The sequence below is a fragment of the Bradyrhizobium vignae genome (genome assembly GCF_004114425.1).
Lineage (GTDB): Bacteria > Pseudomonadota > Alphaproteobacteria > Rhizobiales > Xanthobacteraceae > Bradyrhizobium > Bradyrhizobium vignae.
On the sequence record NZ_RDQF01000023.1, the window covers coordinates 55,138 to 99,027 of the forward strand.

The following is a 43,890-nucleotide window of genomic DNA, read 5'->3' on the forward strand; positions in this document are numbered from 1 at the left end:
CGGACGGCATGATGATTTTGCAGATCAGCCCGACGATGTAGGAATTGGTGCAACGCGCCAATCACCGGCGACGCGAGCCGCGCGTTTTTCAGCAGGCATTCTGCATGTCACGACCTGAGCACGTGACGCGGCGAAGCGATGCGGCCCGCAACAGTTGCCGATGCCATTTCAAAACTGTCGGCGATACGACGCGCCTTGTCGATGAACAGCGCAGCCGCCGCCGGCGGACAGACTTCGCGCGCGGTCTGTTCGAACAGGTCAAGCCAGCGGTCGAAATGGCCGCCAGCCAGGCTCAGCGGCAGGTGCGTCCGCATCGGCGAGCCGTGATAGCGACCGCTCATCAGCACGACCGACGACCAGAAATCCCGGAGCTTGGCGAGATGCTCGTCCCAGTTCTGGACGATCGCAAAAACCGGACCAAGCAGGGCGTCCTCGCGTACGCGCCCGTAGAAGCGCGTGACCAGTTCCCCGATCATCTCCTCGGTGATCCCGGTGCGCTCGATCGCGTCCTGAGTCAGCAGGTTCCGCCGCGCAGCCGCCGCCTCGCGTTCGGCCTTCAATCGATCCGACATGTCCTCTCTTGTCCGTCTGTTGTTCCCGCGAGCCGTCCATTCGTTGTCGGGCCGATTGCACGCGGCGTCTTTGTCGCAGCGCAAATTGCGGTCTGTGGCGGCGGACGCAGAGTGCCCGCCGCCAATGCCTTCATCAGGCGCTATAGATGTAGAAGCCCTGCCCGGTCTTGCGGCCGAGATGGCCGGCATCGACCATCTCTTTCAGCAGCGGCGCTGGCCGATATTTAGGATCGTTGAAGCCCTTGTAAAAGACCTCCATCACCGAGAGCATGGTGTCGAGCCCGACGAGATCGGCAAGCGCCAGCGGCCCGATCGGATGGTTGCAGCCGAGCTTCATGCCGGCATCGATCTCTTCCGCCGTCGCGATCCCCTCCTGGAGCGCGAAGATCGCTTCGTTGATCATCGGGCAGAGGATGCGGTTGACGGCAAAGCCCGGGCTGTTCTTCGCCGTGATCGCCACCTTGCCGACGCGCTTGGCGAAATCCAGCGCCTGGGCGTGGGTGTCGTCGGAGGTCTGCAAGCCGCGGATCAGTTCCAGCAACGCCATCACCGGCACCGGGTTGAAGAAGTGCATGCCGATGAAGCGGTCGGGACGATCGGTTGCCGCTGCAAGCTTGGTGATCGAAATCGACGAGGTATTGGTCGCGATCAGCGTACGCGGCGACAGCGTGGCACAGAGATCCTTCAGGATCTTGACCTTGAGCTCCTCGTTCTCGGTGGCAGCCTCGATGACGAGGTCACAATCCGACAGCTTCGCCCGATCGGTCGTGCCGGTGATGCGCTTCAGCGTCGCCTCGCGATCGGCCGCCGACATCTTCTCTTTCTTGACCAGGCGGTCGAGGCTGCCGCCGACGGTCGAAAGCCCACGGTTCACGGCCGCATCGGAAATGTCGACCATCACGACTGAGAGTCCGGCCGCGGCGCAAACCTGCGCGATGCCGTTTCCCATGGTCCCTGCCCCGATGATGCCAACGGTTTGGATCATTGCGTCACATCCTTCATCTTTGCGGGCGAGCCAGTAGCAGCCGGCCCCATTGTTCCTGCATCAGGGTCTAGCACCGTCACCGGGCGGGTGCGACCTGATCCTGTCGCTTCCTAAGTGCATCCACGGGCGGAATAAAGCCGTCCACGGCCGCACCGCGCCAGGATTTGGGCTCCTCCCTGCCCGAAATGGCCGGATCTTGTGCCCTGCGGCCCCTGCACAGCTCGATGAAGGCCCGGCGTCGGGCGCCCGATCCATATGGACCAAAGCTCACCTGAGCACCCCGAATTGTGACCCCTTGATTGTGGCGGCCGCAGCGGCCAGAACCGGTGCAGTTGCCATCCGAGGATGTGCAGGGGGGGGGACCCGGCTCGCCATCGACGCCGGCCGAAGCTGTCAGGGGGCTGCCAAGGATGAAGGAGTGCGCGACAGACGTGGTCACCGGCATCGAGCCGGCGCAACAGCGTCAGGCCGGATGAACGATTTCGCGCGATCCGTCGGTGCCGCCTTCACGCTAATCGGCGAAGCCGACGCCGAGCTGCTGGGCATCGTCGCATTGTCCGTACGGGTCAGCCTGAGCGCCAGCATCATCGCGCTCCTGATCGGCGCGCCGTTCGGGGCCCTGCTTGCGATCACTCGTTTCCGGGGGCGTCAGGTCATCGTCATTCTGACCAATGCGCTGCTCGGCCTTCCGCCCGTCGTGGTCGGGCTTGCTCTCTATCTGCTGCTGTCGCGGTCCGGCCTGCTCGGAGCTGCGGGCCTGTTGTTCACGCCGGCCGCCATGGTGATTGCGCAGACGCTGCTGGCCACGCCGATCGTGGTGGCGCTGGTGCACCGGCCGGCAAGCCTGCTGTGGGCGGAATACGGCGACCTGGCGCGGATCGACGGGCTGTCAGCGCTGCGCAGCATGGCCCTCCTGTTCGCGCTCGGCCGGACCTCGTTGCTGACGGCCTTTCTCGCGGCGTTCGGGCGCGCCATTGCGGAAGTCGGTGCCATCATCATCGTCGGAGGCAACATCCGCGGCTTCACCCGCACGATGACGACAGCGATCGCGCTGGAAACCAGCAAAGGCGATCTGCCGCTGGCGCTCGGGCTCGGACTGATCCTGCTCGCCCTGAGCGTCGCGGTGTCGACCGTCGCCTTCGTGTTAGTGGGACGCGTTGGGGAAAAATAGCTGCTCGCCGCCGACCTTGTATCCGGCTATCGCTTCCTGCCCCTTCGACGAGATCAGCCAATCGATGAAGGCCTGCCCGTCCTTCGCCTTCACATTCGGATGCTTTTCAGGATTCACCAGCATGACGCCGTACTGGTTGAAGAGCCGCTTGTCACCCTCGGTCAGGATGGCGAGTTCGCCACGGTTCTTGAACGACAGCCAGGTGCCGCGGTCCGACAGGAGATAGGCGTTCGACGATGAGGCCATGTTCAGCGCCGGGCCCATGCCCTGACCAATCTCCCGGTACCAATTGTCTTTGCCGGCACTGAGGTCGACACCCGCCTCTTTCCATAATCGCAGCTCGGCCGCGTGCGTGCCGGACTTGTCGCCGCGCGAGATGAACGGCGCCTTGGCCGCGGCGATCTTGCGCAGCGCATCCGTGACGTCCTTGCTGCCGGCGATCTTCGCGGGGTCGCTCTTCGGGCCGACGATGACGAAGTCGTTGTACATCACGTCGAACCGCTTCACGCCCTGCCCTTCGGACATGAACTTGTCTTCGGCCGCCCGGTCGTGGACGAACACGACGTCTGCGTCCCCGCGCCGCCCGATGTCCAGTGCCTGACCGGTGCCCACGGCGACGACCTTCACGCTGATGCCCTCAGCCTTCGCAAACAGCGGCAGCAAATGGCCGAACAGCCCAGACTGTTCCGTCGAGGTGGTCGAGGCCACGGTGATGGTGCGGTCCTGTGCGAATGCGATGGTGGACCAGAGCAGAACCGCTCCGATCGTGACAAGCTTCCTCATGCGCCGTCCTCGACCCGACAATGACGGTCCTGAATAGCCGCTGGCGATGACGGCGGGAAGCCCACCTTAGGTCGCAACGACAATTGATGCGCGCGCGTGTGGAGGAAGCGCGAACTCCAATTCGCTAAGCGGGATGAAATTCGCCACGCACAGTGGACGCGTGGATGTTCTGCAATTGGTCCTCCCTACATTGACACGGATGTGACGGCCGGGGCAGGTTTTCACATTGCTCGCGAATCAGCGATAGCCTCACGCCGAGTACCTCTTGGACAACTCCCAGTGCTTTCGAGACTGATATCGTTGCTGCGCCGCATCCCTGCGGTGAACTGGGCGTTTACCCGACTTTGGCCCTCGCCGCACAGCGGCAACATTGAGGCCACGCCGATCGCCACAGATGCTTCGCCCGCCGTCGTCGAAGACGTCGCGGCCACTGCTCAAGCGGCAATCGCCGAGATCGGCACCGACCTGGTACATGGCGACGCTGACCTCGCCACCCAGGCTCCGGTCGCGGAGAACAACGCGGCTGTGTCTGGCATCGCGGAGAATCCGTCCGACGATATCTGCATCAGCGAGGACTCATCGCCGGAAAGCGTAACGGAAATCGAGGCACCCGCGACGGCACCCGTCGCCGAGGCGGTGTTGGTTTCATCGGCCGATGCGGAGAACGAGCCAGTTGCGGGTTCTGACCTCGCCAGCATTGGCGAAGCATCGCCCGCTGAAGTCGATTCCGTCGTTGCAGAAGAGGTTGTGGTTTCATCATCAGACGTCGCGACCGCTTTGACTGATGCTTCGGATGCCGTCGTCGAGGCTGCTCCCTCGCCCGAGGTTTCCGCCGGGATCGAAATGGTCGCCGTCGAAGCAATCCCGGTCCTCCTCGGCGAGGCCGATAGCGTTCCGGCTAATGTCTCTGAAACCCCTGCCGACAGCGGCGGCCCAGCGCCCCCCGTCGAGATCGCGCCGGCCCCCGGAAACGATCTTCCGCTCGCCACAGCCATTGCGACGGCAGCGGACGAACCATCCAGCGACGTCACCGACATCGAACCGACTCCGGCTCTCGCGTGTCCTTCTCCAGAGATCCGCAGCGCACCGAAAGTTCGCGCGAGAGCCGCGGAGCCCGCCGATCGCACCGCGTTGATCCGGCAGCGCTGGGCCGAGAGCGGAATCAGGATGTGGAATCCGCGGCTTCACGGCACCGGCGAGGCCGCGCTGAACATCCAGGGGAGCGTCGGGCTGCTGCCGCCGGCGCCCGGCGAGACAATGCCGCGCTACGACAAGCTGGAATTCAAGATGCTCGGCGGACAGATCGTCTGTGAGGGCGTCATCGTCGAGGCGCCCGCACAGGCGAGCCATCGCAGTTTCACGCGGCTCGCCGAGCCGCGGACCGTCGAGCGGATCCGCGAACCGGCGCGGGAGCGCCGGGCCGTTCCCGCCTGATCCTTTCTTCTGCGACCACATTCACGATGTGCTAGGCTGATGTCCCGATATGGGAGGTCGCATATGCGCGCAAGGCCGTTGCTTCTAGTCGTGATCGCCTTTGCGATCTCACAGCCGGCACTCGCCGCGGGCAAACGGCCACGTCCTGCAGCCACGGCTGCTCCCGCCACCGATCCGGCAGCGCCCTACAAGGCCGATCGACTCTCTTCCTCACGCGGAGAGACGATCCTGAACACGCCCGGCCAGACCACCGTGCTGACGCGACAGGTCCTCGACGACATGAACGCGACGAGCCTGAGAGGCGCGATGCGCTCGACCGCCGGGGTGACGATCGGACGCTAGGCGTTGTGCACGCCTTTCGGCCGAAATGCCGCCATTCCGACCCGGAGTCTCCGACATGAAACAGTTGCCCCGGAAGCCGGCCGCAACGTAACCTCGGCGCCGGTGGAGCCCCGGCAACCGCCCGATCAAAAACTGTGGGAGGCAAATCATGAGAAGACTCGCGGCCGCGCTTTGCGCACTGGCTCTGTTCGCAACGGGCGCGCAAGCGCAGACCATCAAGGATTTCCTCGGAGCGGTGATGCAGAAATGGACGGCGCCGTTCGAGCCGTTCCAGCTCATCGGCAACATCTACTATGTCGGGACCGAAGGCATTGCCGTCTACGTCATCAGGACATCGCAGGGCCTGATCCTGATGGACACGGCGATGCCGCAGTCGACCGGCATGATCAAGGACAATATCGCAAAGCTCGGCTTCAAGGTCGCCGACATCAAGGTAATCCTCAACACGCATGCGCATCTCGACCACACCGGTGGCTTCGCCGAGATCAAGAAGGAGACCGGCGCGCAGCTCGTGGCCGGCGAGCGCGACAAGCCGCTGCTCGAAGGCGGCTACTATCCCGGCGACGAGAAGAACGAGGCTCTCGCCTTCCCGCCGGTGAAGGTCGATCGTGTCGTGAAGGAAGGCGACAAGATCACGCTCGGCGACACCACGCTGACGGCGCATGCGACGCCCGGCCACTCGCCGGGTTGCACGAGCTGGCAGATGACCGCCAAGGACGGCAAGGAAGACCGCGAGGTGCTGTTCTTCTGCAGCGGCACGGTTGCGCTGAACCGGCTGGTCGGCCGGCCGACCTATCCCGGCATCGTCGACGATTACCGCGCGAGCTTCGCCAAGGCCAAGGCGATGAAGATCGACGTGCTGCTCGGGCCGCATCCGGAGGTCTATGGCATGCAGGCCAAGCGCGCGCAGATGAAGGAGGGCGCGCCGAACCCGTTCGTCAGACCGGGAGAGCTTGCAACCTACGTCACCGGCCTGTCGGAAGACTTCGACAAGCAGCTCGCCAAGCAGACCGCAGCGCTCCAGCCTGCGAAATAGCCCTCATCTGGCCTCTGCATCGATGGTGCTCCTCACCTCTCGCCGACGGTGAGGGGGACCGAGCCCACCGGCTGCCACGATGGTTGGCAGGCCGTAGCTGCGGTGAAAACGGGCGACTACTTGTGTCTGAGACACAGGCCCCTTGCCGGCCGGACATCCTTAACGAGACCTCACCAATGCACGCGACCGGAACCTCCTGAGGTAGCGTGCAACCGGTGCTGGTCTTCCGCGCACGCCCCGGTCTAACGCGCCCTTTACCCGGACCGTGCAAGATCGCCCGCGTTTTCAGGGACTCCGGGGTTCGTATTTCAATGCCTATTGCCGATTTGAAGTCTCACCTTGCCGCCGCGATGCGGTTGTTTCGCGTTCCCGCCGACAATCCGGATCTGGCACGCGCGCAGTTCGACGCGTTCTCCAAGCTGATCCCGCTGCTCTATTTCATCCTCATCAGCAACACGATCGCAGTCGCCTACACCTATCTGAACGTGGCGCCGGACTGGTTGACGATGATCGTGCCGAGCGTGCTGACAGTGCTCGCAGGCTTGCGGACCTTCTGGTGGCTACGCCAGCGTCACCTCGTGCGCAGCGATGCCGACATCCTGCGCAATCTGCGCGCCACCAACTGGCTGACCCTGCCGATCGGCGCTGGCTTCACCGCCTGGTCCTTCGCGCTCTATGCCTACGGCGATCCCTTTGCCAAGAGCCAAGTCGCCTTCTACATGGCGGTCACCGTGATCGGCTGCAGCTTCTCGTTGATGCATTTGCGCTCGGCCGCGTTGATCGTGACGCTGATCGTCGACGTGCCCTATGTGCTGTTCTTCTTCGCCACAGGCGAGCCGACGCTGAAGGCGATCGCGGTCAACAATCTCCTGGTTTCCGGCGCGATGGTGACGGTGCTGTTCATCTACGGATGAGATGGACAAGCGATTTTTAATGATCGCCCCGATGACGATTGGGGAAATCGCGTCCATTCTTTTGTTCGGCCGCGGCGGGGCCATTCTTCCGTCCCGGCCACCGATCTCGCAGCCGCCGCGCGCAGGGTCGGTCAAGGCTGGCCGCGTTTGCGGCCACCGCACGGCTTGGCCTTGACCGGCCCGAGCACGGCGGCATGCTGGCGTGGAACGGGACTGCATTCCTGGCTGGCACTTGCCGTCAGCGGCGGTTATGGTTGTCGGGCGCGGGCGACCTCGTGGCGAAGCGTGACGCGTCGGCTGAAAGCGTCACCGAACTGCCTATTTTGTCCTGCCGAGCTGAGGCGCCCGCGCGCCGGGTTTTGGCCGCCGCGGTTTCCATTGCGACACCATTCGTTCGTAGTTTCGCTCCGCCTGGGCGGCAATCAACATCTCACGGTTGCGCAGCGCCGCGATGTTGTAGGCATAGGCTGGTCCGCGCCGGCTGCCCTTCTGTTGCGGATGTCCAGCTTGAAGTTGCATTGCGCGGGTCTTGTTGGCGACCAGCGCCGGACGCGCCCACAGGTAATCCTCGCCCTTCGTCAACAAATGCCAGCAGAGCACCGTGAGCTTGCGAGCCACGGCCACCGCGGCGACCTGATGGCCACGCCGGGCGCGAATCCGCACGAAAAAAGCATGCAGTGGACCGGGCGCCTTGGCCGCGGCCCAGGCGGCCTCGACCAGCATGGCGCGCGCGTGACTGCGGCCGGTCTTGCTGATGCGACCGTGATGGGCGGCTCCCAGTCCCGACTGCCGCACCCGCGGGTTCAGCCCGAAATAGCTCACCAGCTTCTGCGGGCTGTTGAACCGGCTGATGTCGCCGATCGCCGCCACGATGCCGGCGGCGACCGCCAGATTGACGCCGGTGATCGTCATCAATCTGTTGACCGCGAGATCGTCGATGGCGTCCTGCGCGATCTCACGGTCGAGCAGAGCCAGGTCTTCCGCCAGCCGGTCAAGCTCACGGACATGCCGATCGATGGCCGCGCGCTCATCGTGCGGCAGCTGTTGGGCCCCCAACCACGCCCGGCCGCGGGCGTTGAAAAGATCGGCATGCGGACACTTCGGGATTAGGTGCGCGTGCAGGATCGAATGCACCTCGTTCTTGAGCCGCGTGCGATGCCGCACGACCTGGTAGCGCCGCGCCACCAGCCGACGCTTGCGTTCGGTCTCCGCGTCAGGCGTCCAGATCTGCGGCAGGTACCCGGCCGCCTGCAGACTGGCGAGCGTGCCGGCATCGATCTTGTCGGTCTTAACGTGAGCCTGGGCGATCGCCTTCACCTGCAGCGGATTGGCGATAATCACCCGTGCCACGAACGGCGCCAGAACCCGCGACACCGCCATGCTGTTGGCAGTCGCTTCGACCACCACCTCATCACTGGCCAGCAGGGTCTTGCCAAATCCCTCCAGCGCAGTCCGCGTCATATCGATGCGGCCCGCATGTCGGAGCCTGCCGTCCTCCCAAAACACCACCTCGCCGAAAGTTCGGTGGACGTCGTGCCAATCACCCGTCGCATTCGCACCTCCTGCCAGACATATGACGGGAGCTGCGGGCGACACGAGAACTACGGATTCGCGCTCCCAGCGCAACCGGGCGAGTCGCAGAGGCGGCCAGCTACTAACTCGAGCTCTCGGCTCATCGAATAACATGCCGCTGATCTCCATCATCGAGAAGAGTGGGCTAGCGCCACACCGGATCGACTTCGAGATTACCGAGACCGCCGTCACCTTCGACTTCGTGCGCGCGCAGCAGTCGATCGCGACGCTGAAGGCGATGGGTTGCGGCATTTCGCTGGACGATTTCGGCACCGGCTATTCGTCGCTGAGCCACGTCCACCGCCTGCCGCTGGACAAGATCAAGATCGACCGCAGCTTCGTTTCCGACATCAACGAGAATCCCGTCAGCCACAAGATCATCAAATCGCTCACGGGCCTCTGCGACGACATGGAGATCGCCTGTGTCGTCGAGGGCGTCGAGACCCGCGCCCAGCTCGACAGCCTGCGCCGCCTGGGATGCGACTTCATCCAGGGTTACTATTTCGCCAAGCCCATGCCGGGCGATGCGATTGGAGACTATCTGGTGAAGGAACAGCTGCGCCTCGAAGGCACTAAGGCCAAGGTCATTGCGTAAAGTCAGACCGCGCAGTAGCTCACAGCCTTCATAGCGCAAGAAGCCGGCAGATCCGCAAGTTCATCTACGCGACGCCGATTCCGCCCGATCTCGGCGCCATCGTCCGCGACGCCGTCCAGACTTTCATGGACGGTGCCGAGACGACGATGCCAAGGCTGCTGCAAAGCGACTGACGGCGCTACTTCGACAGGCTCGGCAGATCGAGCCCCTTGTCGCGGGCGCAGTCGATCGCGATCGCATAGCCAGCATCGGCGTGGCGCATGACGCCGCTCGCAGGATCGTTCCACAGCACGCGCTCGATGCGCTTCGCCGCCTCCGGCGTGCCGTCGGCGACGATGACCATGCCGGCGTGCTGCGAATAGCCGATGCCGACGCCACCGCCATGATGCAGCGACACCCACGTCGCGCCGCTGGCGCAATTGAGCAGCGCATTGAGCAGCGGCCAATCGGACACCGCATCCGATCCATCCTTCATCGCCTCGGTCTCGCGGTTGGGGCTCGCCACCGAGCCGCTGTCGAGATGATCGCGGCCGATCACGATCGGCGCCTTCAATTCACCACGCGCCACCATCTCGTTGAAAGCAAGGCCGAGGCGATGACGATCGCCAAGGCCAACCCAGCAGATCCGCGCCGGCAGGCCCTGGAATTTGATGCGCGCCTTCGCCATGTCGAGCCAATTGTGCAGATGCTCGTCATCAGGCATCAGCTCTTTGACCTTGGCGTCAGTCTTGAAAATGTCCTCGGGATCGCCCGACAGCGCGGCCCAGCGGAACGGCCCGATGCCCCGGCAGAACAAGGGACGAATATAAGCGGGAACGAAGCCGGGGAAATCGAACGCGTTCTTCAGGCCCGTATCCTGCGCCATCTGGCGAATGTTGTTGCCGTAGTCGAGGGTCGGAATGCCCTGTGCATGGAAATCCAGCATGGCCTGGACGTGCTCGACCATCGACGTCTTCGAGGCGCGCTCGACCGCCTTCGGATCGGCGGCGCGCCTGGCCCCCCATTCCGCGAGCGTCCAGCCCTTCGGCAAGTAGCCGTTGATCGGATCATGCGCGCTGGTCTGGTCGGTGACGATGTCGGGCTTGACGCCGCGACGCACCAGCTCCGGGAAAATCTCTGCGGCATTGCCGAGCAGGCCCACCGAGACCGCCTTCTTCGTCTTCGCGGCCTCCGTCATGACCGCGAGCGCTTCGTCGAGCGTTGCAGCTTGGCGATCGAGATAGCCGGTACGCAGGCGCATCTCGATGCGGCTCGGCTGGCATTCGACCGCGAGCATCGACGCACCGGCCATGGTCGCCGCCAGCGGCTGCGCCCCGCCCATGCCGCCGAGGCCAGCGGTGAGAATCCATTTTCCGGCAAGGCTGCCGCCGTAGTGGCGACGGCCGACCTCGACGAAGGTTTCATACGTGCCCTGCACGATGCCCTGGCTGCCGATATAGATCCAGGAGCCCGCCGTCATCTGGCCGTACATCATCAGACCCTGACGATCGAGCTCGTTGAAATGATCGAGCGTCGCCCAGTGCGGCACGATGTTCGAGTTTGCGATCAGGACGCGCGGAGCATCGGCATGGGTGCGGAAGACGCCGACCGGCTTACCGGACTGCACCAGCAGCGTCTGGTCGCCTTCGAGCTTGCGCAAGGCCGCAACGATCCGGTCAAAGCTCTCCCAGTCACGCGCGGCGCGGCCGATGCCGCCGTAGACGACGAGCTCGCTCGGGCGCTCGGCCACTTCAGGGTCGAGGTTGTTCATGAGCATGCGCAGCGGCGCTTCCGTCAACCAGCTCTTGGCGCTGATGTCGCTGCCGCGGGGCGCGCGGATGGTGCGGTCGTTGTCCAGTCGGCGGTTCATGCGGAAGACCTCTTCAGTCAAGTCTCGTTTCATCAAGTCTTGGAAACGGATCGGTTGGAAGCGCCGTGAGCGCGATGGTCGGCAGCGCATCGGCTTCGATCAGCGCGGCGGCCTTGGCGAGATCGCCCGCCATGTAGCGGTCGGCGCCAAGCGCGGGCACCTGCTCGCGCAGCTCGGAAATGACGGCGGCCAGCGGCGCGCTGGTCGCATGCGGCGCGCGCAGCGTGATGCCTTGCGCGGCGACCAGAAGCTCGATGCCGAGAATTGCGGCGAGATTGTCGGCCATATCGGACAGGCGCCGCGCCGCATGTGCGGCCATCGACACATGATCCTCCTGGTTGGCACTGGTCGGCGTCGAATCGATCGAGCAGGCGAGCGCGCGCTGCTTGTTCTCGGCATAGAGCGCGGCCGCCGTCACCTCGGCGATCATGAAGCCGGAGTTGATGCCGGGATCGGGGGTGAGGAACGGCGGCAGGCCGAAATTCAGCGCGGGATCCACCAGCGTCGCGATGCGTCTCTCGCTGATCGTGCCGATCTCCGACAGCGCCAACGCGATGGTGTCGGCGGCGAAGGCGACCGGCTCAGCATGGAAATTGCCACCGGAGACGATCTCGCCGGTCTCGGCCAGCACCAGCGGATTGTCCGTGACGGCATTGGCCTCGACGATCAACGTATGCGCGGCCTGCGTGATCAGGTCGAGCGCTGCGCCCGCGACCTGTGGCTGGCAGCGCAGGCAATAAGGATCCTGCACGCGCTCGTCGCCTTCGAGGTGAGAGAGGCGGATGTCGCTGCCGTCGAGCAAGGCCATGAGTGTTTCAGCCGCCGCGATCTGCCCGGCATGGCCACGCAGCGCCTGAATTTCGGGACGGAACGGCGCCGTCGAGGCCATCGCCGCATCCACCGACAATGCGCCGGTCACGAGCGCGGCACGGGCGAGGCGAAATGCACGCAGCACGCCTGATATGGCATAGGCGGTCGAGAATTGCGTGCCGTTGATCAGAGCAAGACCTTCCTTGGGCCCGAGGGTCAGCGGCGCGAGACCGGCGGCCTTGAGGGCCTCGGCGCCCGACACCGTTTTTCCGTCAACGATCGCCTGTCCTTCCCCGATCATCACGGCCGTCATATGTGCAAGCGGGGCAAGGTCGCCGGAGGCGCCTACAGAGCCCTGCTGTGGCACCAGCGGATAGACATTCCGCGCCAGCATGTCCTGCAGCTGCTCGATCACCTCGCGGCGCACGCCGGAGGCGCCACGCCCGAGCGAGATGATCTTCAGCGCCATCATCAAGCGGATGATCGGCTCGGGCGTCGCCGGGCCGACGCCGCAGCAATGCGAGACGATGAGATTGCGCTGGAGCAGCACGGTCTGGTCCGGCGGGATGCGCTTCGATGCGAGCTTCCCGAAGCCGGTGTTGATGCCGTAGACGGGGACATCCGCGCGCGCCGCTCTTGCGACGATCTCCGCCGCTGCTTCGATGCGCGGCCAGAATGAGGGATCGAGCACGACGGGCGCACCGTCGAGCACGCGCGCGAGATCATCGAGACTCACCGCCCCCGGCTCGACGACGATCGAGGTGTCCTGCTCCATCATTGCCCCCTCCAAACCCGGCGGTGCAGCGGATTGAAGCCGATGCGGTAGACCAGCTCGGCCGGGCGCTCGATGTCCCAGATCGCAAGGTCGCACCACTTGCCGGCCCCTAACGTGCCGGCCTCGTCGAGCACACCGAGCGCCCGCGCACCTTCGCGGGTGACGCCGGCGAGGCACTCGGCCACATTCATCCGGAACAGTGTCGCGCCCATGTTCATGGCGAGCAGCAGCGAGGTCAGCGGCGAGCTGCCGGGATTGCAGTCGGTCGCCAGCGCCATGGGAACACCATACTTGCGGAACGCCTCGACCGGCGGCTTCTGCGTCTCGCGGATGAAGTAGAACGCACCGGGCAGCAGCACCGCCACCGTGCCGGACTTCGCCATTGCGGCAGCGCCGGCTTCGTCGGTGTGCTCCAAATGATCGGCCGACAGTGCGGCGTATTTTGCGGCAAGCGCGGCGCCGCCGAGGTTCGACAGCTGGTCGGCATGCAGCTTCACGGGCAGCCCAAGCCCTCTCGCGGACTCGAACACAAGTGCGGTCTGCTCGGCCGAGAACGCGATCCCTTCCATGAAGGCATCGACGGCATCGGCAAGGCCGGCCTTGGCGACCGCGGGCAGCATCTCCTTGCAGACGAGATCGATGTAGCGATCCTTGTCGCCATCGGCCTCCACCGGCAGCGCATGCGCGCCGAGAAAGGATGTTCGGATCGCAACGGGCCGCTGGCGACCGAGAATTCGCGCGGCGGAGAGTTGCCGCATCTCGGTTTCAACATTGAGGCCATAGCCGGACTTGATCTCGACGGTGGTCGCGCCCTCGCCGATCAGCGCATCGAGCCGCGGCAGCGCACTTGCGACGAGCCCGGCTTCGCTCGCCTTGCGCGTCGCCGCCACCGTCGAGACGATGCCGCCGCCGGCGCGCGCGATCTCTTCGTAGCTTGCGCCCTTCAGACGCAGCTCGAATTCATGCGCACGGTTGCCGCCGTAGACCAGATGGGTGTGGCAGTCGACGAGCCCGGGCGTGATCCAGCGCCCCTCGCAATCGATCCGCTCGATCGCATCCGCATCAACAGGAAAATCCGCCTGAGCACCCGCGTAGACGATATGGCCGCCGCGCGCGGCGATCACACCATGCTCGATCTCCCCGAGATCGGGACGGTCGGCCCGCATCGTCGCGAGGCGGGCATTGTGCCAGATCCGGTCGAAGCGCTCTGCCATGAGGATATCCATTCGCCGTCGGATGCTTGACTTATATGTCTAGACATATAATCGTAAGCCGGTTCTGTCCAGCCGGCGTGTAATCATGACCCGACTGCATTTCGCTTCCGCGCTCCTGCCTTCGGGCTGGGCCAATGACGTGCAGGTGGTCGTCGCCGCCGGCGCGATCGCGGCGGTGACGCCGGGCGTGGCGCCGGCCGCCGGCGACGAGCGCCACGCGATCGCGCTTCCTGGACTGGCGAGCCTGCACAGCCACGCGTTCCAACGCGGCATGGCGGGGCTTGCCGAATTGCGCGGCGATTCCACCGACACGTTCTGGACCTGGCGCGAGACGATGTATCGCTTTGCGCTGGCAATGACCCCCGACGACGTCGCGGCGGTCGCGACGCTGCTCTATGTGGAGATGCTCGAGCAAGGTTTTACCCGAGTCGGCGAATTCCATTATCTGCACCACGACCCGGATGGCTCGCCCTATACTGATCTCGCCGAGATGGCCGCGCGGATCGCGCAAGCTGCCGAGGCCTCCGGCATTGCGCTCACGCTGCTGCCGAGTTTCTATGCGCATAGCTCTTTTGGGGGCGCGGCGCCGCATGCCGGGCAGCGCCGCTTCATCTGCTCGGTCGATCAGTTCGCTGAATTGATGACGGCCTCGCGCAAGACCATAGCAAATCTGCCGGACGCCAACATCGGCATCGCCCCGCACAGTTTGCGCGCAGTGACGCCGGACGAACTTCGCGCGATCATGCCGCTTGCTGACGGCGGGCCGGTGCACATTCACGCCGCCGAGCAGGTGAAGGAAGTCGAGGACTGCCTGGCCTGGTCGGGAAGACGCCCGGTGCAATGGCTGCTGGAGCACGCGCCCGTCGATCGGCGCTGGTGCCTCATTCACGCGACGCACACGACAGACGCGGAGATCGCTGCATTCGCAGGGACCGGCGCTGTCGCGGGTCTCTGCCCCATCACCGAGGCGAGCCTCGGGGATGGTATCTTTCCAGCGCGTGAATTCCTCGATGCCGGCGGCACATTCGGCGTAGGCACCGATTCCAACGTGCTCGTCGGAATCGCGGATGAACTGCGACAGCTCGAATACGGCCAGCGCCTGAAGCATCGCCAACGCAATGTCCTTTCCGGCGGCGCAGGCCGCTCGACGGGACGCACGCTGTTCGACAACGCGCTCGCGGGTGGCGCACGAGCGCTTGCACAGCCGATAGTCGGCCTCGCGCCCGGCGCGCGTGCCGACATCGTCACGCTGGACAGCGCCCATCCGTCGCTGGCGGGACGCAGCGGCGACGCCGCTATCGACGGCTGGATCTTTGCCGCAGACAACGGCGCAATCGATTGCGTCTGGGCCGGCGGCCATAAGGTGGTCGAAGGTGGTGGCCATAAGCTGCGCCGGGTTGCCCGCGAGCGCTTCAACACGGTGGTACGGAGGCTCGTCGCATGAGCCTCGCCACCGATGCTGCGGACCAGCCGACGCTCTACAAACGCATCCGCGCCGACATCGAGAAGCGCATCCTGACCGGCGAGTGGCCGCCCGGGCATCGCATTCCGTTCGAGCACGAACTGGTCGCGCGCTACGGCTGCTCGCGCATGACCGTGAACAAGGCGCTGTCGGAGCTCGCGCAGGCCGGCCTGATCGAACGGCGGCGGCGCGCCGGCTCGTTCGTGCGCCGGCCGCAACATCAGTCGGCGGTGCTCAAGATCGCCGACATCCGCGCCGAGATCACCGCGCTCGGCCGCACTTACGGCTATGAGCTGATCCATCGCAAGCTGCGCACTGCGACCACCGCCGACCGTGACCGTCTCGGCGTCAAGAAAGCCGGCAAGGTGGTTGCCATCACCTGCCGGCACAGCGCCGACAACGTACCGTTCGCCGTGGAGGACAGGCTGATCGACCTGTCGTCCGTGCCGAATGCCGCCACGGCGGATTTCTCGCGCGAGCCGCCCGGCTCGTGGCTGCTTCACCATGTCCCATGGACAGAGGCCGAGCACACGATCAGCGCCATCGTTGCCGACGAGCGCACAGCGGAGACGCTCGACATCGCCGTCGGCGCGCCCTGCCTCGTGATCGACCGCTACACCTGGCGCAGCGCAAGGACCATCACCGCCGTGCGCCTGCTTTATCCCGGTGACTCTCACCGCCTTGTCGCCCGATTCAAAGGAGGCTGAGAGGATATGTCGGCACAAATCGTGCAACGCTTCGGGCAACGGTCCATGCGGGACCACAATGATCATCAGGACGTCAATCCATCGATCGGCAAGAGGACGACAATCATGCGTAGTTCGACAATATTTGCGACAATCATTGCTCTTGCGGCCGCCACTCCGGCGCTCGCCGACGACGTCAAGGTCGGCGTCGGCATCTCCGGATGGACCGGCTTCGCGCCGCTGACGCTGGCGAAGGAGGCGGGCATCTTCAAGAAGAACGGTCTCGACGTCACCATCAAGAAGATTCCGCAGAAGGACCGCCACCTCGCGATTGCTTCCGGCGACATCCAGTGCGCGGCGACCACGGTCGAGACCTGGATTTCCTGGAACGCCAATGGCGTTGCCACCAAGCAGATCTTCCAGCTCGACAAGAGCTATGGCGCCGACGGCATGGCCGTGCGCAACGACGTCGCCGCGATCAAGGACCTGAAGGGCAAGACGGTCGCCGCCTCCGCGCCCGGCACCTCTCCCTATTTCGCGCTCGCCTGGATGCTGAAGAAGAACGGTCTCACCACGAAGGACGTGACCGTGGTGAACCTCGAGCCGGCTGCGGCCGCGCAGGCCTTCGTCTCCGGCCAGAACGATGCCGCCATGACTTATGAGCCGTATCTGTCGACCGTGCGCGCCGCACCGGATAAGGGCAAGATCATCGCGACCACCCTGGACTACCCGATCGTGATGGACACATTCGGCTGCACGCCGAAATTCCTGACGGAAAATCCCAAGGCCGCCAAGGCCCTCGCCGACAGCTATTTCGAGGCGCTCGACATGATCGGCAAGGACCAGGCCAAGGCTTACGAGATCATGGGCGCCGACGTGAAGCAGACCGGGGAGCAGTTCGGCAACTCGGCAAAGTACCTGCGCTGGCAGGATAAGGCCGCCAACCAGAAATTCTTCGCCGGCGACTTCCTGACCTTCAACAAGGAGGCCGCCGAGCTCCTGCTCGAGATCGGCATCATCAAGTCCGCGCCGAAGGTCGAAGACCTCTACGACGCCAGCTTCATCAAGTAAGATTTCCGCAAACTGCCGGTTCCGCCGAGAGGCGGAGCCGGCACACCATTCGGATACGGTTTGATGCGTCCTCTGGATCCCGTGACATCGAGGCAGCGCGCGGCCTATGGCCTTGCGTTCTTCGTGCTGTTCGTTGCCCTCTGGTCCTGGGCGACGTTCGGCGGCCATGTGTCGAAGACCTTTCTCGCCAACCCGCTGACCATGGTGCAGGAAGGTTTTGAGCTGCTGACGAAGCAGGGCTTCGTGCTCGATATCGGCATGACGATCTGGCGCGTCGTCGGCGGCTTTGTGCTCGCGGCGATCATCGCGGTGCCACTCGGCGTGCTGATGGGCGCCTACAAGCCGGTGGAAGCATTCCTCGAGCCATTCGTCTCTTTTGCGCGCTATTTGCCCGCGTCCGCCTTCATTCCGCTCCTGATCCTGTGGGCCGGCATCGGGGAGTTGCAAAAGCTGCTCGTCATCTTCATCGGCTCGGTATTCCAGGTCATCCTGATGGTCGCGGTGACCGTTGGTGCCACACGACGCGATCTGGTCGAGGCCGCCTACACGCTGGGCGCCAGCGACCGCGGCATCATCCGCCGCGTGCTGCTGCCCTCCTCGGCGCCGGAGATCGCAGAGATCCTGCGGCTGGTGCTGGGCTGGGCCTGGACCTACGTCATCGTCGCCGAACTGATCGGCTCGTCCTCGGGCATCGGTCATATGATCACCGACAGCCAGGCGTTGCTCAACACCGGCCAGATCATCTTCGGCATCATCGTGATCGGATTGATCGGACTGATCTCGGATTTCCTGTTCAAGGCGTTCAACGCCTGGCTGTTTCCGTGGAAGCTCGCATGACGACGCTCAGGATCGAACAGGTTTCGCGCACATTCCCCGCGCGCCACGGCAACGCGCCGACCAGGGCGCTGGAGCCGACCGACCTCACCATCGGCAACAACGACTTCGTCACCATCCTCGGTCCCTCCGGCTGCGGCAAGTCCACGCTGCTGCGCATCGTTGCGGGCCTCGATCGCCCGACCAGCGGCCGCGTCACGCTCGACGGGCGCGAGGTGACCGGGCCCGGCGCCGATCGCGGCATGGTGTTCCAATCCTACACGCTGTTCCCCTGGTTGACGGTGCGCGAGAACATCGCCTTTGGCCTGCGCGAGCGCGGCGTGGCCGAGGCGGCGCGAAACAAGATCGCCGATGCCTTCATCCGCCAGGTCGGATTGTCGGGCTTCGAGAACCACTGGCCGAAGCAGCTCTCCGGCGGCATGCAGCAGCGCACGGCGATTGCGCGTGCGCTCGCCAATGATCCGAAGATCCTGCTGCTGGACGAGCCGTTCGGCGCGCTCGACAACCAGACCCGCGCCTTGATGCAGGAAATGCTGCTCGGCATTTGGGAGCGCGACCAGAAGACCGTGCTGTTCGTGACCCACGATATCGAGGAAGCCATCTTCCTCGGCAGCCGCGTCATCGTCATGAGCGCACGCCCTGGCCGCATCAAAGCCGAAATCAATGTGGACCTGCCGCATCCGCGCTCCTACAAGATCAAGACCACGCCGGAATTCGTCCAGCTGAAGGAACGGCTGGTCGAGGAGATCCGCACCGAGGCGCTGAAGGTTGCCGAACATGCCTGACACTCAGCTCCGCGCCGACGGCAATCGCGTCCTTGCCGATCTCAATGCGCTGCGCGCCATCGGCGCCCATAAGACCGGCGTGCACAAGCCGACCTTCTCCGAGCCGCACAAACAGTCGCTCGACTGGCTGATGCGCAAGCTGCCCGAGGCGGGTCTCTCCGCCACAATCGATGGCATCGGCAACGTGTTCGGCACCAGCGCGAAGCCCGGGCCGAAGCTGCTGGCGGGATCGCATCTGGAAAGCCAGAACTACGCTGGCTGGCTCGATGGCCCGCTCGGCGTCGTCTACGCGCTCGAAGCCGCGCGGGTTCTCAATGCCGATCCTTCCGTGAAAGGCGCGGTCGAAGTCGCGGCCTGGTGCGACGAGGAGGGACATTTCGGTCATTTCCTTGGCTCGCGCTCCTATGTCGGGCAGGTGACCGAGGCCGACATCGATGCCGCACGCGACCGCACCAGCGGCCGCACCATGCGCGATGCACTCGCCGAAATGGGCCTCGCCGGGCGCCCGCGCCTCACCGCCGAGCCGGGGCGCCACGTCGGATATCTGGAAGCGCATATCGAGCAGGGCGACACGCTCGAAAGCAGCCGCCTCGCGATCGGCGTCGTGACCTCCATCGTCGGCATCTGGCAGTACCAGATCAATTTTACCGGCGAGCAGAACCACGCCGGCACCACGCGCATGGCGGTACGGAAGGATGCCGGCCTTGCGCTGGCGAAGTTCTGCGTCGCCATCGACGAGCGCTTTCCGGCTGCCTGCGGCCCGCGCACGGTCTGGACCACCGGGCGCATCACACTCGATCCGGGCGCGCCGAGCATCATCCCCGGTGGCGCAGAGATGCTGTTCCAGATCCGCGACGACGATCCGGCCGTGATCGCGCGGCTGGAGCAATTGTTGCGGGCCATGGCGGAGGAGGTCAGCGCCAAAGGCCCCTGCACCGTCACCGTCACGAAGCTGCGCACCGGCGCACCCGCGAGGATGAGCGCGGGCTTTCAGGATGCGATCGAAGCCGCGAGCAAAGCCTTCGCCGGCGGCCGCTCGATCCGCATGCCCAGCGGCGCCGGGCACGATGCGCAGATGCTGGCGACCGTCATGCCCGCAGGCATGCTGTTCGTGCCCTCGATCGGCGGCATCAGCCATCACTGGACCGAGAACACGGCGGATGCCGATATCGTCACCGGCGCAGAGGTGTTCGTCGACGCTTGCCTCCGCATCCTCGGCAGCTAGCGCTGGATGCGGCTGCCGACCCGTGGCGGTCGATCGCACGCGGCACAAGCGCATCCGTGTCCCGGACAGGCTGCAACGCGCGAAGTGTTGCGGCGCAGAGCCGGGACCCAGGGCGGCACGGCGCGACGATATGGGCCCCGGCTTGATCGTAGCAACGACGGCCAGGACCACACGGTTTTGCTGTACGCGCGGTTCGCTTGTTCGCCACAGGGTCCGATGGCGTTGTGCACGTTGCCATCGAAATGACGAGACGAACCTGACAGCGCCGTTCGTCCGCACGATGCCTTAGGGCTCACGGAGAGCAATCCGCCCTGCCCCTGGCTGTTCGCGCCCGACGCTGCTGCGTCCACCGCAAGCCCGGCTCGCGACAATGACGACCTCATGATCGCCCCTCGAGAATGAGCCGGGATGCGCGATACATACGACAAATCCGAATTTCGGTAATGTGGAATTATTTTCGCGCCGGTGGGTTGACAGCCGGGCGACACACCCCGGTCCCGTAGCGCGGGTCAGCGACTTGACCGCCGTAGCTCGAAGAGCGAGAGGCGGAAGCAACATCCGGGATCTTTGCTGGTGCCGTCCCGGGTCGCGCTACGCTCACCCGCGCTACGGGAGCTTGCTGCAATCGCGACGAGCTGCCCGCGCCTGAGGCGATCTGCGACAATATGAGCGCGCTGCCGACATAAAGTCGCGGCAATCCGAGGGTTCATCGGCCGCACCCGCCCCTCCCCTGCTTCCCCGGAGTACTCATGTCTTCTGCCGACCGGCCGGCGACCCGCCTTGCGACCCGGCTTGCCTTCCTCGTTGCGGGCTTCGGCATCGCGTGCTGGGCGCCGCTGGTGCCGTTCGCGAAAGCGCGGCTCGCCGTCGACGACGGAGTCCTCGGGCTGCTCCTGCTCAGCCTCGGGATCGGCTCGGTCGTCGCGATGCTGCTGACCGGCGTTCTCAGCGCGCGCTATGGCAGCAGGCCGATCATCATCGCAGGCGGGCTCGGTCTCACGCTGGTCCTGCCGCTGCTCGCGATCGCAAGCTCGCCCCTATCGCTGGCGCTGGCGCTCCTTGCGTTCGGCGCCGCGCTCGGCTCGATCGACGTCGCCATGAACATTCACGCCGTGGAAGTGGAGCGCGCCGCGGCACGCCCGCTGATGTCCGGCTTCCACGCCCTGTTCAGCATCGGCGGCTTCGCCGGATCCGCGCTGATGACGGCGCTGCTCTCGTTGCAGCTCGGTGCCCTCGCCTGCACGCTGATTTGCTCCATGCTGATGCTGATCGCGATGCTCGTGACCTGGCCGCGCCTGCTTCGCTCGGTGCAGGTGCAGGAGGGTCCACTGTTCGTGCTACCGCACGGATCGGTGCTGCTGCTTGCACTGCTCGGCGCCATCACCTTCCTGGTCGAAGGCGCAATGCTCGATTGGGGCGCGCTGCTCATGATCGGCGCCGGTCTCGTCACCGAGGCGCAAGGCGGAGCCGGCTACATCGTATTCTCGATCGCGATGACGATAGGCCGGCTCGGCGGCGACGCGATCGTTGCGCGTATCGGGGATCGCGCGACATTGCTCTGGGGCAGCCTGATAGCGATCGCGGGTTTCGTGGTCCTGCTCACAGCGCCCATTGCAGCGATCGCCATCGGCGGATTCCTGCTGATCGGGCTCGGCGCGTCAAATCTCGTGCCGGTGCTGTTTCGGCGGGCGGCACGGCAAACGGTGATGCCCACCGGGCTTGCGGTCGCGGCGATCACGACCGCGGGCTACGCAGGGGTCCTGATCGGCCCTGCCGGCGTAGGCTTCGTCGCACATCTTGGCGGATTGCCGATGGCGTTTTGGCTGCTGGCCGCATTGATGGGTCTCGTCACACTGTCGGCGTGGATCGTCACAGCGAAGCAGCGCCAGATATCGCACGTCGATGCGTGAGCAGCCTTGCGGCGAATTTACGGACGGAAGGGCGAGGAGCCGCAATGGTCCCATGCGGGCGCGCGAGTGGAGGCCACCGTCCTGGCATGCCGACCCAAACCCTTCTTTCACAGGCACTATTTTGGCAGGCCGAAGCAAGCCCAATCCATCTGCGCCGGTCTGTCTGCCATGCGGCTTTCTGCCAGTTTACTGGACGCGTCGTTCTGCTAGACCACAACGACATATCTTTTGACTCCCGTCGAGGGGGCAATGGCACGTGCCAGCTCAAAGTAATCACGACTCGCAGATTTCATTCGGGCCATTTCGGCTGTTTCCAAAGTCCCGGCTCCTGGAGAAGGAGGGGGCGCCGCTTCATATCGGCGGCCGCGCGCTCGATATTCTTATCTTGCTTGCCGAGCGCCCCGGTGAGGTCATCGACAAGAGGGAGCTGGTCAAGCGTATCTGGGCCGACGTGAATGTCGACGAGGGCAGTCTACGCTTCCACGTCGCAGCGCTGCGCAAGGCGCTCGGCGATACCGGCAAATCGGCTCGTTACGTCCTCAATGTGCCCGGCCGCGGCTATTGCTTTGTCGCGCCGTTCGCTCAAGCGGCTCCGCCGGTCCCCTCAACCTCAGTCGAAATCGTCACGCCTCGCTCCCTGCCTGCTCAGCTCGCAAAGATGATCGGACGAGAGGAGGTCATCGAGAAGATTTCGACCGGATTGACGCTGCATCGCTTCATGACGGTGGTCGGCCCGGGCGGCATCGGCAAGACGGCCGTCGCCGTCACGGTCGGGCATCGCCGCTCCGCGGATTTCGGCGGGCGCGTCTTCTTCGTCGACTTCGGTCCGCTGCGGGATGCCGGTCACGTCACGACCACCATCGCCTCGGTCCTCGGACTGACCGTCAGCGCGGAGGATCCGACGCCGGCCATTCTGACATTTCTGAGGAGCGGACCGGCCCTGCTGATCTTCGACAGCTGCGAGCATGTGCTGGACGCGCTGGCTCCGCTCGTCGAGCGCATCGTTCGCGAAGCGCCGCAGCTTCGCGTTCTCGCGACCAGCCGCGAGTCGTTCCGCAGCGAGGGCGAGCGGATCTTGCGGCTGTTTCCGCTGGATTGTCCGCCGGAGCGCGAGGGCCTCGATGTCGCCGAGGTCCTCGCCTACCCCGCAGCTCAGCTGTTCGTCGAGCGCATCGCGCAGAGCTCGGGTCCGTTCCAGCTCAGCGCTGAAGAAGCGCCGCTGGTCGCGAGCATCTGCCGGCGCCTCGACGGCATTGCGCTGGCGATCGAGCTCGCGGCGGGCCGTGTCAATGCATACGGCATCGCCGGCACGGCCTCCCTGCTCGACAGCCGCTTTTCGTTGCAATGGCGGGGACGGCGCACGGCCGTGCCGCGGCACCAGACGCTCGCCGCGGCTCTGGACTGGAGCTACGATCTCCTGCCTCCTGCGGAAAGCGCCACCTTGCGGCGACTGTCGGTGTTCGCAGGTCCATTCGCGCCGGAGGCGGCCGCCGCTGTGGCATCCGGCGAGGGTCTCAGCACCTCGGAGACGTTGGAGGCGATCGACAGCCTGGTCAGCAAATCGCTGATCTCGCCATCCGGTTCGCGGACGCTGCGCTATCGCCTGCTCGACACCACGCGCACCTACGCGCTCGGGAAGCTGAACGAGCTCGGTGAACTCAGGCAGTTCGCGCGGCGCCATGCCGAGCATTTTCGAGATTTTTTCGAGCAGGCGGAGGCCGATACATCGACACCGCTGCCCGAATGGCTGAGCATCTATGCGGGCGAGCTGGATAATGTGCGCGCGGCGCTGGATTGGGCCTTCGCACCCGACGGCGATACAAGGCTCGGCATCGCGCTCACGGCGGCCGCGGTCACGCTGTGGGTGCGCCTCTCGTTGTTCGCCGAATGCCGCGAACGCACCAGAACGGCGCTTGCAGCGCTCGGAGACACCGAAGGCGACGATCGCATCCGCATGCAGCTGCTGTCGGCGCTCGGCTGGTCACTGATGTATGGCGAGGGCCGCGCGCGCGAGGCGCGCCCGATCCTGGAGACGACGCTCGAGCTTGCCGACAGGCTCGACGACAAGGATTTCCGGCTGCGCGCGCTGTGGGGCCTGTGCATCGACCAGTTCAACAACGGGCAATTCGGCAAGGCCCGCGCATTCGCCGATCGTTTTGCGAGCGCGGCGGCGAACTCCCCTGATAAGACCGACCTCATGCTGGGCGACCGGCTGATGGCCGTCGCGCTGCACTATCTCGGCAACCAGAACGACGCCCGGCGGCGCATCGACCGGGTCAACGCATCGCTGCACGTGCTGGTGGGGAGGCCGAAGATCTTCCCGCTCGATCTCAGGATCTCCACGCAATATTTCCGCGCGCGCATCCTGTGGCTGCAGGGTCTCGCCGACCAGGCCCAGGCGCTGGCGGCAAGAAACATCGAGGAGGGCCGGGCCAACGGCCACGCCCTGACCTTCTGCAGCGTGCTGGGGCAGGCTGCCTGCCCGATCGCCTTCTGGGCCGGCGATCTCGACACCGCGGAACGCCACGGCAGCGAGCTGCTCGAGCACACCGAGCGGCACGCGATCCGACTGTGGGGACTGTGGGCACGCGCCTTCAATGCGGCGGTCATCGCCAGGCGCGGCGACGTCGCGACCGGCCTGCCGCTGCTGCGCGAAGAACTCAATCGTGCCGGCGATGCGCGCTACCTGCCGCGCTTTCTTCCGCTCCTCGGCGAGCTTGCGGCCTGCTTTGGCGAGGCCGACCAGGTCGACCGCGGCCTCGACGTGATCGAGGACGTCCTGACCCGCTGCCACGATCGCCAGGAGCTCTGGTATCTGCCGGAGCTGACCCGCATCAAGGGAGAGTTGATGCTCAGGAGCGCGCGGCATTGCGAGGACGCCGAGGCACGCTTTCGCGAGGCCATGGAGATTGCCGGCCAGCAGGGCGCGCGCTTCTGGGAGTTGCGCTGCGCGATCAGCCTCGCGCGGCTCAAGATGGGGGCCGGCCAGAACACGGACGCTCTGACCGTTCTGGAGAATGTCTCGGGGTCGTTCAGGGAGGGCGCAGAGATCGCGGATATGCGCACTGCACACGAACTGATGGCGCAACTGCGCACCTGACGCCGCGCGCAGACCGCGCGATCTGGAGCGGGATGAGTTTGGTTGAATGAGTGCGCGCTCGGGGCTCGGTTCACCTCTCCCATGGGGAGAGGTCTGAGCGCGTCGAAGACGCGATCCGGGTGAGCCCCTCGGGGAGTGAGCCACGCACAGACCGGCGAATCAATTTCATCATGCTCTACCCGCCACCGCTGCCGCGCGCCGCGGCAGCTTCCAGCCGGGCCGGATGAAGTGGCAGGTGTAGCCGTCGGGATAGCGCTCGAGATAATCCTGATGCTCGGGCTCGGCTTCCCAGAACTCGCCCGCAGGCGCGACCTCGGTGACCACCTTGCCCGGCCACAGGCCGGACGCCTCGACGTCGGCGATGGTGTCTTCGGCAATCCGTTTCTGCTCCTCGCTCGTGTAGAAGATCGCCGAACGGTAGCTCGTGCCGATATCATTGCCCTGGCGATTGAGCGTGGTCGGGTCGTGGATCTGGAAGAAGAACTCCAGCATGGTCCGGAAGCTGGTCTTCGCCGGATTGAAGATGATCTCGATCGCTTCGGCATGGCCTTCGTGATTGCGGTAGGTGGCGTTCTTGACGTGTCCACCGGTGTAGCCGACGCGGGTGGAGATCACGCCCGGCTGCTTGCGGATGAGATCCTGCATGCCCCAGAAGCAGCCTCCGGCCAAAACTGCGCGTTCTGTCGTCATCTGTCCGCTCCCAATGATCGTTCTGCCCATTCTGCAGCCATCGCATCATATAGGCTTTCGGCTGCCCGGCCGAAAGCCACGCATTGCACGTGCGTCCATCCGGTTCCTGTGAGCGGATGGACCCAAAGCGATCACCTCTAAATCAGCTTGGCGTCGAGTGTGATCGCGGCGTTGAGTACCTTCGAAACCGGACAGTTCTTCTCGGCCTCGCCGGCGAAGCGGGCGAAGCCGGCGTCGTCGAGATTCGGCACTTTCGCCCGCAGGGTCAGCGCGGATTTGCTGATCTTGAATCCCTTGCCTTCGGGCTCGAGCGTGACGGCTGCTTCCGTCGAGAGCTCATCCGGCGTGAATCCTGCCATCTGAAGGCCGAAGGCCAACGCCATGGTGAAGCAGCCGGCGTGCGCCGCCGCGATCAACTCCTCGGGATTGGTCCCCTTCTCGTTCTCGAAGCGCGTCTTGAACGAATAGGGCGTCTGCGCGAGCACGCCGGATTCGCTCGAGAGATGACCGGTCCCATCGCGACCGGTGCCTTTCCAGACTGCCGTTGCCTTGCGGATCATCTCAATTCTCCTTTTGAATTCAGCACCGGCCCACCGTACCGGTGGAAGGCGGCATCGGCGTGACCGCCTGTCGCCGGCGCGCGACGACCATATCGTCGCGCGGCGTTGGCCAGGGATGCAGCTGCGTCAAGTTGGCAGCTCCTGGCCGGCCTGCTCGCGGACGATATAGTCGGCGTACCAATCCGGCCAGTTCTCGTCGTGTCCGCCGGTCCGCGTCTCGTGCTCGCCATGCGCGATCGCGGCACGGCGCAGCGCCGCCGCCAGATCGGTCGCCGACGCGAATGTCGCGCCGTCGCCGGCGATGCGCCCGGGCAGCCGGGTCGTGACCTCCTGGAACAGCCAACCATTGCCGTCGGGGTCGCTGAACGATGCGAATGAGCTGTAGCTGCCGCGTTTCGGGTCGATACCGCCGGCCCGAACGCTGCCGAACAGATACGGCTCGTCGGGGCCGGCATGAAGGTCGCCGGCACCGTGGAATGGCGCGCTGACCTCGATGCCGCGGTCGAGCAGGTCCTGCCGGGCCGCTTCCAGATCGGAGACGATCAGGTACAGGCCTCGCGCCGAGCCGGGCGCTGCGGCGGTCACGTTCCTGCCGAAGATCACCGAGCAGGCCGAGCCGGGCGGCGTGAACTGGATCACGCGCCAGTCGTCGCCCGAGGCGAAATCGGCGTCCAGCCGCCAGCCAAGGCGCGCGTAGAACGCCTTGGCACGATCGACGTCGGATACGGGGATCACGACAACCTCGAGCTTCATATCGATGCTGCGCGATGCCGAGGGCCCGATTCCGGTTTCGCGTTCGGTTTCGATTGTCGTCATGGCGAACTCCCGTGGTGTGAGTTGAGGCTGTCCTTCATGCAATGGCCGGCATCACGATGGTCACGCGCGTGCCGCCCTGGCCCACCTCGCCGTGCAACCGCGCATCGATGCTGCGTGCGATCCCTTCGAGGATACGGCTGCCGGTGCCCTGAAGCGGACCGGTTGCACCAACGCCGTTGTCCGCGACCGTGCAGATCCAGGCGCCGTCGCGGCTCGTCAATTCGATGCGGATCAGCGCACCGCTCTTGTTGGGGAAGGCGTGCTTTGCCGCGTTCGTGACCAGCTCCGTCAGCATCAGCGCGAGGCGATGACATTGCGCAGCCGGCAGCCTGCCGCTCTCGATCGCGGCTTCACAGCGAATCCCTGCCGGCTCCAGCACCGCTTCGGAGAGGGCCCCGCATAGATTTTCGAAGAACGGCTCCACGGCGACCGCCGATGGATCGTGGCTGTCCGACAGGAGCTGATAGAGCCTGCCGAAGGCGACGATGCGCCGCTCGAGCCGGTCCACCGCCAGCGACATGTCCCGTGTAGCCGCGCACGTGAAGTCGCGGCGGACCGACGCACCCAGCATCGTCAGCGTGTTCTTCATGCGGTGGTGGGACTCCCGCAGCACGAGCTCCCAATCATGCGACTGATCATCGATACTGGCAACGAACTGAAGTCGAGCCACATGGTCGTTCGGCCGAGCGCCGATACCGGACATCATAGCCTCCCCGTTGGAATAGATTGAACTCGAAGGCCATACTGGATGCGGCGCGCGCGTTTTGCCCGTTAGACGTTGCGAGATTCTGTTATGATCGGCAGCATCCGCAATCTCGCGGCGGACGACCCGCGCCTCGACGGTCAGGCACGCTGACGGATTGTCGCGGTCGCCTGTAGACCGCTCGCGTTTAAACCAAATTTGCGGCGGGCTTGCCGGCGCGCGCGGGCGTCGCCACGCGATTTCGCCACTTTCGGCCAGTTTACTGAAGGTCTTGATCTGGTAGATCAAACTGCAGACTTCAGCTCGTTCACTGGAATCATTGGCCCGTGCCGGACACTAGCGAGCAGGATTCGGTCATTGCCTTCGGGCCGTTCCGCTTGTTCGCGAGATCGCGACTGCTCGAGAAGGACGGTGCCCCGCTTCACCTCGGCGGCCGTGCGCTCGACATCCTGATTTTTCTCGCCGAGCGCGCCGGAGAGGTCGTTGACAAGCGGGAGCTGATCAAGCGCATCTGGGCCGACGTGAACGTCGACGAAGGCAGCCTGCGCTTCCACATCACGGCGCTGCGCAAGGCTTTGGGCGATGCCGGCGAAGGCTCCCGCTACGTCGTCAACGTCCCGGGACGCGGCTATTGTTTCGCGGCTCCGCTGCTCCGGCCTGCCGCATCGGAGAGCCGGAGCAGCCCGCCCGCCGCTTCGCCACCCTCCCTGCCTTTGCCGCTCGCGAAGATGATCGGCCGGGACGGTGCGGTCGAGAGGATTTCCACTGAACTTGCCGAACATCGCTTCGTCACGATCGTCGGCCCCGGCGGGATCGGAAAGACGTCGGTCGCGCTCGCCGTCGCGCAGGGCGAGCTCGCGGCGTTCGACGGCCAGGTGTGTTTCGTCGATTTCGGCGCGCTGACCGATGCCCGGCTCGTCCCCGGGACGATTGCAGCCGCGCTGGGCCAGACCGTCAATTCCGAGGACCCGATACCAGGCCTGCTGACGGTCCTGCGCAGCCGGCGCATGCTGCTGGTGTTCGACAGCTGCGAGCACATACTCGACGAACTCGCTCCTCTGGCCGAGCGCCTCGTCCGCGAGGCGCCGCAACTGCATATTTTGGCCACCAGCCGCGAATCCTTTCGCGCCGAAGGTGAGCGCGTCCATCGGCTGTTTCCGCTGGACTGCCCACCGGAGCGCGAAGGCCTCGGCATCGCCGACATCCTTGCCTATCCGGCAAGCCAGCTCTTCGTGGAACGCATTGCCGAAACTTTGAGCGAATTCGAGCTTCGCGAAGAGGATGCCCCGCTCGTCGCCGAGATCTGCCGGCGGCTGGATGGCATTGCGCTCGCGATCGAACTCGCGGCCGGACGCGTCAACGCCTATGGCATTGCCGGGACCGCCTCGCTGCTGGACAGCCGCTTCTCGCTGCTGTGGCGGGGGCGGCGCACCGCGATTCCGCGGCACCAGACCTTGAGCGCGGCGCTGGCCTGGAGTTACGACCTGCTGCCGCCGGCCGAAAGCGCGACGCTGCGCGGCTTGTCGGTGTTCGTCGGGCCATTCACGCTGGAGGCCGCGTTGGCCGTCGCGTCCAGCCAGGGAATCAGCGCGCCCGAAGCGGTCGAGGCGATCTCGAACCTGCTCTCCAAATCCCTGATTGCGACCTCGCCGGCGGAGCGGCGGCTGCGCTATCGCCTGCTCGATACCACCCGCGCTTTCGTTGCGGACAAGCTCGTCGAGAACGGGGAAGCGGACCGCGTCGCGCGCGCCCACGCCGAATATTTCCGCGACTTCCTGCATGACATCGCGCTCAAATCCACGGGCATGCAAGGCGCTGGCGGCTTCCTTCCCTATGCCGACCATTTGCCGAATGTCAGGGCCGCGCTGACCTTCAGCTTTTCGGAGCGCGGCGATCGGACTGTCGGCGTGGACCTGGCAGCCTCGGCGGCGCAGTTCTTCCTGGAATTGACCTTGCTGACGGAATGCTGCCGCTGGACCCAGCAAGCGCTGGCGTCACTCGATACGAGCGCCGTGGACAGCCGGAAGGAGATGACCTTGCAGGCCGCGCTCGGCGTCTCCTTGATGTTCACGCAGGGCAATACCGAAGCGGTCCGGTCGGCGTTCACGCGCGGTCTCCAGCTGGCCCGGGAACTCGAGGACCTGCACTGGCAGCTCTGGCTGCTGCGCGGATTGCACATCTATCTGACCAGGGTCGGAGATTTTCACGGGGCGCTCGGGACCGGCGAACAGGGCGAGAGCGTCGCGCGAAAGCTGAACGATCCCGCCGCCACGCTGAACGTCGAATGGATGCTTGGCGTCGCGCATCATTTGATCGGCAACCAGGACAAGGCGGTTCGGTTCTGCGAGAGCGCGATGGTGCACAATCCCGACTCGCAACGGTTGAACATCGGCCATCTCGGGTATGACGACCGCATCGTCGCGCTGGTGGCGCTGGCGCGGGGACTCTGGCTCACCGGCCGGCCCGAGCGGGCGATCGAGGCGGCGAAATACACGGTTCGCGAGGCTGAGCTGCTCGAACAGCCGCTCACCCTCGGCATCTCCCTGATCTGGACGATCCACGTGTTTCTCTGGGTCGGCGACTGGGACAACGCCGAACTTCTGATCGAGCGGCTGATCGATCATTCGGCGCGGCACTTCCTCGGCCCCTATCACGCGGTCGGCATCGGCCAGAAGGGCGAGCTCCTGCTGCGCCGTGGTGACGTTGCCGGGGGCATCGAGCACCTTCGCCGCAGTCGGGCCACGTTATACGCGACACGGCACCGGATCATGACGACCGTATTTGCGACGGCGCTCGCGGAGGGTCTCCTTTCCCAGAATCAGCCCGATGAGGCCTTGCAGACCATCAACGAGGCGATTGCCGAGATTCCCGGTCACGGGGAGTCCTTTGACATGCCGGAGATGCTGAGGGTCAAGGGCGACATCCTCGTATGGGCAGGCCATCTCGCGGAGGCCGAGAACGTCCTGCGGCAATCGCTCGATCTGTCGCAGCGACAAAGCGCGGTCGGCTGGGAGCTCCGCGGCGCGATCAGCCTTGGCCGCATCTGGCGCCAGGCCGGAAAAGCCGGCGACGCACGCGACCTGCTCGCTCCACTCGTCGCGCGCTACCAAGAGGGGCTCCAGACGCGCGATCTGATTGCTGCAAGGGAGCTGCTGGGTACCCTGAATTGACAGCATCTTCAACGGGATGCCGCCTAGGTGCGCGCTCGCAACTCCTAACAACTTCTAACACGCCAAGCCGCATACGCCCCGCCATGGTGGCCGCACTTCATGGTGGACGTGGCGGAATATGGCGCTTCTTGACGATGTAATCGATGCCAGCGGCGGCTTGGCCCGCTGGAACAGCTTGGACCGGTTTACGCTCCACCTGTCCGTCGGCGGATCGCTGTTCTCCAGCGCCGGACACGCCCGGGAATTCAAGGACGTGACCGCAGAAGGCTCGACCCGCACGCAGTCGCTCCGTTTCACCGGCATCACCGGAGGCGAACATTCCGGCTCCTTTCAACCCGACGCGATCACGATCGAGGGCCTGGACGGCGAAGTCCTGCGGACCTGGCGCAACCCGAGCCTCGCGTTCCCCGAGATCGGCTTGCCCGCGCTTGCGGACGAACTCCACCTCGTCTTCTTCTGCGGCGTCGCGATCTGGAACTATCTGACCAACCCATTCCTGCTCGCCCATCCCGATGTCGTGGTGGAGGAGCTGCCGCCCTGGCGTGAGGGCGCCGAAACGTGGCGGCGGCTGCGGGCGCAATTCCCCTCGGACCTGATCACGCTCGCACCCGAACAGATCTTCTATTTCGACGAGAGCGCCCTGCAACGGCGGACGGACCACGATCTCTTCGGGATCAAGGTCGCACACCACTCCTGGGCTCATGACAGCTTCGGCGGCATCGTTGTGCCGACACTTCGACGCGCGCAAACGCTGCAGCCTGACGGAAGCGTGATCGCCAAGCCCGTCTTGATGGATGTCGAGATCTTCGACGCCGTCTTCGAGTAGGGACGAGGACCCGCGAAAACGGCAGCCACGGCCCCTCAACGCCTAGCAATACTACCGAACCAGCAGACGGCCTCGCTGCACACTCGCGCGCAACGAACGACGCTTGCTCGAATCAGAGCGTCTGCGACGAGTTGCCGCACCCGATGCACGCGCACAAAATCTAACAGATCCTAATCACCACTAACGGGCGTCCTGGCCAGCTCACGTCTATCCTCTCAGCATGGAGAGCATTCGGTTTGCGCGTTTGCCGGTCGCTGCAAACGGCAGCGAATCCCGAGGACCAACGATGTCGAGCAACTTGCACGCGGCGCACGCCTGGATTGATTTTCCGGTTACCTCGCGGGATCATGAGATTCACGCAACTCAGGCGATTTCCAGGGAGAGCCAATGGCGTCGGATCGACCGCACGCCGGAGCAGGCGAGTGAGGGCATCACGATCTCGCGATGGGATGATCCGCGGAGCACCTCGTCGCACGAGACGACCACGCCGGAGGATCGCTATTTCGTCGGCATTGCCCTGAAGACCACGCGCGCGAAGCTGACACGGAACGGCCGGATCATCTTCGAAGGCACCATGCCCGCGGGGTCGCTGTATGTCACGGCGCCGTCGCAGCCTCTCGGCGCACAATTCCAGTCGCCGTCCGCCTTCCTTCACGTCCACATCTCCACGGATCATCTTCCGGCCCATGCCGACGGACTGAATGACCTCGTGCTGTTGCGCGATCCGCTCGCTGCGGAGCTCGCCAAGGCGCTGATCGAACATGGTGACGCCGCGGACCTGCAGTTCACCCGCTGCATCGGCCAGACCCTGGCGATGCATCTCACCCGCATCGAGCTGCCGCGCGTCAAGGTCAATGCCTTGCCGAAATGGCGGCTGCGGCGCGTCGAGCAGTACATCGCCGAACATTTCGACCGCTGCATCAGCCTCTCCGAGCTCGCCAATGTCGCCGGCCTGTCCAGGATGCACTTTGCTGCACAATTCCGCGCTGCGACCGGCTACCGTCCGCGCGAATATCTCCTCACGCAGCGGGTCGAGCATGCGAAGGCGCTGCTCGCGACCACCGAGCGGCCATTGGCGGAGATCGCGCTTGTCGTCGGCTTCAGCACGCAGGCGCATTTTTCCACCGTCTTCAAGCGCATCAGCGGTCAATCTCCGGCGCGCTGGCGCCTCGCCAACGCCGGCGAACGGCTCGAGGCCGAAGCGCGGCCGAAGCGGCGCGCGCTTCCGGAGCGCGATTGGATCGCCAGCGCAGCCGCGTAGCTGTGGGGCGAGCGCCGCCCCACACGCTCGATCCGGGCTGCGCTGAAAAGCCCTACACCGGATCGAACGCGCGGATCGGCGGCAGATTGCCGGTGAACTTCTCCACCTCGACCGTCGTCAACTGGCCGGTGCAGCCCTGCGCCAGGGATGAGGTGCCAACGTCGCGGGTAAGCACGTTCGGATTGCCGTGAACGCAGAGCGGCGCCTCCTCTTCGGGATCCATCGGATCGTACCAGGCGCCGGTCGGAAGCTGCACCACGCCCGGCGCGATGCCGTCGGTGACGTGGATCGCCGCCAGGCACGCGCCGCGCTCGTTGAACAGGCGAATGATGTCACCGTCCTTGATGCCACGCGCGTTCGCATCAGCCGGATTCATGCGCGCGACCTCGCGGCCGCGATGCTTCGAGCTAAGCGAATGTCCGCCGAAATCGAGCTGGCTGTGCAGGCGCGTCACCGGCTGGTTGGCGACGAGGAAGCACGGGGCCCCCGGCCTGGGCATGTCGGTCTTCTCCAGCCAGACCGGATGACCGGGACAATCCGCATCGCCGTGAGCCGCGATCTTAGCCGAGAAGATCTCGATCCGCCCGCTCGGCGTCGGCAGGGCGTGATTGACGGGATCCTCGCGGAAGCGTCGCAGCCGGCCGCCATCGTCCGCCTGTTGCGGCACGACCAGGCTGCCGCGCGCCCAGAACTCGTCGAAGCTCGGCGCCTCGAGGCCACGCTTGGCAAGCGAGGCGCGGGTCGGCTCGTAGAGATGCTTCAGCCACTCTCGCGACGTGCGCCCTTCAGTGAACGGTTCGCGCGCTCCGAGCCGTTCGGCGAGATCGGCGAAGATGTCGTAATCGTCACGCGCGAGCCCGAATGGCTCGGCAATCTGGTGCATCGCGACCATCAGGGGATCGTTGGTGGAATAGCCGATGTCCTCCCGCTCCAGCGTCATCGTGGAGGGCAGCACGATGTCCGCGTGACGGGCAGTAGCCGTCCAGGCGAGCTCGTGCACGACCAGCGTGTCAACTTGCGCGAATGCCTTGCGCAGGCGGTTGATGTCCTGGTGGTGATGGAAGGGATTGCCGCCCGCCCAGTAGACCAGACGAATGTCGGGATAGGTACGCGTCTCGCCGTTATAGCGATACGTGCTGCCGGGCTTGAGCAGCATGTCGGCGATGCGCGCCACCGGGATGAAATCGGCAACACCGTTGCGGCCTTGGCCCAGCGTCGGGCCCGGCACGTCGTTGACACGGCGTCCGTAATAGCCGATCGCCCCCAACGAATAGGCGTAGCCGCCGCCGGGAAGACCGATCTGGCCGAGCGCCGCCGCGAGCACCATGCCCATCCACACCGGCTGCTCGCCATGCTCGGCGCGCTGAAGCGAATGGGAGACGGTGATGAGCGCGCGCTTTCCGGCAAGGCGCCGCGCCAGCTTGCGGATCACATCCGCCCCGACGCCGCAGATTGCTGCGGCCCATTCGGCGTGCTTGGCTTGCCCGTCGCTCTCGCCGGTGAGATAGCGCAGGAAGACCGGCCAGCCCTCGGTGTAGCGGTCGAGGAAGGCCTGGTCGTGCAGGCCTTCGCTGACCAGCGTATGGACGATGCCAAGCATCAACGCAGTATCGGTGCCGGGGACGCAGGTCATCCATTCGGCGCCCGCCTCGACCGGCAGATCATCGCGCAGCGGGCTGACCAGGATGAACTCGCAGCCGCGCCGGTGCGCGGCTGCCATTGCGCCACGCTCGACATGCTTGCTGATCGAGCCGCCGGCCACCATGGAGTTCTTCAGCGCCATGCCGCCGAACGCCAGCACGATCTCGCTCTCAGCCGCGATCTGCTCCCAAGTGACGTTGCGCTTGGTGATGTCTTCGTAGCCTGCCAGAATCTGTGGCAGCAGCACCGAGGAAGCGCCCGAGGAATAGGTGTTGACCGAGCGCACATAGCCGCCCATCGCGATGTTGAGGAAGCGGTGCACCTGGCTCTGGGCGTGATGGAAGCGGCCGGCACTCGACCAGCCATAGGAGCCGCCGAACACAGCACCCGGCCCGCGCGTGTCACGGATGCGGGTCAGCTCGTCACCAAGAAGATCGAGCGCCTTCTCCCAGCTGACGGAGACGAACTCGTCGCGGCCGCGGCGATCATCGGGGCCCGGCCCGCGCTCGAGCCAGCCGCGGCGAACCGCCGGCTGGGCGATGCGCGCCTGGTGGCGGAGCGCGCCGGGAAAATTGTCGATGATGCCGTTCGGATCGGGATCACCCGCATAGGCCCTGACCTCGAGCCCAGCCGCGCCCTGACGCGCGGAGAACACGCCCCAATGCGAGGTGTGCGGCCTGAAGCCGTCCGACAGGTCGAGACCGGGGTCGGGAAAGCCAATCGTATCGTCCATCATCTGATCCTTGTTCCGCTCCAGCCTGCAAATCGGGGTGTAATATACCGATCCGCTCCGGACGTCGTCGAGATCAGCGTTGACGGAAACGCTTGCCTGCCCCGCGCAAAGCCAGCCTCAGGGCCACCGGACATCAAGCGTCGCAAGAACCTGCACCTCAATCATCCGCGTGCGCAGCAATCGACCAGCAGCTCCCAGATCCGCTGCGCCTCTTCCCTCTTGTTGGTCTCCGGCACCTTCTCCGCGCTTGACTGATCACACGCAGCGATGGCGGGTGTTTCGCGAGGCACGATCCACCGCTCCGAGATCGGGTCGTACCATTCTCCGATATTCATCTCAGTCACGTCAGTCGGCTCACAAATTTGATCACGATTGGGCGATGCGCGTACTGCAGCCTCATTGGGCCGTTCGGCAGCGCCGGCAGACGATTCACCAATCAGGAGCTCGCGCGATCGTTCCCGCCGGCTGCGTCATCCCGGTCGAGCCGGATGCAGCGTGCGCGGATGCCGCTCGTGCAGCAACCGCGCGAGCTCCTCACGCTCCGTCGCGCGTCCCTTCATGGCGGTCTCGAACAGCGCTTCCTGAATGTCGCGAGGCATGTCGCCCCATACCTCCATCGCGGCACGTCCGAGCAGACCCGCAAGATGATCCACTCCATTGCTCATTCGGCTCTCCTGATCTGCATGGGAATGGAACAGCCGCGGCCGCACCGCGTTCCACTGCCATCGCGACGCCACCACCACGGTCCTCATCTCGGCGGCTGATAAGGAACACCCGATCACATGAACGGTTTGCCACCGGTGACGGGCAGCGTTGCCCCCGAGGTGTAGCTCGAAAGCGGATCGGCCAGCATGACATAGGCCGTCGCCAGCTCGGCCGGCTGGCCGGCGCGGTGCATCGGCACCTGCTTGCCGAAGTTCTTGACGGATTCCTCCGGCATGGTCGACGGGATCAGCGGCGTCCAGATCGGACCGGGGGCAACTGCGTTGACCCGAATGCCCTTGCCGGCCAACATCTGGGCGAGCCCACCCGTAAAATTCTGAATGGCTCCCTTGGTCGTGGCGTACGCCAGCAGGATCGGGTTCGGCATGTCGGAGTTCACCGAGGCCGTGTTGATGATCGCAGCTCCCGGCCGCATGTGGGGCACGGCGGCCTTGGTCAGATAGAACATGGCGTGGATGTTGGTCTCGAACGTCCGCTGCCACTCTTGGTCGCTGATATCGGCGATGTCCTTGAACGTGGCCTGATGGGCCGCGTTGTTGACGAGGATGTCGATGCCGCCGAGCTCCTCGACGGTGCGACGCACGATGGCGCGGCAGTGCTCGGGATTGGCGATATCGCCGGGGATCAGGACGGCCTTGCGTCCCTCCCGCTCCACCAGCGCCTTGACCTCGGCCGCATCCTCGTCCTCGTTCAAATAGGAGATGGCGATATCAGCCCCTTCACGCGCATAGGCGATCGCCACTGCGCGGCCGATGCCGCTGTCGCCGCCCGTGATGATCGCCTTCTTTCCCGCCAGACGCCCGGCGCCTTTGTAGCTCTCCTCGCCATGATCCGGCCGAGGCTGCATCGCCCGCGTCGAGCCGGGCATCGGTTGCCGCTGCGCAGGATAAGGTGGCTTCGGATAGTCGATCATGGAGAACCTCCCGGCATTTGCTGCGCTAACGGAGCGCCGCCGAAAGTGTTCCTTACGACGCATCTGCACGTCTTTGGCGCTCAGGAAATCCTGCTGCTCCAGCGTGTTCAGGACATCCGGGTCCTTCTCCCAGCCGAAACGGCAATTCCCCATGGCGAGCTTGCGAAGGCCCGCCTGATCCCAACGGGCGGAGATGTGAGAGGCACCCCGCCGAAACGCATCAGAGCGCGTTTGCAGTCCGCACCTTGCGCTTCAGTAATCGCGACCGAAGAGCTTGTCCGGAGAGCGGTCCCTGGACGCTCTTCAGCCCTCGCGCGGCCTGCTCGCGACAACGTTGATGCGATCGGTCGCCATGCCCGCGGCGGTCCTGCCGCGCGCCAGCGGGAGCCGGAGGCCGCCGCAGCGTGCGGTTGTCGCGGCCCGGCATGCTCACCCATTGATCACGGGAACCATATCTGGGGTGGCCAGTTGGCTTGCTGTTGAGCTGTGATTCTGCAGAGCAGCTCGACACCGGCATGCGTTCGAGTGCCGGGCATCCGTCGGGGGGCCAATCCCATGATGGACCACGCGACCAGAGTTGGTAACCGATTGTTAGCAGCGTTGCCGCCAGCAGATTTTGCTTTGCTTGCACCTCATCTGCGGAAAGTCGTGATCGAACGCGATTCAGTGCTCGTCCGATCGGGCGATCGGATCGAGCATCTTCTCTTCCCCCTCACCGGCGCGATCGCCAGTATCATGGAGCTGCCGAACGGACAGACGGTCGCCACGGCGATCATCGGCCGTGAGGGGGCTGTGGGTCTGACGTCAGCGCTTGGCACATCCCACTCGCCGTCGACGGCGGTCGTTCGCATATCCGGGGCCGCGCTGCAGATCTCGCCCGCGCGATTCCTGGCAGCCCAACATCGCAGCACCCAAATCGCATCCATGGTGCAGGTCTTCACGAGATCGTTGTTGATGCAACTTCAGCACGTGGCGGCCTGCAATGCACTACATTCCGTCGAAGCCCGCCTAGCATGCTGGCTGCTTCACATTCACGATCGAGCAAATGGCAGCGATCTCCTCCCGCTGACCCAGGAAACATTGTCGGAATTGCTCGGCGTCCGCCGCACCACCGTCACTCACGTCGTGAGCACAATGCGCGCATCACGAGCGCTGAAATCCAATCGACGCGGCCAGCTTGAGATTGATCGGCCGCGGCTCGAGGCCGTGGCATGCGAGTGCTACAAGGTCATGAGCCGCAGAATCGATCGGATCGTCTCGCACGGCGCGGTCGGGCTCGTTCATGGGGCTCCTCCGCGGAGCGCCTCCCGCTCGGCTGGCAGCCGAATAGCCGGGACAGGCTCGTAGAGCAGGTTCGCTTTCGCGAACTCGTCATCCATTCGTGTTGGGATGCTCGTTACGACAGCCCCGACTTATGGCAAGCAAGCAGCACGGGCATGAGCTCTGCCGGTGCGAAGCTGGAACGGCCGCTCGCAGGTCCGAACTCGGCTTTGGCGACTGCCCGCCTTGCGCAGCTTGCGTTGACGGCTCTCTTCTCGACCTACCCGCTCTCTGAGCTTCTCAAGCTCCACGAGCTGGGTGACCAGCGCGTCGAGACGCTCTTGAAGCACAGCCGCAGGATTCTCCGCTCGAACGCGGGTATTCATGACGCGCCTCCTGATCGAGGTCTTTGGGAGAAAGTCGCCTACTCTCGAGAGACGGGAAAACTATGCAATCCTCGGACGATCGCACTAACATTTGGCATGTTGCGTCCACAAAAGCGTTGCGGCGGTGCGTCAAGGGGGCGCTCGGCTGACGTTCAGGTGTCGAGCGAATGGTCTTGCCAAGCGGTACCGCGGCCCACAGACTGCGCATGGATCGAGGAAGGCTCCTATCGGCTGGTTTCGGTTGCGCTCGAAATCCGAGTGCTAGCTCCGGGGCAATCGGCCTTGCGCTTCTCCTCATTCTCTTCGTCCGCGCAATCGAGCCCACCATCTGCGCTTGGAATTCCAGCGCCGCCGCCGGTTGCGAAAGGCCCTTTGGCACTGCCTCCGCCACCAGCAGACCCGCCGCTACCGCCGGAGCCGCCGCCGGATGCTCCTCCGGGGCGAGATGATCCTGCGGAGAGACTGCCAGGTGCTCCCCCACCCCCCGATGACCCGCCGCTGGAGCTCCCCGGCCCGGCCGCGGACGACCGATCGTTGTCGAAGAACGACCGACCTCTGTCGTCCTGCTTCACGCCGTGCAGGCCGCCAGAACCTGCAATGGCCGTTGAGGTCAGGGAAGTGGATAGAAGCAGGGTCATCACTGGGGGGGTCACAGCCGCAAATCTTCCGCAGGTTCTCAAGAAAGCCCGCCGATCGTCGTCTTCGTTGCCGTCCCGGGTCACGATACGCTCTCCTCGATTTAAAATTTTATTTACAGTATTATATATTAAATGTCCATTCAACCAAAAATTTTCTCTGCCGCCCTAGGGTTGTTTAACGTGCACCGCCGGCAGATCGCCGGCATTTTCCCTGCTCGCGCCGCGACTTCCTGGCACCCTCCTGCCGCTCGCGCGCTGTTTCGAGTTGCGCTCTCGATTTAATTATGGTTAATTTTCATTTAACGGGGTCGAGTGCAAAATCAGCTATAATGGATTGTTGCGATGCCACTACAATTCCATCGGTCCGTCCGGGACATGGAGATCTGGAGCGCGACCAGCGAAGGGTTCTCGTTCGTGATCAGTTTCGAAAGCCCCACAGGTCCAGGCTTTCACGGACGCTCCGGCTATCTGGCGAGTTGGCGTCCGCTCCACAAAAACCAGGCCGCAATCAAGATTGGCGGCTCGCCCTTTCGCACGTTAGCCGAGGCTGAAGGGGCCTGCCGCGACATGGCTGAGCATCTGGCGCCACAATAGCCCCGCATACGCTCCGAAAGACGCCAGACGTTCTCATCATTTCGCGCTGGTCGGATCCTGATGCAACAGATCAGGGGAATCCAGCCCGTGTGGCGCGGCATGCAGCTCGTTTCGCGAAATGGCCAACGCCGCGAGAACCGTACGATTGCTGATGTCGAGCTTCTGGAAGATATGATGCAGGTGGACCTTGATCGTACCATCGGCAAGATTCAACCGACGCCCAATCTCCTTGTTCGATAGCCCCTCCGACACGAGCCGCATGATCTGCCGCTCCCGGTCCGTCAGTTGTGTCAGGGGCTTCTCATCGGCGCGGGACTCCTCGTTGGCCTGCCCGTTGCTCGGCGAGGCCGCAGCTTGGCCCTGGGCGGCCTTCCGCAGGGTTGCGACCAGCATCTCGGCATCCGAATCCTTCGAGAGGACGACGCAGGCGCCGTCCAGAGCCAGCCTCTGCAACTCACCATCGGCCGCGATACCGGCGAAGAAGACCACCGCGGGAGCTGGCCCTGCAGCCTTTGCAACAGCGAGAATCTGCTGCCAGCCGGCATCGGGCAGGGCAGCATCGACTAGCGCGACGTCCGGCACTAGAAATCGGATTGCCTCAATGCAGCTTGCAGCATCGCTGCAAGACGCAGCGATCGCAAAATCACGCTGCGTCGCAAGAACGCTCCTGATCCCTTGCAAGACGATCGGGTGTCGATCCGCGATGACAATTCTGATGCGGCGCATGCTTCCCCTGCCTATTGCTGACAACCCCTCGTGCAGCCGTTTAATCCAGCAATCTCCTTCAACCGCGAGGATAACCACTCCGCTCGGCCCCGACTCGCACCGTCTCAAGTGTCGGACCGCCGGGCAGCGTTCGATGGCTGCGCCACGCTAACTTGAGCAGCAAATATGCGCAGCACCGTAAGAATGCGGTGCTCCACAGAATTCAAGACTGCAGAACCTCGACGGAAACAGCGTCTCTTTCGGCAACGCCTGATAGATTCGATCGGCACATTCTCTCGGAGAATGTGAGCGACGGCACGGCTTGGCCGCCTTGGTTATTATGGTCAACATCCAATTAACTTCGTTGGTGCGGTTATTACGAAGGATATATTGGGACATTCACGATTCAAATCTAACATTCGACGAAGTTTCGGCGAAGGCGAGGCCATTCGACAGCCTCGCCTTTGAAAGGGAGGGAAAAGTAATACTATTCACCAACTGAAACTGCGTAACCAACCACGGAAATGGCTGCATCTGATCGCAGCCCGTGTAGCACCGATGACGACCGATCACCCAAGTTGGAGCTGCATCTTCGTCAATTCAGCAACTTCAATGAGCGGTTACGGGGAGCATCGTGGGCAATGAGTAGGTGGTCCCATGTATTCTTCAGCTGTTTTGCGTCAAACTCATCAGGCTCTTATCGTTCAATTCACCGAATTGCAGAACCTACGTAATCGCGTGTCGAAGGCCGAGCAGCGATTGCTTGCGCCGATGCGACGAGCCCACGGGCGGAGGGCGCGTGGGAAGCGACCGCTCGCTCGGAGGCACGGACCCAGCCGATAACTCAAACCGCCACGTGGCACGCTGGCGCAGCCGCGCGAGCGGATCGCGCTTGCCGGACCCTGGTTTGACCTGATAATCCCCCCTCCTGTTTGGGTTTCGGAGGTAGTTGGGGACGGCTTCCATGGGGAATGAGGACTGGGTATCTATGACCACAGCCGAGCTGTGGCGACTCTACGATGAGGTCACGGCTGTTCTTGGTCGCAGGATGACCGCGGAAAAAGCCAAGCTCGAAGAGCGGCTTCGCAGGATTGAGGGGACCGCCGCTCCGACCCAGAACGAGGAACGTCCTCGCCGCCCCTACCCCCCAGTGCTGCCGAAATACCAGAACCCGAAGAATCCATCCGAAACTTGGTCCGGTCGCGGTAAGCAGCCCCGATGGCTGAAAGCTCAGCTTCGAGCCGGCAAGAAGCTGAACGACCTCCTGATCGATCGCTCGTCCGGACAAAGGCGCCGCCGGACCGGATGAGCCCCGGCCCCGCTGCGGCGGCCTATATAGCCGCACGGCCGCTCGTTGGACCGCAGAACTTAGCGATCGCGGTCCTCTTTTTTCCCGTTACTGCCGTCATCGCCGCCATTGCCAAAGCCGTTGTTGCCATGCACAATGCGACCGGCTGAACCGGCGATCGCGGCCGAAGTCAGGGAGGTCGAGAGCAACAGCGTCACAGTCGGAGGGGTAACGGCGGCAAATCTGCCGCAGTTCTTCAGGAATTCGCGACGATCGTCGCCTTCTGCGTCGAGATGGGTCATCGGCTCGTCCTGCTCCAATCCAGCCCATCTTCAAAATAGACCACTATTATCGCACCTCAAGTTAAATATGTTAATTCAACCATTTTCATTGCCACCTTTGCATCGGTCCACGCCACTAGCGTTGCGTTTGCGAAAAGCACGTGCGCCCAAATTCCCTGCGAACAGGGAATTCTACAGGGAAATCCCCATGTCGCGGCTATTTGGCCAAGGGAATGTACGAAAACGCATGCGAATCCAATCTGTTGCGGCACTGGATGCGCAAATCCATAACAGGGAAATTTCTGATATGGTCAGAGAGCGGGCGCACGCGGAACCGGGAAACCGATGCCGGCTAGCGGCCGAGCGTTCTTTCGGTTAATGAAGGCGGTCCGGGACTGGAAAAAAGCGATACTTAAATAATTGAAATCCCCAAAAATAACTCTAGTTTTGAATCGGCGGTTCGCCCGGGCAGTAACTCATTTCCATTCCGCGAAAGCCGTCGTTCTAGATGGACGCCGTCGGTGCGAGTCAATTCACGACGACGCAAATGGGCTTTCTGATGCATTCAAAGCTCGATCCCAGCATATCTGATCACAATTTGGACCAATGGCTCGCCTTCGCGCGCGAGTTCTTGCGGGCCCTGGCAGTTCGCAAGAGGAAGCAGTTCGATCGGAGGGTGTCGATCGGAGACCTTCTCACCGAGCGCGACGATAACGCGGCAGCATATGGCTTTGGAGAGGGCACCACGATGTACGACAACGTGCTCGTTCTCGGGCGTGTCAAGGTCGGACGAAATACCTGGATTGGACCGGGATGTATTCTGGATGGTTCAGGTGGAGATTTGCAGATCGGGGATTGGTGCTCCATCTCTGCTGGCGTTCAGATCTACACGCATCACACTGTAAACCGCTCAATTTCGCTCGGCCGAGATCCCATCGATTACGCGCCCACCTGGATCGGCAATGGAGTCTATATTGGCCCGAATTCGGTGATTCAGATGGGTACAACCGTCGGCGACCGCGCCATTATAGGCGCGAACTCGTTCGTCAATAGGGATATTCCCGCGGGTGCCAAGGCGTTTGGCTGTCCAGCGCGAGTTCAGCTTGCGTCTAAAGCCACATAATGCAAGCCGCATCAGGTATGCTCTAGCGGTCGAACTCGAAGGTGCCGCCGTAGGCCTCAGGCAAGATCTCATTAGAGATCACAGTGATCATACAAGACTTCGCCGGAAAACCGAAGAAACGAGAGACTTTCCGCATTTCGGCATAGAAGCCCGTTAGCCCGAATAACGGCACAGTCGAGCGTGCTACGGTTTTGGCCAACCGCGGCCAGAACAACGCAATGCTCGCCCGGGTGCTTTCGCACCCTCATGCGTTGCGCTAATTTCCGAAGAACGCTCGGGGCCAAATGTGCAGGTGTTCGAATCCCATGTCGCGCACCAGGTTTTTGCTGTCCGGCCCGGAGACATGGGTAACGAAACGTACCTAAGAGATGGGTGACAACCTCGTGCCGATCGGGTTGTCGCGGGGTTTCAAAGTCATCTGCTCCAAGTTCGCTTAGTTGAGGCCGATGGCCTG

General features: G+C 64.2%; 36 protein-coding genes and 4 pseudogenes. 22 read left to right on the forward strand and 18 right to left on the reverse strand.

Going from position 1 to position 43,890, the window contains the following annotated elements:
- Window positions 1–107: 107 nt before the first annotated feature.
- Both EAV90_RS20675 and EAV90_RS20680 read right to left on the reverse strand, forming a co-directional pair.
- A complete protein-coding gene (locus tag EAV90_RS20675) occupies window positions 108–572 on the reverse strand; it encodes a group III truncated hemoglobin (RefSeq protein WP_129144516.1) in 465 nt (154 codons plus the stop codon).
- A gap of 133 nt (window positions 573–705) precedes the next feature.
- Window positions 706–1,557, reverse strand: a complete 852-nt coding sequence (locus EAV90_RS20680) for a 3-hydroxybutyryl-CoA dehydrogenase (protein ID WP_122402168.1) — start codon at window positions 1,555–1,557, stop codon at window positions 706–708.
- Between the two features lie 472 nt (window positions 1,558–2,029).
- Between EAV90_RS20680 and EAV90_RS20685 the strand changes: the two genes are divergently transcribed.
- A complete protein-coding gene (locus tag EAV90_RS20685; protein WP_122402167.1) occupies window positions 2,030–2,728 on the forward strand; it encodes an ABC transporter permease in 699 nt (232 codons plus the stop codon).
- Here the strand turns inward: EAV90_RS20685 and EAV90_RS20690 are convergent.
- On the reverse strand, window positions 2,702–3,511 hold the full coding sequence (locus tag EAV90_RS20690) for an ABC transporter substrate-binding protein (protein ID WP_129144517.1): 810 nt from the start codon (window positions 3,509–3,511) through the stop codon (window positions 2,702–2,704). The two genes, EAV90_RS20685 and EAV90_RS20690, sit on opposite strands and share 27 nt — an antisense overlap.
- Before the next feature lie 300 nt (window positions 3,512–3,811).
- Here EAV90_RS20690 and EAV90_RS20695 point away from each other — a divergent pair, with 300 nt between their 5' ends.
- The 4 genes and pseudogenes from EAV90_RS20695 to EAV90_RS20710 form a co-directional block, all read left to right on the forward strand.
- On the forward strand, window positions 3,812–4,945 hold the full coding sequence (locus EAV90_RS20695) for a hypothetical protein (RefSeq protein ID WP_129144518.1): 1,134 nt from the start codon (window positions 3,812–3,814) through the stop codon (window positions 4,943–4,945).
- A gap of 63 nt (window positions 4,946–5,008) precedes the next feature.
- Complete coding sequence (locus EAV90_RS20700; protein WP_129144519.1) at window positions 5,009–5,287, forward strand: Plug domain-containing protein; 279 nt, start codon at window positions 5,009–5,011, stop codon at window positions 5,285–5,287.
- A gap of 148 nt (window positions 5,288–5,435) precedes the next feature.
- Window positions 5,436–6,323: a BJP family subclass B3 metallo-beta-lactamase gene (blaBJP, locus tag EAV90_RS20705; protein ID WP_122402163.1), complete on the forward strand. Its 888-nt coding sequence runs from the start codon at window positions 5,436–5,438 to the stop codon at window positions 6,321–6,323.
- Window positions 6,324–6,634: 311 nt separating this feature from the next.
- Window positions 6,635–7,231, forward strand: a pseudogene (locus tag EAV90_RS20710) (GGDEF-domain containing protein); the annotation flags it as partial.
- A gap of 324 nt (window positions 7,232–7,555) precedes the next feature.
- On the opposite strand, the gene EAV90_RS20715 reads toward EAV90_RS20710, so the two are convergent.
- The gene (locus tag EAV90_RS20715) at window positions 7,556–8,806 is read right to left on the reverse strand and encodes an IS110 family RNA-guided transposase (protein WP_129144543.1); all 1,251 of its coding nucleotides are present in this window, start codon (window positions 8,804–8,806) and stop codon (window positions 7,556–7,558) included.
- 115 nt (window positions 8,807–8,921) lie between these two features.
- Between EAV90_RS20715 and EAV90_RS20720 the strand changes: the two are divergent.
- Window positions 8,922–9,404, forward strand: a pseudogene (locus tag EAV90_RS20720) (EAL domain-containing protein); the annotation flags it as partial.
- Window positions 9,405–9,454: 50 nt separating this feature from the next.
- Window positions 9,455–9,577, forward strand: a pseudogene (locus EAV90_RS40670) (TetR/AcrR family transcriptional regulator); the annotation flags it as partial.
- Between the two features lie 5 nt (window positions 9,578–9,582).
- On the opposite strand, the gene hutU reads toward EAV90_RS40670, so the two are convergent.
- Genes hutU through hutI form a run of 3 tightly spaced genes read right to left on the reverse strand, consistent with a single transcriptional unit; the run spans window position 9,583 to window position 14,052 of the window.
- Window positions 9,583–11,253 carry a urocanate hydratase gene (gene hutU / locus EAV90_RS20730; RefSeq protein ID WP_129144520.1) on the reverse strand — a complete coding sequence of 557 codons (1,671 nt, stop codon included), beginning with the start codon at window positions 11,251–11,253 and terminating at the stop codon, window positions 9,583–9,585.
- Window positions 11,254–11,266: 13 nt separating this feature from the next.
- The gene (gene hutH / locus EAV90_RS20735) at window positions 11,267–12,841 is read right to left on the reverse strand and encodes a histidine ammonia-lyase (protein ID WP_129144521.1); all 1,575 of its coding nucleotides are present in this window, start codon (window positions 12,839–12,841) and stop codon (window positions 11,267–11,269) included.
- Window positions 12,838–14,052: an imidazolonepropionase gene (gene hutI / locus EAV90_RS20740; RefSeq protein ID WP_129144522.1), complete on the reverse strand. Its 1,215-nt coding sequence runs from the start codon at window positions 14,050–14,052 to the stop codon at window positions 12,838–12,840. The genes hutH and hutI overlap by 4 nt, the downstream gene beginning before the upstream one ends.
- 85 nt (window positions 14,053–14,137) lie before the next feature.
- Here hutI and EAV90_RS20745 point away from each other — a divergent pair, with 85 nt between their 5' ends.
- The 8 genes from EAV90_RS20745 to EAV90_RS20780 all read left to right on the forward strand — a co-directional run bounded on the left by EAV90_RS20745 (window position 14,138) and on the right by EAV90_RS20780 (window position 25,125).
- Window positions 14,138–15,496 (forward strand): formimidoylglutamate deiminase, encoded by a 1,359-nt coding sequence (locus EAV90_RS20745; protein WP_129144523.1) that lies wholly within the window; start codon window positions 14,138–14,140, stop codon window positions 15,494–15,496.
- Window positions 15,493–16,221, forward strand: coding sequence for a histidine utilization transcriptional repressor HutC (gene hutC / locus EAV90_RS20750; RefSeq protein ID WP_129144524.1), 729 nt, complete (start codon window positions 15,493–15,495; stop codon window positions 16,219–16,221). Before EAV90_RS20745 ends, hutC begins: the two co-directional genes overlap by 4 nt.
- Window positions 16,222–16,326: 105 nt before the next feature.
- A complete protein-coding gene (locus tag EAV90_RS20755; protein WP_122406530.1) occupies window positions 16,327–17,271 on the forward strand; it encodes an ABC transporter substrate-binding protein in 945 nt (314 codons plus the stop codon).
- A 63-nt stretch (window positions 17,272–17,334) separates the two neighbouring features.
- The gene (locus EAV90_RS20760) at window positions 17,335–18,108 is read left to right on the forward strand and encodes an ABC transporter permease (RefSeq protein WP_122402158.1); all 774 of its coding nucleotides are present in this window, start codon (window positions 17,335–17,337) and stop codon (window positions 18,106–18,108) included.
- On the forward strand, window positions 18,105–18,890 hold the full coding sequence (locus EAV90_RS20765) for an ABC transporter ATP-binding protein (RefSeq protein ID WP_162500180.1): 786 nt from the start codon (window positions 18,105–18,107) through the stop codon (window positions 18,888–18,890). Before EAV90_RS20760 ends, EAV90_RS20765 begins: the two co-directional genes overlap by 4 nt.
- On the forward strand, window positions 18,883–20,115 hold the full coding sequence (locus EAV90_RS20770) for a Zn-dependent hydrolase (RefSeq protein WP_129144525.1): 1,233 nt from the start codon (window positions 18,883–18,885) through the stop codon (window positions 20,113–20,115). Before EAV90_RS20765 ends, EAV90_RS20770 begins: the two co-directional genes overlap by 8 nt.
- 749 nt (window positions 20,116–20,864) lie before the next feature.
- Window positions 20,865–22,025, forward strand: a complete 1,161-nt coding sequence (locus EAV90_RS20775) for an MFS transporter (RefSeq protein WP_129144526.1) — start codon at window positions 20,865–20,867, stop codon at window positions 22,023–22,025.
- Between the two features lie 256 nt (window positions 22,026–22,281).
- Window positions 22,282–25,125 (forward strand): ATP-binding protein, encoded by a 2,844-nt coding sequence (locus EAV90_RS20780; RefSeq protein WP_129144527.1) that lies wholly within the window; start codon window positions 22,282–22,284, stop codon window positions 25,123–25,125.
- A gap of 168 nt (window positions 25,126–25,293) precedes the next feature.
- Here EAV90_RS20780 and msrA read toward each other — a convergent pair whose 3' ends face one another.
- The 4 genes from msrA to EAV90_RS20800 form a co-directional block, all read right to left on the reverse strand.
- Complete coding sequence (gene msrA / locus EAV90_RS20785; protein ID WP_129144528.1) at window positions 25,294–25,815, reverse strand: peptide-methionine (S)-S-oxide reductase MsrA; 522 nt, start codon at window positions 25,813–25,815, stop codon at window positions 25,294–25,296.
- A 137-nt stretch (window positions 25,816–25,952) separates the two neighbouring features.
- Complete coding sequence (locus tag EAV90_RS20790; protein WP_129144529.1) at window positions 25,953–26,375, reverse strand: OsmC family protein; 423 nt, start codon at window positions 26,373–26,375, stop codon at window positions 25,953–25,955.
- A gap of 126 nt (window positions 26,376–26,501) precedes the next feature.
- On the reverse strand, window positions 26,502–27,191 hold the full coding sequence (locus EAV90_RS20795; RefSeq protein ID WP_122402151.1) for a VOC family protein: 690 nt from the start codon (window positions 27,189–27,191) through the stop codon (window positions 26,502–26,504).
- 34 nt (window positions 27,192–27,225) lie between these two features.
- Entirely contained in the window at window positions 27,226–27,894 is a 669-nt protein-coding gene (locus tag EAV90_RS20800) for a sensor histidine kinase (protein ID WP_129144544.1), read from the reverse strand.
- Window positions 27,895–28,220: 326 nt separating this feature from the next.
- Between EAV90_RS20800 and EAV90_RS20805 the strand changes: the two genes are divergently transcribed.
- From EAV90_RS20805 to EAV90_RS20815, 3 genes are all read left to right on the forward strand, one after another.
- A complete protein-coding gene (locus tag EAV90_RS20805) occupies window positions 28,221–31,064 on the forward strand; it encodes an ATP-binding protein (protein WP_129144530.1) in 2,844 nt (947 codons plus the stop codon).
- A gap of 118 nt (window positions 31,065–31,182) precedes the next feature.
- A complete protein-coding gene (locus tag EAV90_RS20810; protein ID WP_122402149.1) occupies window positions 31,183–31,890 on the forward strand; it encodes a hypothetical protein in 708 nt (235 codons plus the stop codon).
- Between the two features lie 286 nt (window positions 31,891–32,176).
- Window positions 32,177–33,151, forward strand: a complete 975-nt coding sequence (locus EAV90_RS20815) for a helix-turn-helix domain-containing protein (RefSeq protein ID WP_129144531.1) — start codon at window positions 32,177–32,179, stop codon at window positions 33,149–33,151.
- 52 nt (window positions 33,152–33,203) lie between these two features.
- Here the strand turns inward: EAV90_RS20815 and EAV90_RS20820 are convergent, their stop codons facing one another.
- The 4 genes from EAV90_RS20820 to EAV90_RS20835 form a co-directional block, all read right to left on the reverse strand.
- Window positions 33,204–35,525 (reverse strand): molybdopterin guanine dinucleotide-containing S/N-oxide reductase, encoded by a 2,322-nt coding sequence (locus tag EAV90_RS20820; RefSeq protein WP_129144532.1) that lies wholly within the window; start codon window positions 35,523–35,525, stop codon window positions 33,204–33,206.
- A 161-nt stretch (window positions 35,526–35,686) separates the two neighbouring features.
- On the reverse strand, window positions 35,687–35,869 hold the full coding sequence (locus EAV90_RS20825) for a hypothetical protein (protein WP_129144533.1): 183 nt from the start codon (window positions 35,867–35,869) through the stop codon (window positions 35,687–35,689).
- Between the two features lie 126 nt (window positions 35,870–35,995).
- On the reverse strand, window positions 35,996–36,190 hold the full coding sequence (locus tag EAV90_RS20830; RefSeq protein WP_122406527.1) for a hypothetical protein: 195 nt from the start codon (window positions 36,188–36,190) through the stop codon (window positions 35,996–35,998).
- 113 nt (window positions 36,191–36,303) lie between these two features.
- Window positions 36,304–37,161, reverse strand: a complete 858-nt coding sequence (locus EAV90_RS20835) for an SDR family oxidoreductase (protein ID WP_129144534.1) — start codon at window positions 37,159–37,161, stop codon at window positions 36,304–36,306.
- 555 nt (window positions 37,162–37,716) lie between these two features.
- Between EAV90_RS20835 and EAV90_RS20840 the strand changes: the two genes are divergently transcribed.
- The gene (locus tag EAV90_RS20840) at window positions 37,717–38,508 is read left to right on the forward strand and encodes a Crp/Fnr family transcriptional regulator (protein WP_129144535.1); all 792 of its coding nucleotides are present in this window, start codon (window positions 37,717–37,719) and stop codon (window positions 38,506–38,508) included.
- A 682-nt stretch (window positions 38,509–39,190) separates the two neighbouring features.
- Here EAV90_RS20840 and EAV90_RS40675 read toward each other — a convergent pair.
- Window positions 39,191–39,532 (reverse strand): annotated as a pseudogene (locus tag EAV90_RS40675) (hypothetical protein); the annotation flags it as partial.
- A 255-nt stretch (window positions 39,533–39,787) separates the two neighbouring features.
- Between EAV90_RS40675 and EAV90_RS20850 the strand changes: the two are divergent.
- The gene (locus EAV90_RS20850) at window positions 39,788–40,039 is read left to right on the forward strand and encodes a hypothetical protein (RefSeq protein WP_122402146.1); all 252 of its coding nucleotides are present in this window, start codon (window positions 39,788–39,790) and stop codon (window positions 40,037–40,039) included.
- A 36-nt stretch (window positions 40,040–40,075) separates the two neighbouring features.
- Here EAV90_RS20850 and EAV90_RS20855 read toward each other — a convergent pair whose 3' ends face one another.
- Window positions 40,076–40,765, reverse strand: coding sequence for a LuxR C-terminal-related transcriptional regulator (locus EAV90_RS20855; RefSeq protein WP_164937033.1), 690 nt, complete (start codon window positions 40,763–40,765; stop codon window positions 40,076–40,078).
- A 967-nt stretch (window positions 40,766–41,732) separates the two neighbouring features.
- Between EAV90_RS20855 and EAV90_RS20860 the strand changes: the two genes are divergently transcribed.
- Window positions 41,733–42,053, forward strand: a complete 321-nt coding sequence (locus tag EAV90_RS20860) for an H-NS histone family protein (protein ID WP_430644737.1) — start codon at window positions 41,733–41,735, stop codon at window positions 42,051–42,053.
- Between the two features lie 59 nt (window positions 42,054–42,112).
- On the opposite strand, the gene EAV90_RS20865 is transcribed toward EAV90_RS20860, so the two are convergent.
- The gene (locus EAV90_RS20865) at window positions 42,113–42,334 is read right to left on the reverse strand and encodes a hypothetical protein (protein WP_129144537.1); all 222 of its coding nucleotides are present in this window, start codon (window positions 42,332–42,334) and stop codon (window positions 42,113–42,115) included.
- A 526-nt stretch (window positions 42,335–42,860) separates the two neighbouring features.
- On the opposite strand from EAV90_RS20865, the gene EAV90_RS20870 reads away from it, so the two are divergent.
- Window positions 42,861–43,436, forward strand: coding sequence for an acyltransferase (locus EAV90_RS20870; RefSeq protein ID WP_245509572.1), 576 nt, complete (start codon window positions 42,861–42,863; stop codon window positions 43,434–43,436).
- Window positions 43,437–43,890 lie beyond the last annotated feature (454 nt).

Bases quoted from the DNA above. Each gene is read 5' to 3' on its own strand.
- hutU (WP_129144520.1), bottom strand. From the start codon at position 11,253: ATGAACCGCCGACTGGACAACGACCGCACCATCCGCGCGCCCCGCGGC.
- hutC (WP_129144524.1), top strand. From the start codon at position 15,493: ATGAGCCTCGCCACCGATGCTGCGGACCAGCCGACGCTCTACAAACGC.
- hutH (WP_129144521.1), bottom strand. From the start codon at position 12,841: ATGATGGAGCAGGACACCTCGATCGTCGTCGAGCCGGGGGCGGTGAGT.
- EAV90_RS20760 (WP_122402158.1), top strand. From the start codon at position 17,335: ATGCGTCCTCTGGATCCCGTGACATCGAGGCAGCGCGCGGCCTATGGC.
- blaBJP (WP_122402163.1), top strand. From the start codon at position 5,436: ATGAGAAGACTCGCGGCCGCGCTTTGCGCACTGGCTCTGTTCGCAACG.
- EAV90_RS20835 (WP_129144534.1), bottom strand. From the start codon at position 37,161: ATGATCGACTATCCGAAGCCACCTTATCCTGCGCAGCGGCAACCGATG.
- EAV90_RS20790 (WP_129144529.1), bottom strand. From the start codon at position 26,375: ATGATCCGCAAGGCAACGGCAGTCTGGAAAGGCACCGGTCGCGATGGG.
- EAV90_RS20775 (WP_129144526.1), top strand. From the start codon at position 20,865: ATGTCTTCTGCCGACCGGCCGGCGACCCGCCTTGCGACCCGGCTTGCC.
- EAV90_RS20860 (WP_430644737.1), top strand. From the start codon at position 41,733: ATGACCACAGCCGAGCTGTGGCGACTCTACGATGAGGTCACGGCTGTT.
- EAV90_RS20820 (WP_129144532.1), bottom strand. From the start codon at position 35,525: ATGGACGATACGATTGGCTTTCCCGACCCCGGTCTCGACCTGTCGGAC.
- EAV90_RS20680 (WP_122402168.1), bottom strand. From the start codon at position 1,557: ATGATCCAAACCGTTGGCATCATCGGGGCAGGGACCATGGGAAACGGC.
- EAV90_RS20685 (WP_122402167.1), top strand. From the start codon at position 2,030: ATGAACGATTTCGCGCGATCCGTCGGTGCCGCCTTCACGCTAATCGGC.
- EAV90_RS20865 (WP_129144537.1), bottom strand. From the start codon at position 42,334: ATGACCCATCTCGACGCAGAAGGCGACGATCGTCGCGAATTCCTGAAG.
- hutI (WP_129144522.1), bottom strand. From the start codon at position 14,052: ATGGCAGAGCGCTTCGACCGGATCTGGCACAATGCCCGCCTCGCGACG.
- EAV90_RS20675 (WP_129144516.1), bottom strand. From the start codon at position 572: ATGTCGGATCGATTGAAGGCCGAACGCGAGGCGGCGGCTGCGCGGCGG.
- EAV90_RS20815 (WP_129144531.1), top strand. From the start codon at position 32,177: ATGTCGAGCAACTTGCACGCGGCGCACGCCTGGATTGATTTTCCGGTT.
- EAV90_RS20830 (WP_122406527.1), bottom strand. From the start codon at position 36,190: ATGAGCAATGGAGTGGATCATCTTGCGGGTCTGCTCGGACGTGCCGCG.
- EAV90_RS20855 (WP_164937033.1), bottom strand. From the start codon at position 40,765: ATGCGCCGCATCAGAATTGTCATCGCGGATCGACACCCGATCGTCTTG.
- EAV90_RS20770 (WP_129144525.1), top strand. From the start codon at position 18,883: ATGCCTGACACTCAGCTCCGCGCCGACGGCAATCGCGTCCTTGCCGAT.
- msrA (WP_129144528.1), bottom strand. From the start codon at position 25,815: ATGACGACAGAACGCGCAGTTTTGGCCGGAGGCTGCTTCTGGGGCATG.
- EAV90_RS20850 (WP_122402146.1), top strand. From the start codon at position 39,788: ATGCCACTACAATTCCATCGGTCCGTCCGGGACATGGAGATCTGGAGC.
- EAV90_RS20700 (WP_129144519.1), top strand. From the start codon at position 5,009: ATGCGCGCAAGGCCGTTGCTTCTAGTCGTGATCGCCTTTGCGATCTCA.
- EAV90_RS20765 (WP_162500180.1), top strand. From the start codon at position 18,105: ATGACGACGCTCAGGATCGAACAGGTTTCGCGCACATTCCCCGCGCGC.
- EAV90_RS20800 (WP_129144544.1), bottom strand. From the start codon at position 27,894: ATGTCCGGTATCGGCGCTCGGCCGAACGACCATGTGGCTCGACTTCAG.
- EAV90_RS20795 (WP_122402151.1), bottom strand. From the start codon at position 27,191: ATGACGACAATCGAAACCGAACGCGAAACCGGAATCGGGCCCTCGGCA.
- EAV90_RS20810 (WP_122402149.1), top strand. From the start codon at position 31,183: ATGGCGCTTCTTGACGATGTAATCGATGCCAGCGGCGGCTTGGCCCGC.
- EAV90_RS20745 (WP_129144523.1), top strand. From the start codon at position 14,138: ATGACCCGACTGCATTTCGCTTCCGCGCTCCTGCCTTCGGGCTGGGCC.
- EAV90_RS20755 (WP_122406530.1), top strand. From the start codon at position 16,327: ATGCGTAGTTCGACAATATTTGCGACAATCATTGCTCTTGCGGCCGCC.
- EAV90_RS20690 (WP_129144517.1), bottom strand. From the start codon at position 3,511: ATGAGGAAGCTTGTCACGATCGGAGCGGTTCTGCTCTGGTCCACCATC.
- EAV90_RS20870 (WP_245509572.1), top strand. From the start codon at position 42,861: ATGGGCTTTCTGATGCATTCAAAGCTCGATCCCAGCATATCTGATCAC.
- EAV90_RS20840 (WP_129144535.1), top strand. From the start codon at position 37,717: ATGATGGACCACGCGACCAGAGTTGGTAACCGATTGTTAGCAGCGTTG.